Origin of the sequence: Staphylococcus caprae (genome assembly GCF_003966625.1) — a bacterium.
GTDB lineage: Bacteria > Bacillota > Bacilli > Staphylococcales > Staphylococcaceae > Staphylococcus > Staphylococcus caprae.
In genome coordinates, this window is the sequence record NZ_AP018587.1 from 807,403 (window position 1) to 865,073 (window position 57,671).

Below are 57,671 nucleotides of genomic sequence, written 5' to 3' on the forward strand. Positions count from 1 at the left end.
AGATCAACATGATTTTAACTTTAACTTTAAATCCTTCGGTAGATATATCTTATCCATTAGATGAATTACACATTAACACAGTGAATAGAATTCAAGACGTTAGCAAGACGGCTGGTGGAAAGGGACTCAATGTAACTAGGGTGTTATCACAACTCAATGAACATGTTGTTGCGACAGGCTTTTTAGGTGGTAAAATAGGTGAATTTATTGCAGAAAAGTTAAATCACAATCAAGTGGAACATTCATTTTTCAAAATTAAAGGTGAAACACGAAATTGTATTGCTATTTTGCATAATGGCAACCAAACAGAGATTTTAGAACAAGGACCAACCATTGTGGCGGATGAATCTAAAGGATTTTTGAAACATTTGAATGATTTAATACCGAAAGCTGAAGCGGTAGTTATTTCTGGTAGCCTTCCAAAAGGTCTAGATTCAAATTACTATTCAAAAATTATTGATATATGTCACGAAAATGCTAAACCAGTCGTATTGGATTGTGCTGGCGAAACACTTAAATTAGCGCTACAAAACACTCACAAACCTACAGTCATTAAGCCAAATATTGAAGAATTATCACAGTTGATTTCATTGGAACTTAATGAATCTACAGAAGAACTGAAAAATGCTTTAAATCATCAGTTATTTTCAAAAATTGAATGGATTATTGTTTCTTTGGGCGCAAATGGCGCTTTCGCTAAACATAACCAACGATTTTACAAAGTAAACATACCTTCGATTAAAGTACTTAATCCTGTGGGTTCCGGAGATTCAACAGTAGCAGGTATAGCTTCAGCAATTGTTCATCATGAAAGTGATGAGCATCTCCTTAAGAAGGCAAACACCTTAGGGATGTTAAATGCACAAGAAGCACAAACTGGTTATGTAAACATGTCTAATTATACTCAGCTCTTTGACCAAATTGAAATTATAGAGGTGTAAAAAATGGTAAAAACAACTCAAAAAACGGCATCAATTGAACATCTAAGTAATGATAAAGGTGTCATCTCAGCATTAGCTTTTGACCAACGCGGTGCATTAAAACGTATGATGGCGAAACATCAAACAGATGAACCTACAATTGAGCAAATTGAACGATTAAAAGTTTTGGTATCAGAAGAATTAACGCAATACGCGTCATCAATTCTCCTAGATCCTGAATACGGACTACCTGCATCTGAAGCCCGCAATAAAGATTGTGGATTACTACTTGCTTATGAAAAAACAGGATATGACGTTAACGCTAAAGGTCGTTTACCTGACTGTTTAGTTGAATGGTCAGCTAAAAGACTTAAAGAACAAGGTGCTAATGCAGTTAAGTTCTTACTTTACTACGACGTAGATGATGCAGAAGAAATTAATATTCAGAAGAAGGCTTACATTGAAAGAATTGGTTCTGAATGTGTAGCTGAAGACATTCCATTCTTCTTAGAGGTACTCACTTACGACGATAATATTCCAGATAATAGTAGTGTTGAATTTGCAAAAGTGAAACCAAGAAAAGTAAACGAAGCAATGAAATTATTCTCAGAAGCGCGCTTTAATGTTGATGTCTTAAAAGTAGAAGTTCCAGTCAACATGAAATATGTTGAAGGGTTCGCTGAAGGAGAAGTTGTTTATTCAAAAGAAGAAGCAGCTCAACATTTTAAAGATCAAGACGCTTCAACAAACTTACCATATATTTACTTAAGTGCTGGCGTTTCAGCTGAACTTTTCCAAGAGACTCTAAAATTTGCGCATGAAGCGGGAGCTAAATTTAATGGTGTGCTTTGTGGTAGAGCGACATGGGCTGGAGCTGTTCAAGTTTATATCGAACAAGGTGAAGAAGCAGCTCGAGAATGGTTACGTTCAACAGGATTTAAAAATATTGATGAGTTAAACAAAGTTTTGGAAACAACTGCAACGTCATGGAAAGAGAGAGTTTAATTCTCGAAAGGGGACGAATACATCATGAATAGAGAAGAAGTACAATTATTAGGATTCGAGATTGTTGCATTCGCTGGGGATGCGCGGTCTAAATTCTTAGAAGCACTAACAGCTGCACAAGAGGGAGATTATGATAAGGCAGAATCACTAATTGAAGAAGGAAATCAATGCATCGCTGAAGCACATCGGGCTCAAACAAGCCTACTTCAAAAGGAAGCACAAGGTGATGATATTGCCTATAGCGTAACAATGATGCATGGCCAAGATCACTTAATGACAACAATTCTATTAAAAGATTTAATGAAGCACTTAATCGAATTATATAAAAGAAAGAGTTGACCTTTATGAATAAGTTAATAGCATGGATAGAAAAAGGAAAACCGTTCTTCGAAAAAATATCTCGTAATATTTATCTAAGAGCGATTCGTGATGGATTTATTGCAGCAATTCCAATTATCTTGTTCTCAAGTATATTTATTTTAGTAGCTTATGTGCCAAACGTATTTGGATTTACTTGGAGTAAAACCATGGAAGGCATCTTAATGAAACCTTATAACTATACAATGGGTATTGTTGGGTTCATTGTAGCAGGAACAACAGCCAAGTCACTGACCGATTCATTCAATAGAAAGTTGGACAGTACGAATCAAATTAACTTTATTTCGACAATGATGGCTGCGATGTGTGGTTTCTTATTCTTAGCCGCTGATCCTGTTAAAGATGGAGGATTCCTAAGTGCTTTCATGGGTACTAAAGGATTATTAACAGCGTTCATCTCAGCATTTGTAACTGTGATTGTTTATAGTTTCTTTATTAAACACAATATCACAATAAAAATGCCTAAAGAAGTTCCTCCAAATATCTCACAAGTATTTAAAGATATATTTCCTTTATCAGCAGTAATCATCATTCTATATGCATTAGATTTACTTGCTAGAGCTTTTGTTCATACAAATGTGGCAAATGCAGTATTAAAAGAATTTGAACCATTGTTTACAGCAGCTGATGGTTGGGTTGGAGTAACGATAATCTTTGGTGCATTTGCATTCTTCTGGTTTGTTGGTATTCATGGACCATCAATCGTTGAACCAGCGATTGCAGCGATTACTTACGCTAACCTTGAAACAAACTTACATTTGATTCAAGCAGGAGAGCATGCAGATAAAGTCATTACACCTGGTACTCAAATGTTCGTAGTAACAATGGGTGGTACCGGTGCAACATTGGTCGTACCTTTTATGTTTATGTGGCTGACTAAATCTAAACGTAATAAAGCAATTGGACGAGCATCAGTAGTTCCAACATTCTTTGGTGTAAATGAACCTATCTTGTTCGGAGCACCATTAGTATTAAACCCAGTGTTCTTTATTCCATTTATATTAGCGCCTATCGTCAACGTTTGGATATTTAAATTCTTTGTAGATGTACTGAATATGAATAGTTTCAGTATTTTCTTACCTTGGACTACACCAGGTCCTCTCGGTATCGTGATGGGTACTGGTTTTGCATTCTGGTCATTTGTATTAGCCATCGTCTTAATCGTTGTCGATGTCATTATTTACTATCCATTCGTTAAAGTTTATGATGAACAAATTTTAGAAGAAGAGTTAGGCAATAAAGAAGCAAACAATGAATTAAAAGAAAAAGTTTCAGCTAACTTCGATACAAAAAAAGCTGACGCAATTTTAGCTACAGCTGGAGCTGGTGAAGCTACACAAACTCAAGTTGATCAACCAGCAATTTCAAAAGAACAATCTAACCATCAGATTACTGAACAAACGAACGTTTTAGTATTATGCGCAGGTGGAGGTACAAGTGGTCTTCTCGCAAACGCACTTAATAAAGCCGCTGAAGATTATAATGTACCACTTAAAGCAGCAGCTGGCGGTTATGGTTCACATATGGATATTATGAAAGAGTATCAATTAATTATATTAGCACCACAAGTCGCATCAAACTATGAAGATATTAAACAAGACACTGACAGATTAGGTATAAAATTAGCTAAAACACAAGGCGCTGAATACATCAAATTGACAAGAGATGGAGAAGCAGCTCTTGAGTTTGTAAAAAAACAATTTGAAAATTAGATAGGAGTTTTATACATGACTAAGAAATTACCTGAAGATTTTATTTTTGGTGGAGCAACAGCAGCTTATCAAGCAGAAGGAGCGACTCAAACTGATGGTAAAGGACGTGTCGCTTGGGATACGTATTTAGAGGAAAATTACTGGTACACAGCAGAACCAGCGAGTGATTTCTATAATAAATATCCAGTGGATTTAGAATTAAGTGAAAAATTTGGAGTTAATGGCATTAGAATTTCAATTGCTTGGTCACGTATTTTCCCTAAAGGTTATGGCGAGGTAAACGCTAAAGGCGTGGAATACTACCATAACTTATTCAAAGAATGTCATAAACGTCACGTAGAACCGTTTGTCACTTTGCATCATTTTGATACACCAGAAGTACTTCATAAAGATGGAGATTTCTTAAATCGCAAAACGATTGATTATTTCGTAGAATATGCGGAATTCTGTTTTAAAGAATTCACAGAAGTTAACTATTGGACAACATTTAATGAAATTGGTCCAATAGGAGATGGTCAATACTTAGTAGGTAAATTCCCTCCAGGCATTAAATATGACTTTGAAAAGGTATTTCAATCTCATCACAATATGATGGTTGCACACGCACGTGCAGTGAAACTATTTAAAGATGGCCAATATTCAGGTGAAATAGGCGTTGTACATGCCTTACCAACTAAATATCCTTACGACTCTTCTAATCCAGAAGATGTTAAAGCTGCCGAATTAGAGGATATCATTCATAATAAATTTATTTTAGATGCCACATACTTAGGTAAATATTCTCGTGAAACAATGGAAGGTGTACAACACATCTTATCTGTGAACGGTGGTAAGTTAAATATTCCAGAAGAAGATTATCAAATTTTAGATGCTGCTAAAGATTTAAATGACTTCTTAGGCATCAATTACTATATGAGTGATTGGATGAGAGGTTATGAAGGTGAATCTGAAATCACGCATAATGCGACTGGTGATAAAGGCGGTTCTAAATATCAACTTAAAGGCGTCGGTCAAAGAGAATTTGATGTAGATGTACCAAGAACAGATTGGGACTGGATGATCTATCCTAAAGGATTATACGATCAAATTATGAGAGTTGTTAAAGATTATCCAAACTATCATAAAATTTATGTCACTGAAAATGGTTTAGGATACAAAGATGAATTTGACGAAAAAGAAAAAACTGTACATGATGATGCGCGTATTGATTATGTGAAGCAACATTTAAACGTAATTGCTGATGCAATTGCAGATGGTGCTAATGTGAAAGGTTACTTCATATGGTCACTTATGGATGTATTCTCTTGGTCAAACGGTTACGAAAAACGATACGGTCTTTTCTACGTCGATTTTGATACACAAGAAAGATATCCTAAGAAAAGTGCTTATTGGTACAAAGAATTAGCTAAAACAAAAGAAATTAAATAACTAATATATAGGAATCAATCATCAAAACTTTATCAAAAAGGCTCATCACTAATAAGTGGTGGGTCTTTAATTATGAGCAAATCATACTTGAATGATATATAATATATGAACTAGATAAAAATGAGGGATGATGGTGAAGTCAAAATTAACAGCAGTAGTATTTTCAATGATTGCCATAGTGACATTAATATTAGTGATAGCATTAAACAATCGTGAAACAAAGCAAAACAATCATTCTAAAGTAAGCCAATATACTCAAAATCAGGTCGTAACTTTATTCATGCATGGATACGGAGGTAGTGAGAACTCTGAAAAATTTATGGTTAATCAAGCAGTTAAAAAAGGTGTTACTAAAGATGTGATAACTGCAAAGGTAGCACAAAATGGAGAGGTTACATTTGATGGACACTTAGATAAAAATAGTAAAAATCCTATCGTAAAAGTTGAATTTGAGAATAATCAGAATGGTGATTTTAATGAAAATGCGAGATGGATTAAAAATGTTTTAACTCAACTAAAATCACAGTATGGTATTAAACAGTTTAATTTTGTAGCACATTCAATGGGAAACATGTCATTTGCATATTATATGAAGAATTATGGCGGTGATAAACAATTACCTCGACTTCAAAAGCAAGTCAATATTGCCGGGACATTTAATGGTGTATTACATTTAAATGAAAAAGTAAACGAAATTAGTGTAGATCAAAATGGCAAACCAAGTAAAATGAACGAAGACTACAAAAATTTACTATCACTGAAAGATATATACAAAAATAAAGGAATAGATGTTCTCAATATATACGGAGATGTTCAAGATGGCACACATTCAGATGAACGTGTATCAAATAGTTCATCCAAGTCATTAAAATATTTATTAGGAGATAGCCCTAAATCTTATAAAGAAGTTGAATATACTGGCAAGAAAGCCCAACATAGTCAATTACATGAAAACAAAGATGTTGCTAACAAAATCATACAGTTCTTGTGGAACCGATAACCCCCACAATTGAAGCGCACTTATGTTTTCCGCCGCAAATTTTAAAACATAAGTGCGCTTATTTTAAAACATCATCCCAAATTCAATTCATGAGCTAATAACTCAATCAATTCTAATCGTGCGTCTTCTCCATATACATGAGGTAAAATCATGAGTTCATCCATACCATAGCGATGTTTCAACTCTAATAGCTCGCGTGAGACTTCACGAGGTGTTCCGTATATGATTCGACGTTTGTTCTTCTCAAGTTTTTCACTTTCTCGATCGCTATAAACTCGATGTTCAGCGGTTTCAATAGATGGATAAAAATGAGGTTGATCCAAATAGTGAATACGTAATAACCATAGTTGTAAAGCACTTAAAAGACGTTCTACTTTCTCATCGTTTCCAGCAGTTACAACAAACGTGGCCAATATCACATATGGTTTCGCACCACCAAAATTTTCCTCAGCCCCCTCATGTACAGGGGCTCTAGAATACTCTTCATGCCCTCCGTATAAAACCTCACCAAAACTTTCCTTAGACCTTTTACGTGCATGTCCCACAAAACTTTCCTCATCCTCTCCATCATTTGAACGGCCTTCAGAATCCGCATCAAATTTTCCTCTAACGTCTGGCTCTAAAATTTCGCCAATCTTCCCAACAAAACTATCACTAACGTCCTCATCTGACTTTCCACCATATCTCCCATGCCATCGTTCAAATTCATCCCTATATACTTTTATCACTTCATCAATAGACTTTGATGATTGACCCATTTGAGCAATAACGAATGGTAAACCTCGTCTGCCAGCTAACTTAGCGCTTCGTTCACTCATACCTAAGATATACATCTCAGGTGCAGTAGGGATTAACGGCGTAGCTAATAACGACTTGAAGCGGTGCGGGTCATCAATATTATCACTAAAGTATTTTTTCAAATCATCTAATTGTGTCTCAAAGTCTAGCTTTTCTTCTTTATTCTCATTTAACGCTGCATTGACATTTTTGAAACTAGGTGAACGACCGATTGCCATATCGACGCGTCTAGGATGTCGTGCCTCTATAATTTTAAATTGTTCAGCCACTTTGTAAGGACTATAATGAGGCAACATGACACCACCGCTACCGATTCTTATCTTCTTTGTCTGTTCTAATAGGGACATCATGACCATTTCTGGCGCACTTGATGCCACAGAACGTACTTGATGGTGTTCAGCTACCCAATATCTCATATAACCTAGTTGTTCAGCGCGTTGTGCCAATTCTACACTGTGCTGAAATGCTTCGTGCGCGCTTCTATCTTCAAATATCGGTACATAGTCTAATATGCTCAATCTCATTTTAGGAAAATTAAACCTCCCTTACCTCACGAATTACGTCATTTCTCAACGTTTGCCCTCATTATACAAGTGATTTTCTATGATTGCGATGACCATGTTCGAGGTATGATACTTACAGAATTAATTTTAATAAAAGGGTGATACCATGAAAAATGAACAAATCGTATTTAACAAAGTTCCAGATGGAATGCCACAAGATGATACCTTCAAATATGAAGAAACTGATGTGACAGAACCCGAAAATAATGAAGTCCAATTAGAAACATTATATATATCCGTAGATCCTTATATGAGAGGTCGTATGACAAACGCAGACTCATACGTAGAGCCATTCAAAAAAGGCGAACCGTTCAATGGTCACATCGTATCTAAAGTGCTTAAATCCAATGCAGAAGGCTACAGTGAAGGTGACATTGTAGTAGGTATGCTTCCTTGGAAGAAAATCAACACCGTATCTACAGAAACTATAGACAAAGTCCCTTCCACAGACGTGCCGCTTGATTTATATTTAAGCGTACTCGGCATGCCAGGCCAAACTGCCTATCACGGTTTACTAGATATTGGTCAGCCTAAAGAGGGTGAAACCGTTGTTGTTTCAGCCGCATCTGGTGCAGTAGGCTCAGTGGTAGGACAAATTGCTAAGATTAAAGGCTGTAAAGTTGTCGGCATCGCTGGTGGAGATAAGAAAGTGAATTATCTTACAGATGAATTAAATTATGACGCAGCCGTAGATTATAAGAAAGATGACTTCTCTCAAGCATTGAGAGACGCAGTTCCAGACGGTATTGATGTCTATTATGAAAATGTAGGCGGCAAAATTAGCGATGAAGTATTCAAACATTTAAATACACATGCAAGAATTCCTGTTTGTGGTGCCATTTCTTCATACAACCATCCAGAAGACGATATTGGCCCTCGTATTCAAAGTACCCTCATTAAGAAACAAGCAATGATGAGAGGGTTCTTAGTTGCAGAATTCGCTGATGACTTTAAAAATGCTAGCGAACAACTCGCACAATGGGTTCAAGAAGACAAAATTAAAACACAAGTGTCTGTGGAAGAAGGTTTCGATAAAGTACCACAAGCATTTAGAAATCTACTCACTGGCGATAATTTCGGTAAACAAGTAATTAAAGTTGCTGACGTTTAAGCGTTTCATTTTCAAAAAAAGAATCAAAAGTGTGAATTAAATAAAATGCTATAATTAATTTAATAGAACGAACATCGAGGTGGAATCATGAAAGCAATTGGATTTAACGCACCATTTAAATTAGAAGATGGAAATCAATTTCAAGAAATAGAACTTAATATTCCTGAGCCAAAAGGGAAGCAGTTACTCGTCAAGATTCAAAGTATGAGTGTCAATCCTGTGGATACGAAACAACGTATCTTACCAGTCGAGCATCCGCCACGTATATTAGGATTTGATGCAGCAGGTATCGTCGAACAAGTTGGAGAAGATGTCACAATGTTTGAATCGGGAGATAATGTCTTTTATTCCGGATCACCCACACAACATGGGTCTAATGAAGCGTATCAATTAATTGAGGAAGAATTAGTAGCGAAAGCACCAGCTAATCTTACGCCTGAACAAGCGGCAAGTTTGCCACTCACAGGCCTCACAGCTTCAGAAACGCTCTTTGACGTCTTTCAAATTTCACAGGACCCTGAAGAGAATAAAGGAAAATCTCTTCTCATCATTAATGGGGCTGGTGGCGTAGGTAGTATAGCGACTCAAATCGCAAAGCAATACGGCTTGAAAGTGATTACCACGGCTTCCAGAAAGGAAACAATTGAATGGACTAAGTCCATGGGCGCAGATATTGTGTTAAACTATAAAGAAGATTTAAAGGCTCAATTTGAACAACATGACATCAATGAGGTAGATTACATTTTCTGTACATTCAATACAGATTTATATTATGAAAAGATGATTGAATTAATCAAACCACTAGGTCATATCGCAACGATTGTAGCATTTAATGACAAGCAAGATTTAAATCTGCTCAAACCAAAGAGTGTCAAATTTACACATGAATTTATGTTTGCGCGACCAGTCAATCGTACGCCAGATATGATTAAACATCATGAGTATTTGAAAGATATTGCTGAAAAAGTTGAACAAGGACAATATCGTCATACCACTACGAAGGTTATCAACGGTTTAACTACTGAGACACTTTACCAAGCACATCAAATTTTAGAATCTAGTACGATGATAGGTAAATTAGTCATTAATGTAGACAATCAATAATATGACAATGAAACTAGCTAAAACTGAATAACAATTTCCAAATCAATAGCTCTAAGATGTTTTTTTAATGATGTATAGAACCACTAAAGTAGGACGCAAGATCTAACTTTATGCGGTTGTATTATTATAGAGACCGTCTTAGAGTCTTTTTTATCTCTAATTTTATAATCTGTTTTCCATAAGCCATCTCAACTTTAATACTTCGTTTTCCTTCGGATGTGCCGATAACAATATTTCTTTTTATATTCTAAAAACGAAAAAAATTATCAAATTTTTCTAAATATACGTTTTTCACTTAAACAAAGTGGGAATAAATCAATGTAAGTGGTACTTCTTTGAATATTTTTTAAATTAGATATAAAAATGTTTTATTTATGTTTTAAAAAAATATTTATAGGGTACTTAGTTCACATGACAACAAAATTCAACAATGACTAAAGGAGGTGCCATGCGAGGTGAAAAGACTTAAGAATTTCATCCTCGGCCTATTAATAGTCGCAATCGTTGGATTCCTATTGTTTATGTACATAAAGGATAGTCGTATTAAAAGTTACCAAGACTATTTCCTTCAATTCAATTGGTTCCAACCATTATTAATAGGGCTTGCTGGATTACTAATATTGATTGGTCTCATATTAGTACTAAGCATATTCAAACCAACGTATCGCAAACCTGGACTTTATAAAGACTTTGACGATGGTCATATTTATGTATCACGAAAAGCAGTTGAAAAATCTGCATACGATACAATCACTAAATATGATCAAGTAAGACAACCTAATGTTGTAAGTAAGCTTTACAACAAGAAAAACAAATCATTTATCGACATTAAAGCAGATTTCTTTGTACCAAATAATGTACAAGTTAAATCGTTAACAGAAAGCATTCGTTCTGACATTAAAAATAATGTTGAACATTTTACAGAAATTCCAGTACGAAAATTAGAAGTTAATGTACGTGACCAGAAAACATCTGGCCCACGAGTGTTGTAAGGGAGGGATATCATGGCTGATAATAACAATCAAAACGGACAAGACTCTACGCAACAATTGATTAATATCTTTAAAGCGTTCAAATGGCGTATTATTGGATTTCTAGCATTCTTAATTATAGCTATATTATTCCTAACTCTTGGATTTTGGAAAACAATTTTAATTATTGTCTTGTGTTTAATTGGAATTGGAATCGGGTATATGAAAGACCGTACACAAGACTTTATGAATTTCTTGAATAGATGGAGTTAGCTTTTAAAATTAAGAAATTTTCAATTAACAAATTTTAAATATTTATAATAAAGGAGAATGAATTATGGCAGTAGATAACAATAAAGCAAAACAAGCATATGATAATCAAACTGGAGTAAACGAAAAAGAAAGAGAAGAACAACAAAAACATGCTCAAGAAAACCAAGAACCACAATTCGAAAATAAATTAACTTTCTCAGATGAAGTAGTTGAAAAAATTGCTGGTATCGCAGCTCGCGAAGTTAAAGGTATCTTAGACATGAAAGGCGGTTTCGCTGACAGTGTCACTAACGCTTTCTCAAGCGGAAACAATGTAACTACTGGTGTATCAGTAGAAGTTGGCGAAAAACAAGCTGCTGTAGACTTAAAAGTAATCTTAGAATATGGTGAATCAGCACCTAAAATCTTCCGTAAAGTTACTGACTTAGTTAAAGAACAAGTGAAATATATCACTGGTTTAGAAGTTGTAGAAGTCAATATGCAAGTTGACGATGTTATGACTAAAAAAGAATGGCAACAAAAAAATGAAAAAGACAACAAAGAAAACAACCACGACAGACAAGGTTTACAATAATTAACCTTTAAACGTAAAAAGCACTAGGGCAATCGCTCTAGTGCTTTTTTTTGATATAAATGAAGTTGTTGTGTGAATGCACAAACTATTTTAATGTTTTATATTTAATCACTACTTAATGAAGCGGGTTATTTACTTTAATGTACGTATACTCATGTGCTTCATCTTCTAAACGCATCGTTGTAACGCATTTATAATCAATAGTTGGCGCGAAGATGATATCTTCAATCGCCGTGCGACGTTCTTCAGATAAGTCAGTGATGTCATTGAATATCTCTTTTAATGTTGTAGCCATCTCTTGCCAGATTTCATTTTCAAGGATAGTAGAATTAGAAGACTTAGCAATCGTTAGTACAAGTTCACCTAAATGATTCTGTACAGTAGAATAGAAAGCTTTATTAAATACAGAAGTCTTAGAATTTGTTAAAATTCGAGATTTCTCATGGAAATGATCAGTTGCGTAGCCTGCTTGGTTCAATTGTTCAGCATCAATACGTAAGCCTTCAAAATCTCTAATATACATGGTATTTAATGAGCCATCATGATTAAATGTTGCGACAGAATTTTGTAAATGTGCTTCTAAAGCAATACCATATTTAGAATATAGAGGCATGACTAATCCTAAAATCGCTTTACTATACTCACGCATCCATGATTGCGCTGCATCTTCAAATGTTTCGTAACCTCGAGCATCTTGATACGTTTTAATTAACGTTTCAATCGGCTTTTCATCATTGAAAGGATAGGTTGCTACTAAACTTGAAGGAATGACAGGTACAACATTGTCAGGGATAAAGCGATAAAAATTATTTCTAAATAAAGTACCTAATTGCTCACTTCGATCAGTTTGTATTGACGGATTATCGTTTTGATTATAGAAGTGGATACCCGCAACTTCGTCAATGACATTTGAGGCATATTGATTAAATGTTGTATCCTTTGTCAGAATGTCATTTAAAATTTGAGTTACTAACGGGCCATTATGCGTTGTTTGTTCAGATAATGTACGAATCTCACCAGTAATATGCACATTGGTAGATAACTTGATGTGAGGGGCTTCATTTGGTAACTCTGGTACTAACGTTCTGAATGATAATCCGGCATAATACGGAATGGAATATTCACTTATTATCACAAGTTGTTGATTCAGTTCTTCCATATAATCTTGGTGTAAGACATGATCGTATTGCCATGGATGCATAATCATCAGATTGTAATCATCTAAATTGATTGTGTTGTCGAATTCCTTTTCCAAATGTGAATAAATATCTGAAAACATATGTTTCATCGTATCATTGTAATTTGCATTTAAAGCTTGAACACGGCTTACAGAATGGTGGAGTAGAACGACTTTTAATTCTATAGGTTGTGCAAATTCAGAAGAATATTTAAATGTTTCGAATGCATCCATACCTTTACGAAGTTTGGCACCTGGATGTAATGGGTGGCCTTCAACGACAGCTTGTTCTGATCGAAGATAACTGTCTTGATGATTTTTAATAATGTCATAAAGTGGCGCTCTATCATCGCACATTTTGAAATATTGATAGCTCAACGCGAATGTCATGTTCGCAGCACTATTTGTTTGGTCGTCTCTAAATTGCTGGCTTGCTTCATTATCTAATTCAGGCGCTTCAGTAAGGATCCAATCTAAGACCACATTCGGGTGTAGAATACGGTTGAAGTCATCATTATGTTTCCCTTGCTTGTAATAGAAAGGACCTTGCACGTCAACACGATTAAATGCATGCTGTCCAGTGACCGGTGCATATAAATAAACATCTGACTTAGGAAAGTGAATTTCTAAGATAGCAGTTACATTCACGTCATAACCAGCAAATTTATGGCGATTTAATAATTGACTATTGTCATTCCCATTGACTAGATTTTCCCTATGTATAGAAGTTACGAGACGTTGAGTTACTTTATCTCGTCCTTTTAATAATTTATCTTGGAAAATAGATGCCCATTGTTCATCATATTGTTGTAAAAACTGAAAAACATTTTGCTCATCTTTGGTCATCTCGATGTCTTGTTTATTAATAAATTGATTGAAATTCATAATTCACCTCTAAAAAATATTTTACAAAAATAAATAAGATTTGTATAATCCATATTAATGATAATGATAATTATTATCAATTAAAAAGACAGGTGGAAATTAAATGGCAAAATTTTTCTTTTCCAGTTCATTTCTTCTGTTTTTGGGGAATTGGATTGGGCAAATAGGGTTAAACTGGTTTGTGCTTACCACATATCATAACGCAGTTTATTTAGGATTGGTTAATTTTTGCCGACTCGTACCAATTTTGTTATTAAGTGTATGGGCCGGATCAATCGCTGACAAATATGATAAAGGAAATTTACTTAGAATAACAATTTCGTCATCGTTTGTCGTCACTGCAATATTATGTGGTTTAACATTTACTATTGATTCTATCCCAATCGCTGTAATACTCGTGTATGCGACTTTAAGAGGTATATTAAGTGCCGTTGAAACACCTGTGAGACAAGCTGTCTTACCTGATTTATCAGATAAGATTTCTACTACACAAGCTGTATCGTTTCATTCATTTATTATAAATATTTGTCGTTCAATCGGTCCAGCAATCGCAGGTGTCATCTTAGCAGCTTACCATGCGCCAGCAACATTCTTAGCGCAAGCAGTATGTTATTTAATTGCAGTCGCATTTTGTATACCGATTCACTTTAAAGTTGTATCAAATAATGTTGAAGATAAAGAATTTTCATTAAAAGTAGTCATGAATTATTTTAAACGAAACTTAGAAGGAAGTAAGATATTTATTACTTCACTATTAATCATGGCGACAGGATTTTCATATACAACAGTATTACCCGTGCTAACGAATCATATTTTTCCAGGAAAATCAGAAGTATTTGGTATAGCGATGACGTTCTGTGCTATTGGTGGTATCGTCGCAACAGTAGTACTACCGACGATCTTAAACCATTTAAGTTCAGTAAAAATGTATTACTTAAGTTCATTACTATTTGGACTTGCTTTATTAGGCGTCGTTATACACAATTTGGTTATCATGTTCATATGTATTACTTTAATTGGACTATTTAGCCAATGGGCAAGAACTACCAATAGAGTTTATTTTCAACATAGTGTTAAAGACTATGAGAGAGGGAAGGTATTAAGTATCGTTATGATGGATCGCGGTATGATACCTCTTGGAAGTTTAGTAATGAGCTTCTTTGCAGATGTCTTTGGAATATTAACAACATTCCTCATTATGGGTATTGCAACTGTCAGTATCTCAGTCATTTTCTACTTAATACAACGCATTTCGAAGGTGGAGGAAAGTAACAATGGAGCGTAATGAATGGCTTTTAGCAGATAAAAATATACAATATAGAATCATGAACGCAATAATCAAAGAGCGTATTTCTCCAGATGGTATGACAATGACAGAAACAAGCCATCATGTTGAACTTCAATATCACGGTAAAATTTTATCAGTTCATGTAGAGCGAAAAAGCGCCATGGAAAGATATGTGTTCAGTGGGGATGTTATTTATAGCTGTGGTCATGTATCTCAACCGATAGAAAGTTTAGAAGATTTACTTGAAACATTAACACAAGACTTTGATATAGAAATTTCAGAGCGGTTGTATGAAGAATTGATTCATAGTAGGGATAGCTTCATTGAAACGTACAAACATTTTAATAATAGACAATCACTGATACATCAGAGTATGAAATTTGCCAGATTACCTGAATCTTTAAACTTCATTTCTTGGCTACAACATTTACAAGAAAATGGCATTGCCGATGATTTAAGTTACTCTGAAAGTTTAATTGTTGAAGGACATCCTACTCATCCTTTAACAAAGACGAAACTTCCTTTGACAACGAATGAATTAAAAGCGTACGCTCCTGAATTTGAAAAGGTTATCCCTTTAAATATCATGCTGATAGAAAAGAACCATATCGTTACAACATCTATGGAGAATGATGCACAATATATATTAAATAAAGTTATCCCAGAGTATCGTAGTCAATTGAGTACATTTTTAGAACCACTCAATTTAGATATAGATGACTATCGGGTAATGATTGTACATCCGTGGCAATACGAGCACACAATTGGTGAAAAATATAAACAATGGATTGCAGATAAGATTCTGATACCTACCCCATTTACATTAGAATCTAAAGCGACATTGTCATTTAGAACAATGGATTTAATCCATAAACCTTACCACGTGAAACTACCTGTAAATGTTCAAGCAACGAGTGCAGTTAGAACGGTCTCTACAGTTACGACTGTCGACGGCCCTAAGTTAAGTTATGCTTTACAAGGCTTGCTAGATCAATATCCAGGGCTTCAAGTTGCAATGGAACCATTTGGCGCTTATGCAGACGTCGAACCTGATTTAGCTAGACAACTCGCATGCATTATTCGTCAGAAACCCGTTATATTTGAAAATGGCACAACAGTTGTTACTGCTAGTTTGGTTAACCCTAATCCAATCGATCATAAAGCCATTGTTGATAGTTATTTAGAATGGTTAGAAAATGACGTAACCATCGATCATATTAAATATTTCATTGCGACTTACACACAAACATTAGTAAAACCTTTGATTGCATATATTCAAGATTATGGAATAGCTCTTGAAGCTCATATGCAAAACACGATAGTGAATCTGGGACCTAATTATCAAATGAAATTTTTAGTGCGTGACTTAGGTGGCTCTCGTATAGATTTAACAACATTGCAACAAAAAATAGATAACATAGAAGTGACTAATGAAAGCTTATTAGCGCAATCAATTGAAGAGGTCATTGCCAAATTTCAACATGCCGTCGTTCAAAATCAGCTTGCTGAATTAATACATCATTTTAATCAATATGAAGATGTGGTAGAAAAAGAGCTTTTCGATATTGTACAAGAAGAGATTGAAATAGCTATTGACGATGACAAAGCACATGCCGACATTTTAAGGAAAGTATTATTCGGACCCACAATAACAGTTAAAGCGTTATTGAGTATGAGAATGGAAAATAAAGTAAAGAAATATTTGAATACAGAATTAGATAATCCTATAAAAAAAGAGGTGTAGTACATGGCGAGAATCAACGTTAATTTATCTAAAATTAAATATAATGCCAAAGTACTTCAAACTATACTTGAGCGTAAACAGATTCATTTTACCCCTGTAGTGAAATGTGTTGCCGGAGATGAACGGATTGTTTCAACAATTCAATCTTTAGGTATTACACACTTTGCTGAATCTAGACTTGATAATATTGAACGATTAAAAGATTTAGATGTTACGTTTACTCTATTACGCCCCACAACAGAATCTGAGTTTGAAGCAATGGTTTCAAAAGTTAAAATGAGTATTCAAACTGAATTACATACAATTAAGAAACTTAATACGATTGCTAAAAAACTTAATGTGAAACATCAAATCATGTTAATGATTGATTGGAAAGATGGCCGTGAAGGGGTCTTAACATATGATACACTTGATTTCATCAAAGAAATTATGAATTTAAATCATATACAACTTGTAGGTGTTGCATTTAACTTTATGTGCTTTAAGTCTGCTGCACCAGAAGAAAACGATGTATTTATGATAAATAAATTTGTGAGCGCAGTTGAAAAAGAAATGGGTTACAAATTTAAAATTATTTCTGGTGGTAATTCAAGTATGCTTCCACAAACAATGTATAATGATTTAGGTAAAATTAATGAATTAAGAATAGGAGAAGCATTATTTAGAGGTGTGGACACAACAACAAATGAACCGATTGCTAGTTTATATCAAGATGCAATTGTGTTAGAAGCGGAAATTATTGAAATTAAACCACGGATTAATCAACTCACACACCAATCCTATTTACAAGCAATAGTTGATATTGGATATTTAGATACATTTATCGAGGGAATTAAACCAATTGCTAATGATATTAAAATTATTGGTGCTTCAAGTGACCATTTAATGATTGATTTAAACAATCAAGATCATTATCAAATCGGTGATAGAATTCAATTTAGTTTGAACTACGAAGCAGTCTCTCAAAGTATGTATATGAAAAACTTAACCAAAAGTTATATTTATGATTCAAAGATTCAAACACTAATTGAAAATTTTCATACACCAGTTTATGTGAAATCATAATACGATTTTCAATTAGACTAAAGTTATTATATGACTCAAGAGGTCGGGACAAAAGTGTTTAGGATTTGAGCAGAACCGAACAATGAGCAAAATTGTTTCTCAAATTTTGTCGAATTGTGAGTGTTACTGCCGAAAATCCTGCTTTTGGGACGCTGTTAATCGGTTTCCCAAAGCATAAACGTTAAAGGTCCCAACCTTTTTTTATTAAATAGTTATTTAATTTAAGAATTATATTGAGTTATATACAGATTAATCTCAATAAGAAGTTAAAGAGACATTTGATTTAAATAGTAATGAGTAAAATTTATTCACAAAATTATACAATAAAATGTTGACAATGATAATCGTTATCAATAAACTATTAATGTAAGCATATACATATTAAGGAGTGGAACTATGAGAGGTCTCAAATTTTTTAGTGTTATTGGCTTAATGCTAGTTTTAGTTCTTGTTGCTGCATGTGGAAGCAATGGTTCTAATGACTCAAATAATAAATCAGCATCTAAAGATGGTGTTGAAATCAAGCATGAAGAAGGGAAAACAAAAGTCCCTAAACACCCTAAACGTGTTGTTGTTCTTGAATATTCATTCGTTGATGCATTAGCTGCATTAGATGTTAAACCAGTTGGTGTTGCAGATGATAAGAAGAAAGAACGTATTATTAAACCATTAAGAGATAAAATTGGGAACTATACTTCAGTAGGTGCTCGTAAACAACCTAACTTAGAGGAAATTAGTAAACTTAAACCGGACTTAATTATTGCGGATAGTAATAGACATAAAGGCATTTATAAAGATTTAAATAAAATTGCTCCTACAATTGAACTGAAAAGTTTCGATGGTAACTATAATGAAAACATCGATGCTTTCAAAACGATTTCTAAAGCATTAGGTAAAGAAGATGAAGGTAAAAAACGCCTAGACGAACACGAGAAAAAAATCGAGAAATATAAAAAAGAAATTACAATGAACAAAGATGAGAAAGTATTACCTGCAGTTGCTTCTAAATCTGGTTTATTAGCACATCCAAGTAATTCATACGTAGGTCAATTCTTAAGTCAACTTGGATTCAAAGAAGCGTTAACTGATGACGTGACTAAAGGCTTAAGTAAGTATCTTAAAGGACCTTACTTACAAATGAACACAGAAACATTATCTAAAGTTAACCCAGAGCGTATGTTTATTATGACTGACAAAGCAAGTCCAAATGAACCATCATTAAAAGAATTAGAAAAAGATGCAGTTTGGAAAAAATTAGATGCTGTTAAAAAAGATCGCGTTGACGTTTTAGACCGTGACTTATGGGCTAGATCACGTGGTTTAATCTCATCTGAAGAAATGGCAAAAGAACTTGTAGAATTATCTAAGAAAGATTCTAAAAAAGATAACAAGTAAGGTGGAAATCAATGACTATAGGTTATAAAGATAGTCAATCCGCTATTGAACAAAAAAAGAGAAAGCGCACTACACTCACTTATATTGTGGGTGTGTGCCTTCTTTTTATTTCAATCTATTTGAATTTAGCGATTGGTTCTTCGAAAATACAATTTCATGATATTTTAAGTTATTTCACAGGACACATCGGAACAGAGCAAACATTCTTAATACACAACGTACGTATGCCTCGAATGCTTGCAGGATTAGTCATAGGTGGCGCTTTGGGGATAGCAGGTTTACTTATGCAAGCAATTACTAAAAATCCATTGGCCTCTCCACAGATATTTGGTGTAAACGCAGGAGCTTCGTTTGTCATTGTCTTAATAACAGTTTTAATTCCAGCTTTAGGCTCATATTCAACTATCTTAGCTATTATTGGTGCCTTTTTCGGTGGTTTTACTGTTTATACGCTCTCGGGTTCTACAAAAGCTATTACACCCGTTAAACTTGCACTTGCAGGTATGGCTATTCATCTATTTTTTAGTAGTATGACTCAAGGAATTATCATTCTAAATGAGGACTCTAATGATACAGTGATGTTTTGGTTAGTAGGATCTTTAGCTGGTATTAAGTGGAGTCAAATCATGATGATTGTCCCATGTTTAGCAATTGCTGTGATTGTGACCATTTTCATGGGACGTCAACTTACAATTATGGAACTCGGTGATGATATAGCTAGAGGGTTAGGTCAACGAACACATATCGTAAGAATGATTATCGGTTTATTAGTCATTGTCTTAGCAGGTATGTCTGTTTCAATTGCAGGACCTATAGGATTTGTTGGTTTAATCGTTCCTCATATCGTTAAACGCTATGTAAGTAAAAATTACTTAGTTATGATTCCTCTAACATTTATTTTTGGTGCAGATTTATTGTTAATCTCAGATGTATTATGTCGATTAATCACATATCCATTTGAATCACCAGTAGGTATTGTGACATCATTTGTCGGCGCCTTTTACTTCTTATTTATTACAGTTAGAGGGGTGAATCGCGTATGATAAAAGGAAGAAATAGTATACGTTACGGTATTGTAATTTTAATTTTATTAGTGAGTACTTTATTCAGTTTATGTATAGGTTCTGTCATGATTGACCCTATTCATGCAATTGCTGGTTTATTTACACAAGATGATTTTATTTTAAATGAATACCGTATCCCTAGAACATTATTGGGATTAGTGATAGGTAGTAGTTTAGCTATTTCAGGTGCGGTTATTCAAGGTGTTATCAGAAACCCACTTGCTTCACCAGACGTGATTGGTATTACAAAAGGGGCAAGTCTTGCTGCTGTTATCATTATTATGATTTTTCCATCAGCTCCTCTCTTTGTTTTACCTTTAGGTTCATTTGCAGGCGCTTTAATTATCAGTTTAATTCTATCTTTCCTAATATCTAAATTTGATGTTAAAGGTTCGAAGCTAGCATTAATAGGTTTAGCGATAGGGGCAATTTGTACAGCTATCGTTCAGTTTCTACTTATTCGTAATCCAATGGATGCTAACAATGCATTAATTTGGTTAACGGGTAGTTTATATGGACATAATATCTCTAACTTTTTCAGCGTGCTACCTTGGTTTATAATTACTGTACCTTTAGTACTTCTACTTGGTTATCAGTTGGACATTTTAAACTTAGGTGACAACGTAGCCACTGCACTCGGTGCACGTGTGCAATTCTTAAAAATGATACTTCTTATCTTAGCTGTTATGTTAGCTGGAGCTTCAATTGCAGTAGTCGGAGGTATCAGTTTCTTGGGACTTATTGCTCCTCATATCGCTAGACAACTTGTGGGGCATAAGAATTTACATGTCATCATCATGTCAGGGTTAATAGGTGCCATATTATTAACACTTGGTGATGGCTTAGCTAGGGGAATTCAACCACCACTCGATATTCCAGTGGGTGTGGTTATTGCAGTTATTGGAGCACCATATTTCTTATTCTTATTACGTAGAATGAAATAAATTATTCATTAATTATAAATGGGTGAGCTCAAGGGTATAACAAGGCCGATTTCAATTTATAATACGTTGAAATCGGTCTTTTTTTAAATTTGATGATTGCGAAAAATGGAAGAATAGCGTATAGTGATTATACGTATTTATTCATAATTTTGCATATATAATCATTGACAAATGCACTTATCTTGATAAATTCAAGTTTAATATAAATAGAAAGAAATGGATTGAAAGTAATGAAAGAACACACCCAAAGTGAGATCATTAAAGGAAGAATAAAATTTATAACAATGTCTATCTTAGGAATTATTTTATTTTTAATTCCTATACCTGTTGTTCAAGATGGAGAGAAACAAACAACATTACCTGTAGCATTTTTAGCTAATTGTCTTAAAGATTGGATAGGTGGCGTGATGTCACCACTCATAGTTTTAATTATCACAGTTTCTGGTATTTTAACTATTTTATGTTCTACAATTTTAAAAAATAAATTGAATCCGCAAGGTTTAATGTATAATGCATTTAACGTTAAAATAGGATGGTTAATATTAAGAGTTTTAGCAGTGATATTTGTGTGGCTTACTTATTTGAAAGTGGGTCCAAAGATGATTTATTCAGAAGATACTGGAGGACTCGTTTTTTCTAGTTTGCTACCAACATTAGTCGCTGTATTTTTATTTGCGGCTTTATTTTTACCATTATTAATGGAATATGGTTTATTAGAATTACTAGGACCGGTATTTAGACCAGTGATGAGACCATTATTTACATTGCCTGGTCGATCTACAGTAGACAATCTTGCTTCATTTATCGGAGATGGGACAGTAGGCGTACTCATTACCAGCAGACAATATGAAGAGGGGTTCTATTCGAGAAGAGAAGCAACTGTTATTTCAACTACATTCAGTGTGGTTTCTATCACTTTTGCAATTGTCATTGCTTCAACTATAAAAATGCAAGATCAATTCTTTTATTTTTATATCACAGTCATTATATCTTGTTTAATTGCAGCAATGATTATGCCTAGAATATGGCCACTAAAAAATATTCCTGACGAATATGCCAAAGATGTTTCTAAAGAAGCTAGAACAGAACAATTACCTGAAGGAAAAACAGCGTTAGGACATGGTTTTGATATGGCAACAGAAGTTGGTATTAAAGCACCTGGATTCAAAGATTTCTTTATTTCTGGTTTTAAAACAGTTGTTGATATGTGGTTTGTCATCTTACCAGTAGTTATGAGTATCGGAACAATAGCTACAATCATTGCGAATTATACACCTATTTTTGAAATAGTAGGGAAGCCATTTGTACCATTTTTAGAGTTACTACAAATACCTGAAGCATCACATGCGTCTCAAACGATTTTAATTGGTTTCGCGGATATGTTTTTACCATCTATTCTCATTGAAGGTGTTCAGAGTGACATTACACGCTTTGTTATTGGCGCATTAAGTATATCTCAATTAATATATTTATCAGAAGTAGGTGGCGTTATACTAGGATCAAAAATCCCGGTTAGCATAGGAAAGCTATTTATGATCTTCTTAATTCGTACTTTAATTACGCTTCCTATTATCGCATTATTAGCACACTTGTTTATTAAATAAAAAAGATGACACATCGTTTCAATTCCAATCGATGGCCATCTTTAAATCGTTTTTATTTATCTAGTTTGGATAAGACATTCGCTTTTACAATTTCACTTTTAATTACTGGGGAATCTTCTGATTTTCCAGTATTTTTATGTGCTTCTTTAAAAGCATCACTGTTTACCCAGTTCTTAAAGTCTGCTTCAGTTTCCCACCAAGTATTAACATACATGTCCTCACTATAATCATCTCTAGCAATTTGCCAAACTTCAATTCCATTAAATCCTTGTAATGATTGAATTTGTCCACCTTTAGTAAATCTAGGTGCCATTTTTTCAGCAAATCCTTTTTTTACAGTGATTCTGTTAGTCACAACGAACATAGCTCTGATACCTCCAATTAAATACTACTTTAAATATAATATGTATATTTAAGATTATCAATTTTAAAAGATTTTGAAAATTTTATTTACTATCGGAATTTTTCTATAACTAATAAAAGCTGCCAACAAAGTTTGACCTTGTCGACAGCTCATTGCCATATCATATTTTATGTACTTTATTATTTTGTAAGTTCATTATAAACTTTTTGATCGTTTTGAGTATAAATAATGTATTTATGGTCATCAGTATCGATAATTACGCGATTTGTTTTCCCAAATGTAGATCCAATACGTGAAATTTCTTTACCATTTTCGTCTGGAACGGCATGGATGTCTTGGTCTTGTGAAATATTTTTAATTTCATTATTTGGGATTTTAATATCTGCAACTCTCCATTGAATACGTACTTCATTATCGTTTTTCTTTACTGTCATTGCCATTAAAAACACATCCTTTAAATAATTTGTACATTTATCATAAATGATATTGAAATCGTTTTCAAGCATTTGTGTGATACTTTTAAATAAATTATGTCATACTAATGATTTGAATATAATATAGCGAAAGTATGTTCGCATTTATTGGGTGAATGTGATATGATTAATAAAGAAGGAGACGTTCAATGACAGGTAAAACACATGCATCTTGTGGCTTTCTAGTAGGAGCCCTCACAACACAATACTTTCATACAGATTTATTTACTTCGATTACCACAATCGTTCTATCCACGATTGCAAGCTTATTACCAGATATTTGTCATACTAAAAGTAAAATTGGTAGACGTTTTAAAATTTTAAGTTTTATCATTAGACTTTTATTTGGACATAGGACATTTACGCATTCTTTAGTATTCATAGCTTTAGTTGGCTTTTTACTGTACTTAATTCATACTCCCATGTATTATATGGTTGCGATTGTTATTGGAATGATATCACATGTTATACTAGATATATTAACTCCTAGAGGTGTGAAATTATTTTACCCGTTACCATTTAATATAGTATCACCGATACATTTTAAGACAGGTGGTTTAGTAGATTTATCTTTAGCTACTGCTTTGAGCTTTGGAGCAATCTACGTTTTATTTCAACCCTTTGTTAATGAATTAACGCACCAGTGGGTGAGCCATTTTTTCTAAATTTAAATAAAATATGGAATGAAGAACATAGAATTATTAGTACATAAGGAGCGTAATCATGTTAGACAAAAATCGATTGGAAAAATATAACCAAGAGCATTTGTATGAATATGAGAAATTGATGAGTAATAATGAGAAAGAATCTTTAGATAATAAGGTGAAACAGCTTGATTTAGAATCGATTCAAAATTTATATCAAGATTTATATGTGAATAGACAATCTATTGAAGATGTTTCTTCGGTTTCTGAAGTTAAATATGAAGTGAAATCCAAATTAACAGATGAAGAACGATATACATATGAACAAAAAGGTTATGAAGCAATTAGAAATGGCGAATTCGCTGTACTCTTAATGGCTGGAGGCCAAGGGACGCGTTTAGGCTATAAGGGGCCTAAAGGTTCTTTTGAAATTGAAGGGGTAAGTTTATTCGAACTACAAGCACGTCAGTTAATTAACTTAAAGGAACAAACAGGTCACACTATCAATTGGTATATAATGACAAGCGATATTAATCATGAAGAAACATTGGAATACTTCAAACGGCATAATTATTTTGAATATGATGCAAATCATATACACTTTTTCAAACAAGCAAACATGGTCGCTTTAGGAGAAGATGGAAAGCTTGTATTAGATAGAGATGGTCATATTATGGAAACGCCAAATGGTAACGGAGGCGTCTTTAAATCGCTTAAAGATGCAGGTTATTTAGATAAAATGGAGAAAGATCATGTTCAGTATATATTCTTAAACAATATAGATAATGTACTAGTTAAAGTCTTAGATCCATTATTCGCTGGATATACTGTTAGCAATAACAGAGATGTTACTTCGAAGACCATACAACCCCGTGAAGGAGAAAGTGTAGGTAGATTAGTTAACATCGATTGCAAAGACACTGTTCTCGAGTATTCTGAGTTAAATCCTGAAGTAGCAAATGATTTTGACAATGCTAACATAGGTATTCATGCCTTTAAATTAGCATTTATTAAAAGTGCGGTAGATAGAGAATTACCATATCATTTGGCTATCAAAAAATTAAAGCAATTGGATGAGGATTTTGGAGTAGTAGAACGACCTACATTAAAATTTGAGTTGTTCTATTTTGATATATTTAAATATGGAACAAGTTTCATTACTTTACAAGTACCTAGAGAAGAAGAGTTCTCACCACTTAAAAATAAAGAAGGCAAAGATAGTGTAGAAACAGCTACTGAAGATTTAAAGAGAATGGGATTGATTTAAATAAGGACGGTGGAATAGATGTCTCAATCATCTAAGCATAAAAACGAATCTGTTGTTGAAACATTTAAGGACATCATTCCTTTAACGTTTGGGGAAGAAATTGGTAATGCAGCATCTCATGGTGCTGCAGCATTACTGACGTTATTTATATTACCTTATGCAGCGGTGCACAGCTTTAATAATGGTGGCACATTGGAGTCTGTAAGTGTATCTATTTATATAATTAGTATATTTATGATGTTTATCTCATCAACAGTGTATCATTCGATGCAAAATCATACGGCACATAAGTATATTTTACGTATTATTGATCATAGCATGATATATGTGGCGATATCTGGGACCTATACACCTGTGCTGCTAACTGTCGTAGGCGGTTGGATAGGTTGGCTGGTAACGATTCTATTATGGGGAACTACGCTTTGGGGAATATTATATAAATCTATAGCTACAAAAGTGAATCATAAATTAAGCCTAATTGTTTATTTAGTGATGGGATGGATTGGTATTATATTTTTACCAATCATTATTATACGAACGTCTTGGCTATTTATTTTATTTATATTTCTTGGTGGTCTTTCATATACCATTGGCGCATGGTTTTATGCTCAAAAGAATAGACCTTATTTCCATATGATATGGCATATATTTATCGTTATAGCTTCATTATTACATATGGTAGGTATTTTATATTTCATTTAAGAATGTTAGCGGTAGAGTTTATATTACTCTGCCGTTTTGTTTTTTAACGATTTAAAATAATACTAATGCACGATTGTGTTAATCGATATAACGTATTAATATTTTAAAGGTTCGATACAAATCATAAAAAGGGAGGTAAACTAAAATGAAATTAAAATCTATAATTACAGTCACTGCACTCATACTAATTATGTTTATGGCTGCAATCGAAACGTCCATTATTTCTTTAGCATTACCAACAATTAAAAACAATTTACATGCTGGAAATTTAGTTTCGTTAGTATTTACAGTATATTTTATAGCTTTAGTGGTTGCTAACCCAATTGTTGGGGAATTACTGTCGCGATTTAAAATTATTTACATTGCAGTTACAGGAGTGGCTTTATTCGCAATAGGAAGCTTGATGTCGGGATTAAGCGAAACATTTACCTTCTTAATTATTTCAAGAGTAATCCAAGGTTTTGGTGCAGGGGTAATGATGTCACTATCTCAAATTGTCCCTAAATTAGCGTTTGAAATACCTCTCAGATATAAAATTATGGGAATCGTCGGTAGTGTTTGGGGGATTTCAAGTATTGTAGGTCCTTTATTAGGAGGAGCAATTTTAGAATTTGCTACATGGCATTGGTTATTCTTCATTAATATACCAATTGCTATTATCGCTATCATTTTAGTGCTCATTACTTTCCATTTTCCAGATGAAGAAAATGTCAATAAAACTAATTTTGATGTAAAGGGACTAACAGTTTTCTATATCTTTATAGCATTACTTATGTTCGGTCTTTTAAATCAAGGACACATTTCATTAAACACTATCTCTATTATATTAGCGATGATTGTTATGATTTTATTATTCAAAATGGAAAAGAAAACTGAAAATCCATTTTTACCAGTTGCAGAATTTAATAAATCAATCGTTCTTGCATTTATTACTGATTTATTTATCGCTATGTCATTAATGGGGTACAATCTCTATATACCAGTCTATTTACAAGAAAAATTAGGCTTGTCTCCATTACAAAGTGGACTGGTTATATTTCCATTATCCGTGGCATGGATTACACTGAACTTTAATTTAGCTAAAATTGAAGCGCATTTTACTAGAAAAGCCTTATATATAAGTGCATTCACAATACTGTTAATATGTAGCATTGTTATCATATTCGGTTTGAAAGTACCACTTTTAATCGCTTTTGCAGTTATTTTTGCGGGACTCAGTTTTGGCTTTGTATATACTAAAGATAGCGTTATCGTCCAAGAAGAGAGTTCACCAAAAAATATGAAAAAGATGATGTCATTCTATGCATTAACTAAAAATTTAGGTTCTTCAGTTGGATCAACAATTATGGGATATATGTATGCTTTGAAAGCAGGATTATTTGGTTCAGACTTACACAATGTATTAGGTTTAGTTTCTGTTATTTCGATATGCCTTGCGCTTATATGGACATTCCTTTATAGAAATGATGAATTATCAAATACTTAAATCCTAATTGAATAAACATTAAAAACGTCTACGATGTGTGTGGGCGTTTTTTAAATTTTATAAGGTTGGGTATACGTGATACTATAAATATGTATTGATTAAGGAGGGGGGACAATTAAAGTGAAGTCGTTTAAAAATAAATTTTATAATTTAGCAGTAACACTTATTGTTCTCGCTATCTTTGTACTGTCAGGGGCAATTTTCTTAACTTTTTTAGGTTTTGGTTTATATGGTTTGAGTAGAATTTTAATATTCTTTCATTTAGGATACTTTGAATATAATAAAGGCTTTTACGATAATTTATTTTATTACGGTAGCTATATTATTTTTGGATATTTTACGCTGTTTGCGATTGAACATTTAATGGACTATTTTAAGAAAAAATTGCCAAACAACCCATACTTTCAAGGTATCACTTATCATCTCATTTCATTTATAGTCACAACTATCATGTTTTATTTCATCGTTCATATCCATTATGTATATATAAATATTCAATTTTGGGTAATTATGATAATCATAGGATTTTTATTTGTCTGTAAGGAAATCTTCTATCCGGAAAGTAAAAATTTAAATAATAAAAAATAATCAAATAAGCAATTAGATTGATTCGAGATCTTAATTTTGGTTAAATAAAAAACTGTTATCAAACAAGAAGGAGTAATTATCTATGGACACTATAAAATTACCCAAACATAGACGTAATTTAATAGTGGCAGTGATGTTAATTAGTGCATTCGTTGCAATATTAAATCAAACATTATTAAATACTGCCTTACCTCATATTATGCGTGAATTAAAAATTAACGAAAATACATCGCAATGGTTAATAACAGGTTTCATGCTGGTAAATGGTGTCATGATTCCTTTGACTGCTTATTTAATGGACAGAATAAAAACTAAACCACTATATCTTGGAGCGATGGGGACGTTTTTATTAGGTTCAATTATAGCTGCTATTGCTCCTAATTTCGGTGTATTAATGACTGCAAGAGTCATACAAGCGATAGGTGCTGGTGTGCTCATGCCATTAATGCAATTCACATTATTTACATTATTTTCAAAAGAACATCGTGGTTTCGCCATGGGTCTAGCTGGATTGGTCATACAATTCGCTCCTGCGATTGGACCTACTTTCACAGGACTCATCATCGATAATGCAAGTTGGAGAGTTCCATTTATCATTATTGTTGGAATTGCTCTAATTGCATTTATATTTGGATTAGTTTCTATTTCAAGTTACAACGAAACGAAAGATACAAAGTTAGATAAGCCATCGGTTATATATTCAACGATTGGTTTTGGATTAATGTTGTATGCTTTCAGTAGCGCTGGTAATTTAGGATTTTCAAATCCGATTGTTATTGGCTCACTCGTGATTAGTATCGTGATTATTTTAATCTTTATAAGAAGACAAATAACGATTGCTAACCCGTTACTTAATCTTAAAGTATTTAAAAGTAAAATCTTCTGTTTCAGTACAATTACTTCCATGATTGTCATGCTTTCAATGGTCGGCCCTGCTTTACTTATTCCATTGTATGTTCAAAATGCATTAGGTTTATCTGCATTACTATCCGGTTTAGTTATTATGCCAGGCGCTATTATTAACGGTATCATGTCAGTATTTACAGGAAGATTTTATGATAAATATGGACCGAGACCTCTGATATTTGCAGGGTTTACATTACTTACTATTTGTACGCTGTTGCTTTGTTTCCTAAAAGCAGATACATCATATACGTATCTCATCATTATATATGCGATCCGAATGTTCGCAGTTTCATTACTAATGATGCCTATTAATACTACAGGTATTAACGCCTTAGAAAATAAAAACATCTCACATGGTACTGCTATAATGAACTTTGGACGTGTTATGTCAGGTTCACTTGGTACAGCTTTAATGGTTACATTTATGAGTATAGGTGCAAAATGGCTAGGACCTTCATCATCAGCACACGCTAGTAAAGAATTATTACAAAGACAAACGGTCGCTGCTGGTGTCGATGTTTCATTTGCATTAGTAACAGGTTTTGTTGTTATTGCCTTTATTTTAGCCTTATTTATCAAAGAGCCGAATAGAAAATCTCAAAATATTAGAGAAGTATAAATATATTTATCGAGTTAGTCTACGTAATTATGTAGGCTAACTTCTTTTTTTATCATTAAAAAAGCCTTATACTTAAACAGATGAACTACGTAAATGAATAACTTTTGTTATTATGTAGATAAATTAACATTGATTAAGGGGGATTTACTTTGTTAACGGTAAATCAAGTTGAAGAGATAGTAGGTGCGTTAAAGGATCCAATTATTGATGTACCTTTAAAAGAAACTGATGGAATTGTTAACGTAACCATCAAAGAAGAGATAGAGCACGTAAGTGTTAAAGTTGCAATGGCTCAATTAGGTGGCCAACCACAATTAGATTTACAAATGGCAATTGTAAAAGCTTTAAAAGAAAATGGTGCAAATACAGTTGGTATCCGTTTCGAAGAGTTACCATCTGAAACAGTTGAGAAATATCGTGGTAAGGGAACTGAAAAACCAAAAACAATTGAAGGACTTCTTTCTCAAAATAATCCAGTTGAATTTATCTCAATTGCATCAGGTAAAGGTGGCGTTGGTAAATCAACCATAGCTGTAAATTTAGCTGTAGCTTTAGCAAGAGAAGGTAAAAAAGTTGGACTTGTAGATGCTGATATATATGGTTTTAGTGTTCCAGATATGATGGGTATTGATGAAAGACCTGGCGTAGATGGTAAAGAAATCATTCCAGTAGAACGTCATGGTGTTAAAGTCATCTCAATGGCATTCTTTGTTGAGGAAAATGCCCCAGTTATTTGGAGAGGGCCTATGCTAGGTAAAATGTTGACAAACTTCTTTACAGAAGTACAATGGGGAGATTTAGATTATCTCTTACTTGATTTACCACCAGGTACTGGAGACGTTGCATTAGATGTTCATTCTATGTTGCCATCTAGTAAAGAAATTATTGTAACGACACCTCATCCTACAGCAGCATTCGTTGCAGCTAGAGCTGGAGCTATGGCAAAACATACAGACCACTCAATTTTAGGCGTTATCGAAAATATGAGTTACTTTGAAAGTAAAGAAACTGGAAATAAAGAATATGTATTTGGTAAAGGTGGGGGAACTAAACTCGCTGATGAGTTAGATACTCAGTTGTTTGGAGAATTACCATTAGAACAACCAACATGGAACCCAAAGGACTTTTCACCATCTATTTATCAACCTGATGATCGCTTAGGTGAGATTTATACATCTATTGCTAGAAAGGTCATTGCTAGCACTCAAAAATAAATAAACAATTTTAAAAGAGCTTTATTAAATCATACAAAGACGAATTTTGTTTTTGTATGATTTTTCTATTGCAAATTTTAGAAATCATGGTAGAATATTTCTTTGTGAGCTACGAAAACGACACTCACAAAATTTAAAAAATAATGCAATTTAATTGTTGACTTAAAAACATAAAATTGATATTATAAAAAAGTCGCTGAAAAGCGATTGTAAAGTGTTTGTTTCAATTGTTAAGCGAGTGTAAAACTTACCCTTGCAAAGGTGATTAAAACACTTTAAAATAAATAAAGTAATCTTGATAAGTCATTGACTTTTGTTTATAAAAAAGATATGATGGAAAAGATTGATTTTATTCAAATGAACATTGAAAACTGAATGACAATATGTCAACGTTAATTCCAAACAAACAGTAACGAAAGTTACAAACTATTTAGTATTTATGAGCTAATCAAACATCATAATTTTTTATGGAGAGTTTGATCCTGGCTCAGGATGAACGCTGGCGGCGTGCCTAATACATGCAAGTCGAGCGAACAGACGAGGAGCTTGCTCCTCTGACGTTAGCGGCGGACGGGTGAGTAACACGTGGATAACCTACCTATAAGACTGGGATAACTTCGGGAAACCGGAGCTAATACCGGATAACATGTTGAACCGCATGGTTCAACAGTGAAAGACGGTCTTGCTGTCACTTATAGATGGATCCGCGCCGCATTAGCTAGTTGGTAAGGTAACGGCTTACCAAGGCAACGATGCGTAGCCGACCTGAGAGGGTGATCGGCCACACTGGAACTGAGACACGGTCCAGACTCCTACGGGAGGCAGCAGTAGGGAATCTTCCGCAATGGGCGAAAGCCTGACGGAGCAACGCCGCGTGAGTGATGAAGGTCTTCGGATCGTAAAACTCTGTTATTAGGGAAGAACAAATGTGTAAGTAACTATGCACGTCTTGACGGTACCTAATCAGAAAGCCACGGCTAACTACGTGCCAGCAGCCGCGGTAATACGTAGGTGGCAAGCGTTATCCGGAATTATTGGGCGTAAAGCGCGCGTAGGCGGTTTTTTTAAGTCTGATGTGAAAGCCCACGGCTCAACCGTGGAGGGTCATTGGAAACTGGAAAACTTGAGTGCAGAAGAGGAAAGTGGAATTCCATGTGTAGCGGTGAAATGCGCAGAGATATGGAGGAACACCAGTGGCGAAGGCGACTTTCTGGTCTGTAACTGACGCTGATGTGCGAAAGCGTGGGGATCAAACAGGATTAGATACCCTGGTAGTCCACGCCGTAAACGATGAGTGCTAAGTGTTAGGGGGTTTCCGCCCCTTAGTGCTGCAGCTAACGCATTAAGCACTCCGCCTGGGGAGTACGACCGCAAGGTTGAAACTCAAAGGAATTGACGGGGACCCGCACAAGCGGTGGAGCATGTGGTTTAATTCGAAGCAACGCGAAGAACCTTACCAAATCTTGACATCCTCTGACCCCTCTAGAGATAGAGTTTTCCCCTTCGGGGGACAGAGTGACAGGTGGTGCATGGTTGTCGTCAGCTCGTGTCGTGAGATGTTGGGTTAAGTCCCGCAACGAGCGCAACCCTTAAGCTTAGTTGCCATCATTAAGTTGGGCACTCTAAGTTGACTGCCGGTGACAAACCGGAGGAAGGTGGGGATGACGTCAAATCATCATGCCCCTTATGATTTGGGCTACACACGTGCTACAATGGACAATACAAAGGGTGGCGAAACCGCGAGGTCAAGCAAATCCCATAAAGTTGTTCTCAGTTCGGATTGTAGTCTGCAACTCGACTACATGAAGCTGGAATCGCTAGTAATCGTGGATCAGCATGCCACGGTGAATACGTTCCCGGGTCTTGTACACACCGCCCGTCACACCACGAGAGTTTGTAACACCCGAAGCCGGTGGAGTAACCTTTTGGAGCTAGCCGTCGAAGGTGGGACAAATGATTGGGGTGAAGTCGTAACAAGGTAGCCGTATCGGAAGGTGCGGCTGGATCACCTCCTTTCTAAGGATATATTCGGAACATCTTCTACGAAGATGAAAAGGAATAACGTGACATATTGTATTCAGTTTTGAATGTTTATTAACATTCAAACAAAATTATTTAAAGAATTGACTAAATAATTCATATTGTACATTGAAAACTAGATAAGTAAGTAAATTAGATTTTACCAAGCAAAACCGAGTGAATAGAGTTTTAAATAAGCTTGAATTCATAAAATAATCGCTAGTGTTCGAAAGAACACTCACAGATTAATAACATATCTTAAAGATTAAGTTATTAAGGGCGCACGGTGGATGCCTTGGCACTAGAAGCCGAAGAAGGACGTTACTAACGACGATATGCTTTGGGTAGCTGTAAGTAAGCGTTGATCCAGAGATTTCCGAATGGGGGAACCCAACATGAGTGATGTCATGTTATCGACATGTGAATTCATAGCATGTCAGAAGGCAGACCCGGAGAACTGAAACATCTTAGTACCCGGAGGAAGAGAAAGAAAAATCGATTCCCTGAGTAGCGGCGAGCGAAACGGGAAGAGCCCAAACCAACAAGCTTGCTTGTTGGGGTTGTAGGACACTCTATACGGAGTTACAAAAGAACATGTTAGACGAATCATCTGGAAAGATGAATCAAAGAAGGTAAAAATCCTGTAGTCGAAAACATATTCTCTCTTGAGTGGATCCTGAGTACGACGGAGCACGTGAAATTCCGTCGGAATCTAGGAGGACCATCTCCTAAGGCTAAATACTCTCTAGTGACCGATAGTGAACCAGTACCGTGAGGGAAAGGTGAAAAGTACCCCGGAAGGGGAGTGAAAGAGAACTTGAAACCGTGTGCTTACAAGTAGTCAGAGCCCGTTAATGGGTGATGGCGTGCCTTTTGTAGAATGAACCGGCGAGTTACGATCTGATGCAAGGTTAAGCAGCAAATGTGGAGCCGTAGCGAAAGCGAGTCTGAATAGGGCGTTGAGTATTTGGTCGTAGACCCGAAACCAGGTGATCTACCCTTGGTCAGGTTGAAGTTCAGGTAACACTGAATGGAGGACCGAACCGACTTACGTTGAAAAGTGAGCGGATGAACTGAGGGTAGCGGAGAAATTCCAATCGAACTTGGAGATAGCTGGTTCTCTCCGAAATAGCTTTAGGGCTAGCCTCAAGTGATGATTATTGGAGGTAGAGCACTGTTTGGACGAGGGGCCCCTCTCGGGTTACCGAATTCAGACAAACTCCGAATGCCAATCAATTTAACTTGGGAGTCAGAACATGGGTGATAAGGTCCGTGTTCGAAAGGGAAACAGCCCAGACCACCAGCTAAGGTCCCAAAATATATGTTAAGTGGAAAAGGATGTGGCGTTGCCCAGACAACTAGGATGTTGGCTTAGAAGCAGCCATCATTTAAAGAGTGCGTAATAGCTCACTAGTCGAGTGACACTGCGCCGAAAATGTACCGGGGCTAAACATATTACCGAAGCTGTGGATTGTCCGTAGGACAATGGTAGGAGAGCGTTCTAAGGGCGTTGAAGCATGATCGCAAGGACATGTGGAGCGCTTAGAAGTGAGAATGCCGGTGTGAGTAGCGAAAGACGGGTGAGAATCCCGTCCACCGATTGACTAAGGTTTCCAGAGGAAGGCTCGTCCGCTCTGGGTTAGTCGGGTCCTAAGCTGAGGCCGACAGGCGTAGGCGATGGATAACAGGTTGATATTCCTGTACCACCTAGTATCGTTTTAATCGATGGGGGGACGCAGTAGGATAGGCGAAGCGTGCTGTTGGAGTGCACGTCCAAGCAGTAAGGCTGAGTGTTAGGCAAATCCGGCACTCGTAAGGCTGAGCTGTGATGGGGAGAGGAAATTGTTTCCTCGAGTCGTTGATTTCACACTGCCGAGAAAAGCCTCTAGATAGATAACAGGTGCCCGTACCGCAAACCGACACAGGTAGTCAAGATGAGAATTCTAAGGTGAGCGAGCGAACTCTCGTTAAGGAACTCGGCAAAATGACCCCGTAACTTCGGGAGAAGGGGTGCTCTTTAGGGTTCACGCCCAGAAGAGCCGCAGTGAATAGGCCCAAGCGACTGTTTATCAAAAACACAGGTCTCTGCTAAACCGTAAGGTGATGTATAGGGGCTGACGCCTGCCCGGTGCTGGAAGGTTAAGAGGAGTGGTTAGCTTCTGCGAAGCTACGAATCGAAGCCCCAGTAAACGGCGGCCGTAACTATAACGGTCCTAAGGTAGCGAAATTCCTTGTCGGGTAAGTTCCGACCCGCACGAAAGGCGTAACGATTTGGGCACTGTCTCAACGAGAGACTCGGTGAAATCATAGTACCTGTGAAGATGCAGGTTACCCGCGACAGGACGGAAAGACCCCGTGGAGCTTTACTGTAGCCTGATATTGAAATTCGGCACAGCTTGTACAGGATAGGTAGGAGCCATTGAAACGTGAGCGCTAGCTTACGTGGAGGCGTTGGTGGGATACTACCCTAGCTGTGTTGGCTTTCTAACCCGCACCACTTATCGTGGTGGGAGACAGTGTCAGGCGGGCAGTTTGACTGGGGCGGTCGCCTCCTAAAAGGTAACGGAGGCGCTCAAAGGTTCCCTCAGAATGGTTGGAAATCATTCACAGAGTGTAAAGGCATAAGGGAGCTTGACTGCGAGACCTACAAGTCGAGCAGGGTCGAAAGACGGACTTAGTGATCCGGTGGTTCCGCATGGAAGGGCCATCGCTCAACGGATAAAAGCTACCCCGGGGATAACAGGCTTATCTCCCCCAAGAGTTCACATCGACGGGGAGGTTTGGCACCTCGATGTCGGCTCATCGCATCCTGGGGCTGTAGTCGGTCCCAAGGGTTGGGCTGTTCGCCCATTAAAGCGGTACGCGAGCTGGGTTCAGAACGTCGTGAGACAGTTCGGTCCCTATCCGTCGTGGGCGTAGGAAATTTGAGAGGAGCTGTCCTTAGTACGAGAGGACCGGGATGGACATACCTCTGGTGTACCAGTTGTCGTGCCAACGGCATAGCTGGGTAGCTATGTATGGACGGGATAAGTGCTGAAAGCATCTAAGCATGAAGCCCCCCTCAAGATGAGATTTCCCAACTTCGGTTATAAGATCCCTCGAAGATGACGAGGTTAATAGGTTCGAGGTGGAAGCGTGGCGACACGTGGAGCTGACGAATACTAATCGATCGAAGACTTAATCAATTTTAAAATGTTTTGCGACGCAAAATCATTACTTACTATCTAGTTTTGAATGTATAATTCATTCACTTGTCTGGTGACAATGGCAAGGAGGTCACACCTGTTCCCATGCCGAACACAGAAGTTAAGCTCCTTAGCGCCGATGGTAGTCGGGCTTACGTCCCGCTAGAGTAGGACGTTGCCAGGCAATCACATTAATCCGCAGTAGCTCAGTGGTAGAGCTATCGGCTGTTAACCGATCGGTCGTAGGTTCGAATCCTACCTGCGGAGCCATGGCTCCTTGGTCAAGCGGTTAAGACACCGCCCTTTCACGGCGGTAACACGGGTTCGAGTCCCGTAGGAGTCACCATGTTGGAGAATTAGCTCAGCTGGGAGAGCATCTGCCTTACAAGCAGAGGGTCGGCGGTTCGAACCCGTCATTCTCCACCATTTAATCGAATAAATAAGTCGGAGGGGTAGCGAAGTGGCTAAACGCGGCGGACTGTAAATCCGCTCCTTCGGGTTCGGCAGTTCGAATCTGCCCCCCTCCACCATTATTAATGGGCTATAGCCAAGCGGTAAGGCAACGGACTTTGACTCCGTCACGCGCTGGTTCGAATCCAGCTAGCCCAGCCATTAGAGCCATTAGCTCAGTTGGTAGAGCATCTGACTTTTAATCAGAGGGTCAGAGGTTCGAATCCTCTATGGCTCACTCTTTAAAGCACCTTCATTATTGGAGGTGCTTTTTTTATTGTTAAATTTACAACTTCAAGTCGTTAAACCTTGAAAATTGCAAGCGTATACATTAATCTGAATCTATGTCAATGAAAGGAGAATATATCATGAATCAACGTATTGAAATAATTGGAGCACCTTCCACATTTGGTCAGAAAAAATTAGGTGTCAATTTAGGACCAGATGCAATTCGTTATGCAGGATTATTAGCGCGTCTTAAAAGAATGGGACATGATGTTATAGATAAAGGAAATATCGAAGTTCCAAATTTAGATGTTGAAAAGTTTCATTCTAATCAGGAAGGTTTAAGAAATTACAACGAAATCATAACTGTTTCTGAAAATCTTAGCAAAGCTGTATCTGAAACAGTTAAAAACGGAAACTTTCCACTAACATTAGGTGGAGATCATTCAATTGCTGTTGGTTCTATTTCAGGTATCAGTCAATACTACAATAATCTAGGTGTTATTTGGTATGACGCACATGGTGATTTAAATGTACCTGAAGAATCTCCTTCTGGTAATGTACATGGGATGCCTTTACGTATTTTAGCTGGTGATGGTCCAGATGAATTAGTTCATTTAAATGGATTCACTCCTAAAGTCAAACCTGAAAATATCGTATTAATTGGTATGAGAGATTTAGACAAAGGTGAGAGGGAATACATAAAAGATCAAAATATTAAAACATTCACTATGGCTGACATAGATCGTTTCGGAATACAAGAAGTCATTGAAAGAGCTCTGGAATACTTAAAATCAAGAAATATTGATGGTTTGCATTTTTCTCTAGATGTTGATGCGCTAGATCCTTCTGAAACACCAGGAACGGGTACTAGAGTATTAGGAGGCTTGAGTTATAGAGAAAGTCACTTTGCCTTAGAATTATTAAGTGAATCAAAACTGGTGACGTCAATGGATTTAGTTGAAGTTAATCCACTTATTGATCATTTAAATAGTACTGCTGAACAAGCGGTAGCATTATTAGGAACATTCTTTGGCGAAACATTATTATAGAAAGTAGATTAAAGCTTACATGATTTATAATTATGTAAGTTTTTTTCTATTTTAGTTATTGTTCATATGACACTATAAACAATGATTGGTATAATATTTAATATGGAAAAATATTACCCGGAGGAGATGTTATGGATTTTTCCAACTTTTTTCAAAATCTAAGTACATTAAAAATTATTACAAGTGTACTTGATTTACTGATCGTTTGGTACGTACTTTATCTTCTCATTACTGTATTTAAGGGAACTAAAGCGATTCAATTACTTAAAGGTATCGTAGTAATTGTTATCGGCCAACAAGTCAGTAAAATGCTTAATTTAACAGCAACCTCCAAATTGTTCGATATCGTTATTCAATGGGGAGTACTCGCATTAATAGTTATTTTCCAACCTGAAATTAGACGAGCATTGGAGCAATTAGGTAGAGGTAGCTTCTTAAAACGTTATACCAATACTTATAGTCGAGATGAAGAAAAATTAATTCAGGCTGTTTCTAAAGCCGTTCAATATATGGCCAAAAGGCGTATAGGTGCACTTATCGTTTTCGAAAAGGAAACAGGGCTTCAAGACTACATAGAAACTGGTATTCCTATGAATTCAGATATTTCTCAAGAATTATTGACTAATGTTTTTATTCCGAATACACCTTTACACGATGGTGCAATGATTATTCAAGGAACTAAAATTGCAGTCGCAGCAAGTTATTTACCTTTATCAGATAGTGTTAAAATTTCAAAAAGTTTGGGAACAAGACACAGAGCAGCAGTAGGGATTTCAGAAGTTTCTGATGCTTTTACAGTTGTTGTTTCAGAAGAAACAGGTGATGTATCGGTAACTTTTGATGGTAAATTACGTAGAGATATATCCAATGAAGTGTTTGAAGAATTACTTGCTGAACACTGGTTCGGTGCACACTTTCAAAAGAAAGGTGTGAATTAGTATGTTAGAAAGTAAGTGGGGATTAAGATTTGTAGCCTTAATTCTAGCCGTATTTTTCTTTTTATCAGTAAATAATGTATTTGGAAATGTATTTAATACTGATGACATATCCCAGAAATCTACTAAAACGATTCAAGATGTACCTGTAGATGTTATTTACAATAATAAAGATTTGCATGTTACAAAAGCACCTGATAGTGTAGATGTTAATTTATCGGGTCCTCAATCAAAGTTAATAAAAATTGAAAACCCTGAGGACCTCAAAGTTACAGTTGATTTATCTGATAAAAAAGCAGGAAGCTATCATAAAAAATATCAGGTTAAAGGTATAGGTAATGATGTTAGTTATAGTGTGAAACCTAAAACAGCAAACGTTAACTTAGAGAAAAAAGTAACGAAAGAAATGCATGTACAACCTGATGTTAGCCAAAGTGATATCGATAATAATTATAAAGTCAGTAAGCAAAAGATTTCTCCTGAAACTGTCAAAGTTACTGGAGGGGAACAACAACTTAAGAAAATTGCTTATTTGAAAGCTACTTTTAAAAATTCTAGTAAAATCACTAAAGATACAAATGATGTAGCAGAAGTTAATGCTTTTGATAAGGAATTGAATAAGCTTAATGTTTCAATTAATCCAAATGAGGTTAATTTAAAAGTCTCAGTTGCTCCTTTTAGTAAAAAGGTAAAAGTACATACTAAAACGACTGGGAAGTTAGATAATGATAAAGAATTAGACAATGTTAAATTGAATGATAAAGAAGTTCAAATTTATGGTAGTAGAGATGATTTACAAAGCATCAATGAAATAACTGCTGAAGTTGATTTGGATGGCATTTCAGACTCAACTGAGAAAACAGTGAAATTTGATTTACCTAAGAATGTTACGAAAGTAGATCCTAAAGAAACGAAAGCTTATATTAATGTTAAATAATTGATAGATACAAAAGGAGAGTTTAAGAATGGGAAAATATTTTGGTACTGATGGCGTTCGAGGAATTGCCAACCAAGAGCTTACTCCAGAGTTAGCATTTAAGTTGGGAAGATATGGTGGCTATGTTTTAGCACATAATAAAGGAGAGAAACATCCTAAAGTCCTTGTAGGTAGAGATACACGTGTTTCTGGTGAAATGCTTGAATCTGCTTTAATTGCGGGCCTTATCTCAATAGGAGCTGAAGTCATGCGTTTGGGTATTATTTCTACACCTGGTGTGGCTTATCTCACTAAAGAAATGGAAGCAGCTTTAGGTGTGATGATTTCTGCTTCTCATAATCCTGTAGCTGATAATGGTATTAAATTCTTTGGTTCAGATGGTTTCAAATTATCTGATGATCAAGAAAACAAAATTGAAACTCTACTTGACCAAGATAATCCTGAATTACCTCGTCCTGTAGGTGAAGATATAGTACATTATTCTGATTATTTTGAAGGTGCTCAAAAATATCTAAGTTACTTAAAATCAACAGTTGATGTTAACTTTGAAGGGCTAAAAATTGCATTAGACGGTGCTAATGGATCAACGTCATCACTTGCACCATTTTTATTTGGCGATTTAGAAGCTGATACAGAAACAATTGGCTGTAGCCCAGATGGATATAATATTAATGAGCAATGTGGTTCTACGCATCCTGAGAAATTAGCTGAAAAGGTACTAGAAACAGAAAGTGACTTTGGTTTAGCATTTGATGGCGATGGCGATAGAATCATTGCTGTTGATGAAAAGGGTCAAATCGTCGATGGAGATCAAATTATGTTCATCATTGGTCAAGAGATGCATAAAAATCATGAATTAAATAACGATATGATTGTTTCAACAGTTATGAGTAATCTTGGTTTTTATAAAGCCTTGGAAAATGAAGGCATTCAATCCAATAAAACAAAAGTTGGAGATCGCTATGTTGTAGAAGAAATGAGAAGAGGTAACTACAATCTTGGCGGTGAACAGTCTGGTCATATTGTTTTAATGGATTATAATACAACTGGTGATGGTTTATTAACCGGTGTACAATTAGCTTCTGTTATTAAAATGAGCGGAAAATCACTAAGTGAATTAGCAGCTCAAATGAAGAAATATCCACAATCTCTCATTAATGTTAGAGTAACGGATAAATATCGCGTTGAAGAAAATATCCATGTTCAAGAAGTTATGACAAAAGTTGAAACAGCAATGAATGGTGAAGGAAGAATTTTAGTTCGACCTTCCGGTACAGAACCATTAGTAAGAGTCATGGTGGAGGCAGCTACAGATGAAGATGCCCAACGCTATGCTCAAGAAATCGCTGATGTCGTTAAAGAAAAAATGGGTTTAGATGAATAAAAGTTACCGATAAACTTTAAATCAAACATTACAAAACACCTCCGAAAGGTATTTCGATACATCTTTCGGAGGTGTTTATTGTGGATGAAGTAGAGTATAAATTGTATATTTTTAAACTCAAATTTTTATAAAGCTTCTAAAGCTTTAACAATTTCATCAGCAAGTTGATCATCAACTTTGGCGTAAGCTTTTAAGAATGCTTTAGCACCATGTTCTTTAATATAAGTATTCTTCTCAACTGTCTCTTGATCAGCTTTATCATCATAAGCGAGAAGTAGTGCTGCTGTATTAACTAAGCCATCGCGTTCTAATCCTTTTTCATATAGGTATGTTAAAGGTTTAATAATACGATCTTTAGGGCCAATTTTACGTATCGTTCCTCGACCTACACGTGTCACTTCATCTGATAAATTTGGATTTTTAAAACGTTCGATAATTTTTTCTACATACTGTGCTTGTTCACTTTCAGAGAAATCAAATTGGTCTGTGATATATTGACTTGTTTCACTTAAAACTTGACGCAATCCAGCATTAATTTGATCATCTTCAACAGCATCTAAAACCGTAGCTTTATCACCATAATATCCTGCATATGCTAAATATGCGTGTCCAGTATTAACAGTTAATAATTTTCTTTCAATGTAAGGTGTTAAGTCATCTACGTATTTGATGTGGTTTAATTCTTCTCCATACCATGCATCTTTTTCGATGACCCATTCGAAGAAAGGTTCTACCATAACATCTAATATATTGTCGTTCTTTTGTAATGGTACGATTCTGTCTACAGCTGAATTGGCGAAGTGAATGTTATCACTTAATGGGCCTGTAATGTCTAAAATCGCTTTTTTCAATGTATCTGTCGCCATAATTGCATTTTCACAAGCTACAATGTTCACGTGATTTTTCTTTTCTTTTAAATAAGGTGCAAATGATTTAGCGATAATAGGTAAAATGTTGACGCCGACAGCTGTTGTAATTAAATCTGCTTCAAGAATCGCTTCTTTAAGTTCATCAGAAGGTTGGGCTGAATTAATTGCATCGACATTATTAACACGTGTCGTTGTTTTGGATTCATCAGCTAGGATAACATCATATTGATGCTCTTTATCTAAAGCATTAATGATTTCCTCGTTTACATCTGCGAAAGTCACTTTTACATTATTATCCGCTAAAATATATCCGATAAATCCCCGGCCGATATTTCCGGCTCCAAAATGGACTGCTTTCATTATGCGTCAGCCTCCTCGAAAACTTGTTTAATTTCTTCTGCTGATTTCGCGTTCACAATTCTATCGACATTTTCCTCTTCACTAAAAGTGATAGCAATTTTGGATAGTAAATCTAAATGTTCACCATCTTTACCTGCAATACCAACAACCACTTTAACTTCTTCGCCGTTCCAATCTACGCCTTCAGGAATTTGTAATAAGCTTAATCCTGAACGAATTACGTTACCTTTTGCTTCTTCTGTACCATGAGGGATTGCTAAGCCATTACCCATAAACGTAGATACTACATCTTCACGGTCTTTCATAGCTTGAATATAGTTCTGTGTCACTGCACCGCTGTCTACAAGTGCTTGTCCTGCTTTTTCAATTGCATCGTTTTGACTTGATGCAGATACATTTAAAAAGATATTTTCGTTACTAAATAATTCACTCATTTTTATACACTCCTATAATAATTGACTTTTAATATGATTTAATAAATTTCTTTTTAGTATAGTTTTAAATTCCTGTGGTTTTTGCATATATTCATCAATATCCTCTAAATGTGAACTTAGCTCCTCAGATAGGGCGCTAACAAATCGAGCTATTTTTTGATTATCAGGAATAAACATACTAATCATATAGTGAATTGAGCTTTCATCATTTTGATTGTGTTGAAATTGAATTGGCTTTTCCAAAATAGTAATGAGTATCATAGGTTTCTTAAACATATCATCTCTTAAATGTGGAATTGCCACTGGATACGGATTAAGTATCCAATTAGGATGCTGTTCATATTTCAATTGCAACAAATCAGCGAATGATTGATTCCGCTCAATAACATTTTCATTGAGTAAATAGTCTTCTAAATATTGTTTCCAATTATCTACTAATTTATAATCTATTTTCACTGAATCTAACACTTCTAAACCTACACGCATGTCTTCAATAATAGTATCGGGATTAACGAAGGAATGTGTGTCAGTATCTTCAGAAGTATGCGTTTCATTCGATTTTGTACTTAAAAAGGAAGAAACATAAGCGACTTCATGCTCAGGTAATAATGGGTTTACAACGAGAAACGGTACGTCGATATCTAAATTAACAGTTGAAATAATTCCATCGTAAGCAGTTAAATCTAAAACATTTAAATCACTCACAGAAGCTTGAGTAATTCTTTCAATTTCATTAAAAGCTTGTTCTAAACGGGTTGATAACAAACGACTTGTGCCTATACCACTACTACATACGACCAAGATGTTTAAGAAGCGATTGCCTTGATTCTTAATCGAACCACCAAAGTGAAGTACAATAAAGGCGATTTCGCTTTCAGGGAAGATTAAGTCTGGCCAAACCATGTGCAAGGCTTTATGAATATTTTCAAAAAGTCGAGGATATTTAAATTTAATCATTTCAGTTAAAGGATTATACGTTTCGATGTTTGATTTTAAACGATTAATTGCAGGATTAATATGCAGACTCAATCCCTCAATTAAATTGTCTTCATCATCAAAATGTTGTCCTGAAATGTGTTCTACCGTTTTTACAAATTGAAGAATCTTAGAATCATTACTTTCATCCTCTGAAGAGGCGTCTTTCGATACCTTTCGCTTTGCCCCACGCAAGTGAATCGTAATGAATGTGATTTCAGCTTGATTGAATGTGATATCATACATCTCTTCAAGTCGTTGAGCGATTTCTGTTGCAACTTTATGTTCAAGTGTATGTTTCACTGTTTCATAAATATCTTCATTAAGAGAAACATATTCGCCATTTTTCATGCGAGTGATACTTAAGACAATATGCACTGTTAGTGTTAAATAACTAGATTCAGTTAATGAATAGGGGAGTTCACCCAAATAATCCATGAGTATACGTTCGATCTTAAATATTCTGTCTAAATCTACTAAAGATTGTTGAGAATGATTTAATGACTGATATACGAAATGATTTTCAATCACTGAGTAGACGCTTGTACTATTCAAGTTATTTACCATGAGTTGGCTTAAGAACTCTCTTTTCTTTGATTCTGGACCGTTAAGATAAACACCTTCGCCACGCTTTCTAGATAGAGAAAGTTGATAAGAAGATAACTCAATTTCTAAATCATCTAATAATTTGGTTAACGTTTGAATAGAAACGCCTATTTCATGTGCCAAACTAAATTGTTTGATTGCGTGTTTGGACTGAATTAATGCATATAAGATGATAACTTTCTGTTCTTCAACTGATAAATCTAAAGTTTGTTGCTTTTTAACTTCTTCTTTTAAACCTTTAATATTAGCTTCTGTTCCTGATAAGCGAATCCCTTTTTTATTCGCACGTTCTAATTCAATAGAAAATGAATTGAGATATTTCTCGACATGTTTTAATTCTCTGTGAATTGTACGAGAGGACACCGCTAGTTGTTGAGCGATGTCGTATATAGTAACATATTGACCGTGATACTTGATTAATATATCAATAATATCTTTTTCACGTGTACTCAATAACATGGCGGTGTCCTCCATTTTCTTATATTTAAATTAGTCTTCTTTTTTCAAATTATTTAAAAGTTCTTCATATCTAGGTGAATTTAAGAAATTATCTACTGAAATATGAATGGCGTTAGGTACTTGTTTGATGGCACGGTCTGTCAATGTCTTTTGAGTAATAACAAGTTGTGCATCGTTAGGTAATTGGTTAATAGCTGTATTAGTAACATTTACATCTGTAATGCCAGCTTTCTTAAATTTATTACGTAACATACTTGCACCCATTGCACTTGAACCCATACCCGCATCGCATGCGAATATAACATGATTCACACCACTGTAGTCATGGGCATCTACATCCTCAGTATTATAGTTATCTAATAACTGTTCTGAGTCGTCTTCGCTTTCACTTGAGCTTGCTTGACTAGCTGTAGCGGCTGTTGCTCCTGTAGCACCAGCAGTTTGTTTAGATGTTTCAGTGCTTTCTTTGTCTGAAGCGGTTAATTTAGAAGACACATTCGATTTTTTACCTTTAGTAGCTTCCATTTGAGCAGTTGCAGCTTCTAAATCTTGTTTAGGTTCTTTCGTAAATTTCATGATTAATGCTGCGACTACAAATGATACGAGCGTTGCAAGAAATACACCAAGTAACATGTGTAAGAATTCGCCTTTAGGTGCGTTTAAACAATACACAATAAATGATCCTGGTGATGCTGGACTTCTAAAACCGAATCCAGTAGCTTGGTATGTTGCAACACCAGTCATACCACCTAAGATAACAGCTAAGAATAGTAAAGGACGCATTAATACATATGGGAAGTAAATTTCATGAATCCCACCTAAGAAGTGGATAATACCTGCACCATATGACGTTGCTTTTGCAGTTCCTTTTCCGAAAATCATATACGCTAATAAAATACCTAAACCTGGTCCAGGGTTTGATTCAATCGTGAATAAAATAGATTGACCTGCGTGCGCTGCTTGGTCAGAACCAAGTGGTGTAAATACACCGTGGTTAATAGCGTTATTTAAGAATAATATTTTAGCGGGTTCAACATTAATACTTACGATTGGTAGCATATGAAGGTGAACTAAGAATTCAACTGCAACTGATAGAATATGCATGATGAATTTCATAATTGGCGCTAAAATTTCAAAGCCAAGTATTGTCATGATGAAACCTAAAATACCAGCTGAGAAGTTATTAAACAACATTTCAAAACCTTGTGGCGTTCTAGGTTGAACAAACTGGTCAACTTTTTTCATTAACCAACCTACGAGAGGTCCCATAATCATAGCACCAAGTAACATTGGCGTATCTGGTAATGCTACAATGACCCCCATCGTCGCTGTAGCTGCAATAATACCACCACGTAAACCGTGGATTAAACGTCCACCACTAAATGCAATAAGTAGTGGAATTAAATACGTAATCATTGGCCCTGCTAATTGAGCTAAGTCTTTATTAGGGAACCAACCATTTTTTATAAAGATTGCGGCGATAAAGCCCCATGCAATAAATGCACCAATATTTGGCATAATCATACTACTTAAGAATGATCCAAATGCTTGAACTTTTCGTCCTAATCCTTTTTTCTCTTGAGTTTGTGACATCTCTACACCTCTTTTTAATTAGTATGTGTCTAAATTTAGTTTAAAGCCTTGGGTTACATTCACTCAATATAAACAAAATTTAAGTTTGTCATGTCATTTGTGACATATTAAATCTAACTATTGAAGATATTTAAAAGATGAATTAGTTTTTGTTTTAATTTCATTTCAATGGTTAAAAGAATAACTTTTTTAAATTGTTTCGAGAAACATTGTGAAATCATTTGCAAAATAAAACAACGACAGTGTACAATAATGATTAATGGAAAGGAGGAAAGAAAGGTAATAAATAATTATAGCGCCTGTGCAAAATGACTAAGTGATCATCGACGATTAAAAGTTAATTAGGAGAACTTTTATAGAGGATGATTTAGCTTTTGTAGACGAGGAGGATAGTGATCGAATAGATCGGCGGATGCTATCCCGGATGTGGCTCATTCGTTAGCTTATTAAGTAAAACACCAGGGTAACTTGGTGGACAAAGTTAATAAGATCGCCAAATATAATAAATACTTAGGGGAGCGTAGAGTAGCGTGTTTAAATTTGAATATCACACGCTTATTTCTTGATGTATTCAACATGACATCGTATATGATAGAAGATTATCAATCTAAATTAAGATAATGAATCATATTGCTCACGTTATCCCTCATTTTGGAGGAAATAAATTATGTGTGGAATTGTTGGTTACATTGGTTACGATAATGCCAAGGAATTACTATTAAAAGGTTTAGAAAAATTAGAATATCGTGGTTACGATTCAGCTGGTATTGCTGTAGTCAATGATCAAGGTACGAAAGTATTTAAAGAAAAAGGTAGAATTGCTGAATTACGTAAAGTTGCAGATAGTAGCGAAGAAGACGGAACAGTAGGTATTGGTCACACACGTTGGGCAACACATGGCGTACCTAACTATGAGAATTCTCACCCTCATCAATCTACTTCAGGTCGATTCACACTCGTACATAATGGTGTAATCGAAAATTATGAAGAGTTAAAAGCTGAATACTTATCAGATGTAACATTTTTATCTGAAACAGACACGGAAGTCATCGTTCAACTTATCGAGCGCTTATCAAATGAAGGACTTTCAACAGAAGAAGCATTTACTAAAGTAGTGAAATTATTACATGGTTCATACGCTTTAGGCTTATTAGATGAAGAAGATAAAGACACTATTTATGTAGCTAAGAATAAATCACCATTGTTAATTGGTGTCGGTGAAGGTTTCAACGTTATTGCTTCAGATGCTTTAGCGATGTTACAAGCAACAAATCAATATAAAGAAATTCATGACCATGAAATTGTTATTGTTAAACGTGATGATGTCATCATTAAAGATATTAATGGTCAAGTACAAGATCGTGAATCTTACACTGCTGAAATCGATGCTTCAGATGCTGAAAAGGGTGTATACGATCACTACATGTTAAAAGAAATTCATGAGCAACCTGCAGTAATGCGTCGAATCATTCAAGAATATCAAGATGAAGAAGGTAACTTGAAAATTGATCAAGACATCATTAAAGATGTTGCCGATGCTGACAGAATCTATATTATTGCAGCAGGTACAAGCTATCATGCTGGTTTGGTTGGTAAAGAATTCCTAGAAAAGTGGGCTGGCGTGCCAACTGAAGTACATGTAGCATCAGAATTTGTGTACAATATGCCTTTATTATCTGAAAAGCCTTTATTCATCTATATTTCACAATCAGGTGAAACAGCAGATAGTCGTGCCGTATTAGTTGAAACTAAAAAATTAGGTCATAAATCATTAACAATTACAAATGTTGCTGGCTCAACATTATCTCGTGAAGCGGACCATACATTATTACTACATGCAGGTCCTGAAATTGCGGTTGCATCAACAAAGGCTTATACAGCACAAATTGCAGTTTTATCAATTCTTTCACAAATCGTTGCTAAAAATCACGGACGTGAAGCGGATATTGACTTATTAAGAGAATTAGCTAAAGTCACAACTGCTATCGAAACAGTTGTTGATGATGCACCTATTATGGAAGAAATTGCTACTGATTTCTTAGAAACAACACGCAATGCGTTCTTTATCGGACGTACAATTGACTATAATGTAAGTCAAGAGGGTGCGCTTAAACTTAAAGAGATTTCATACATTCAAGCTGAAGGCTTTGCCGGTGGTGAATTGAAGCACGGTACAATCGCACTTATTGAAGAGGGTACACCAGTCATCGGATTGGCCACTCAAGAGAACGTTAACTTATCTATTCGAGGAAATATTAAAGAGGTAGTCACACGTGGTGCACATCCATGTATTATTTCTATGGAAGGCTTAGATAAAGATGGAGATACGTATGTTATCCCTCACGTTCATGAATTATTGACACCATTAGTTTCTGTAGTAACAATGCAATTAATCTCTTATTATGCGGCGTTACACAGAGATTTAGACGTAGACAAACCACGTAACCTAGCTAAATCAGTTACAGTTGAGTAAGCGTAGCTATCGCTATAGTAAATGCCGACAAAGAGTATTCTTTGTCGGTATTTTTTGTTTGAGTCTTATAATAGAACTTTTGAAAATATAAAAAATCATCTTACAATATTTCTATTTTAAAGTGATGAAGAACAATTTTTACTCCTGTGGTTGAAATAAATAGGTATTTTCTAAAAACTAAGTCGTTGCACTTTATCTTAAACAGTGCCACAATTTATTCAAGTAGAAATTGTAACGAGTGGAGGAACATATGAAAAACGTTAAAGCAATATTCTTAGACATGGATGGAACAATCCTACATGAAAACAACAAAGCATCTAGCTATACTAAAGAGGTCATCGACGAATTACGAGATAAAGGGTATAAAGTCTTTTTAGCGACTGGACGTTCGTATTCAGAAATTCATCAATTAGTACCTGAGGGATTTAAAGTTGATGGAATTATTAGTTCTAATGGTACGACAGGTGAAATTGACAATCGTAATTTATTTAAACATAGCATGTCTTTAGAACAAGTTAAAAATATAGTTGAATTAGCTGAGCAACAAAATATTTATTATGAAGTATTTCCTTTTGGGGCACAGCGTATTGTTTTAAATAGAGATGAACAGTGGATGCGTGAAATGATTTCTAGTGAGACACCACCGAATCATGTAAGTCAAAGTGAGTGGTCATCTAGACGAGATGCCATGAGAGATAAGATAGATTGGCGCGACGAATTGCCTAATTTAGATTATTCTAAGATTTACTTATTCAATCCTAATTTAGATAAAATAACTATATTTAGAGACGAATTGATTCAAAATAAAGTGAAACTAAGTATTAGTGTATCTAATTCATCTCGTTATAATGCAGAAACAATGGCTTATAATACAGATAAAGGCACTGGCATTAAAGAAATGATAGAGCACTTTGGGATTAAACAAGAAGAAACGCTAGTCATCGGCGATAGTGATAATGATCGAGCTATGTTTGAATTCGGTCATTATACAGTGGCTATGAAAAATGCAAGACAAGAAATTAAAGACATCACAGATGATGTCACTGCAGAAACAAACGAGGAAGATGGCGCAGCCAAATATTTAAAAACGCATTTATTAGATAAATAATTGAAACTTAGATTATTTCAAGATATATGAAAAGCTCGCAGGTAACCATAATTGGCGTTACTTGCGAGCTTTTTCATATTGATTTAATTATTTGTTATCGAAAGTATCTTTTGCTTTATCACTGATGTTATCTTTAACGTCATTCGCTTTATGAGATGCATTATCTTTTAAATCTTGACCTTGATCAGAAATGCTATCTTTTTTATCGTTGATTTGACTTTCAGCTTTATCTTTGAAGTTATCATCAGTTGATTGATGATTATTAACTTTATCTTGTGCTTTTTCTTTCGCATCAGATGTTTGATGATTAACATCATCTTTAGTATCCGCTAAAGTATTTTTATTTTTCTTCTTATCTTTACGTGCTTTTTTATCAGGTTTATCTATCTTTTCACCACGAGTGATGAAGTAGTATACAATTCCCATGATGATAACGATGTAAATAAAGATTCTGATAAGGATGATAAGAATGAATACGATATATGCTAAAACTTGGGCAACAGATTGTGACATATTACCTGTTAATAAACTAAATATAGTAATAAGTGGTTGACCTGCAAGAAGCACAATTAGATTTAGTAATAATACACCAATAAAGAATTTAAACCATGTTTTATGACCATTTTTAATGCCTTTAAATCCTTCTTTGACATTGCTGAATGGACGACGCGTTGGATCTTCAGCAAATGCAACTGTGTAATTAATCATGAAAATAAGGAAGAACCAGTAAAATATTGATGTAATGAATCCCATTACTAAAATAAATACAATTTGAGAAATAAGTAAAATAGTCATTCCATTATCTGCAGTAGCTACGGATTGTTGAATCATTCCAAATAATGGTATTAATGTGAAATTGTATAATAAATTTAATAAGTATGCGATTGCTAATAAAATAAGGATTGTAATCACTGAGATCAATGCAAGTAATAAAGATTTTAAATAATACCCTTTATTAGTGAATGCAAAGAATAAATCGCTAAATTTTACTTTTTCATTTTTCATAGCTTTTTGGATAACATTCAATGCACCAGCGATTAATTGATATCCAATAAAGATGAATAGTATAGCTAAAATCAGATAAATAAGTAATAGTGGTAATAACAATGAAGTGGTCGGTTGACCAAATTGTTGTAGCATTTGCATTTGTTGATTAATTTTAGTAGTCAATACAGATGCATATCTAGCAACAAAGAAACAAACTGCAAAACTTAATAAAGCAAATAATAAAGCTTTGAGTATTTGCGGTTTAGCATTTTTAAATGCTGATTTATAATATCTAAACAAATTATAAGCACTCCTTTACCGTAATATAAATACAATATCAAAAATCCTAATTTTTTTAAATTAATATCTAACATAATTAGGTATTGAGTGTTAAAATATGCTAATGAATTTATATTGAAAGGAGATATCATCATGAAATTTGCAGTTATTACTGATATCCATGGTAATTATGATGCATTAGAAAAGGTATTGGATGATATTGATAGTAGGGAAGATATCGATAAAATTTACAATCTTGGCGACAATATAGGTATTGGACATGAGACAAATAAAGTTTTAGATACTGTTTTTGATCGTGATGATATGGAAATAATTGCAGGAAACCACGATGAGGCAATTATGACACTTGTGAATGGTACAGAATATCCAGAAGACCTTAAAGGTAAATTTTATGAACATCATCAATGGATAGAAAGCCATCTCGACGAATCTTATTACGAGGAACTTAATCATTTACCACGTTATATAGAAACAACAATAAAAGGTAAAAAGGTTTTATTTATTCATTATGAAATTCCTAACGATAAATTAGACGTGGGTATTGAGGGACAACCGTTTGCTCCGATAGCAGGAGACGATGAACAAGAAATCGCTAAACTTTTTGAAGATAAAGAAGCTGATTTAATCTTATTTGGACACAATCATAGATTACACATGTTTGATGGTAAATCTACCATTTATTTTAATCCTGGTGCAGTAGGTTTAAACAATGGAGCACACACAGTTTACGGTATTGTCACTATAAATGAACAAGGAATCTCAATCGAACGCGTTAAATTAGCGTATGACGATGAAGAATTTATAGAAGGCTTCGCTGAGAAACAAGTTCCTGCTCGTGATTTTATATTTGAAAACTTTATGTAAATAATACACATTACGAATAACAAATAGGCCTGTCTAAAGTGAATTTGAGGTTAATTCATTTTAGACAGGCCCTTTTTAATGTATACAATTTTAAACTCGAACCATTTTTAATGACTATGGGCGTGTTGATGTGTATGAGAATGTTCATGAACGCCAGAGCATAATGTTGATTCGTCATGTTTATGTTTTGGTGTTTCTAATTGTATCGTCATATGTTGAACATTTTGATGTAATAAATCATGTTCGATTGTTTCCAAGAGTGATTCACATTCTTCAACTGTTAAGTGCTCAGGTACAACTGCATGACAACTTAATGCATTCATGTCGTTAGAAATTGTCCACACATGATAATCATGAACATTTTGGATACGCTTATCTTTAGTAATCGTTCTTATAACGGCCTCTAAATCAACATCGCTTGGTGTCCCTTCCATTAAAATATTGAGCGAAGATTTTGCTATGCCATAAGCACTTTTCAAGATAATAAGTGACACTAAAATACTAGCGATAGGATCGGCAACTGTGAAGTTGAATCCCCAAATTAATAATGCTGCTACGATGGCGCCAATAGATCCGAATAAATCGCCTAAAACATGTAAGAAAGCGCCACGCATATTTAGATTATGGGAAGTGTCGCCGCCTCTAAACATAAGTACTGCAACGATGACATTCACGATGAGACCCACCATACTAATGATAAACATTTCTTGTGATTGTACCTCTGGTGGTGCAAAGAATCTACGTATCGCTTCAATAATAATCATGATGCTAATGATAAATAGCGTTACACCATTGAATAGAGCAGCTAATACTTCAAAACGTTTATATCCATAGGTTTTAGTTTGTGTGGCATTCTTTTCAGCATAAATAAAGGCTACAAGTGCGACGCCGAGTGAAATCGTATCGCTTAACATGTGAAATCCATCTGAGAGTAATGCCAAACTATTAGCGACAAACCCACCGATAATTTCAACTATCATAAATAAACCGATAATAATAAATGAAATAAGAAGTACCTTTTTATTATTAGTGTGTACGTGACCGTGTGCATGATTGTGACCGTGATGTTGATGATTATGAGTTGTCATTTAATTTCCACCTTCATTAGGGTGACTTGCATGATGAATGGCTTGTTTCAGTAAAGTGGAGACATGCATGTCATCTAAAGCGTAAATCATAGATTGACCTTGGCGTTTAGATTTTACTAGATGAATACTTTTTAATAACTTAAGCTGATGAGATACGTTGGATTGAGACATGTTCAAAGTGTGAGAAATATGTCCAACACTCGCTTCACCATATTCAAGTAATTCCATAATTCGCAACCGATTTAAATCACTCAGAGCTTTAAATATTTCTGTGACTCTCGTTAAAGTCTCGATATGAGAATCTACGTCATGTTCAAATTCATTCATCATGCTACACCTCTTTATATGAATATTTGTTCATATATTAATATAATCCACTGGCCACCTTATGTCAATGTGAATTGAATGAGGTTTATCTATGGAAAATAGTGGTAAATATCTTATACGATTTTTATAAGGAGGACGTTGATAATGAGTATTTTATTAATAGGTGCAAACGGTGGCGTAGGTTCAAAATTAGTGCAACAACTCAAAAATGATCATGTAGAATTTACTGCAGGTGTACGTAAAGAAGAACAAGTAAAAGATTTAGAAAATGAAGGCGTAAAAGCTACACTCGTTGATGTAGAGAAAGATAATATTGATGACTTAACTCAAACATTTAAAGAGTTCGATAAAGTGATATTCTCAGTAGGCTCTGGCGGTAGTACAGGTGCAGATAAAACAATTATTGTTGATTTAGATGGCGCAGTTAAAACAATGGAAGCAAGTAAAAAAGCAGGTATCAAACATTATGTAATGGTTTCAACATACGATTCAAGAAGAGAAGCATTTGATCCAAGCGGAGACTTGAAACCATATACGATTGCTAAACACTATTCAGACGATTATTTAAGAAATTCTGGTTTAAATTATACAATTGTTCATCCTGGATTGCTTAAAGATGAAGCGGGTTCAGGAAAAATTGAAGCGGCACTATATTTTGATGATAAAGGTTCAATCCCACGAGAAGATGTTGCCTCAGTACTTAAAGAAGTTGTAACGTCTGATAAATATGCTAATCAAGAGTTTCAAATTCTAAGTGGTGAAAAAGATATTAAAGACGCACTTCAAAAATACGAATAAAATTTGTAAATGTAGTGAATTAATCTTTCTTCAAAGAAGTCGAGTTGTTCAAAAATAACTCGGCTTCTTGCTTTATTTTACATAGATAAAGAGTAAAAGTGATGCTATTCAATTTTTAGCGCCATTGATATAATAATGAGTAACTTCATTTCAACTTTATAGAATATTGTTGAATTTAAATTTAATTAATGACGATTTGTTCTATTTGATTTTAAATAATTATCTTTATTTAAAAAATTCGATACTTCGCTAGAATTTGAAATATGGTACAATCATTAATAGTGATAATAGGGAAGAAATAAAAGTACATAGATACAGGGGTCTATACATATTCAATCATTTAAATCTTTATTTTTTAAATGATTTATATTACGAAGTAAAAGATATTAAAGTATCTGATGGGATGTAAGGATACTAAAGTTAACTTGAAAAACGATAGATTAAGTTAACATGTGAGATAATGGAGGTGTAATTATGCCGTTATTTTTAAAGCCAATTTTTCATGAAAAAGTTTGGGGAGGTAGCAAACTTGAACAATTTGGATACAACCTTCCCAATGCCCATATAGGTGAGTGTTGGGGAATTTCAGCACATCCAAATGGTAAAAGCGAGATTATCAACGGACCATATGCTGGGCAAACGTTAGATCAAGTTTGGAATGATCATAGAGAACTATTTGGCGAATTTCCAAGTAAAGACTTTCCTCTAATGGCCAAAATTGTAGATGCTGAAGCACCTCTATCAATACATGTCCATCCTGATGATTCATATGCATATGAAAATGAAGAAGGACAATACGGTAAGTCTGAATGTTGGTATATTATTGAAGCAGAGGAAAATTCCGAAATTACAATTGGAACTCATGCCACATCTCGTGAAGCGTTTGAAAAGCAATTAAATGAAGGTACATTTGAAGAAAACTTGAGAAAAATTAAAGTTAACCCAGGTGACTTTTACTTTATTCCGGCAGGTACAATTCATTCTATTGGAGCTGGAATTATGGCATACGAAACGATGCAATCATCAGATATTTCTTATAGAGTCTATGATTATGATCGAAAAGTAGAAAACGGGGAGCCAAGATCTTTAAATATAGCTAAAGCGTTAGATGTGATGGACTATTCTAGTGAGTTACCAACCATTGTTCCTCAAAACGAAGTGATAGAAAGTCATAATTGTACTCATATTGTATCGAATGATTTCTTCACCATAGTAAAATGGGAAATTTCTGGCACTTTAAATTATATGAAGCCACGTGAATTCTGTCTGATTTCTGTACTAGAAGGCGATGGCAAAATTATCATTGATGGTGAAATTTTCGAAATCCATAAAGGAACTAATTTTGTCTTGACTTCGGAAGATTTAGATAGTGTCTTTGAAGGTGATTTCACATTAATTATCAGCTATATATAACTTTTGGATTAGAAGATATATTGCGGTAGAGATTAATGATATAAGGAGCGTTAACGTTGAAACAATTTTTATATATTTCTCTCGTTTGTGGAATTATTGCGGGAGCAGGGATATTCTTACATATGCCACATTATCCATCGCTGATCATACCTAGATGTGTGGCCATATTAGGTATAATAAGTGCTTTAATTACTATTAAAGATAAAGAAATTAATATCATGCTTAAATTAGGAGGAGTAATGATTAATTTACTTCCTCTTTTAGGTAGCCTTATCACTCCTCGTTAAATAATGATTTATAGGTGCAAGTGTCTTCAATAGATACTTGCACTTTTTTACTGAAAATAATTAAAAAAATCAAATAGTTAGTGAATAATGAATATGTATGATAAAAATTATGATAAAATGAATTTAAAATTTGTGAGGAATAGCTCGAATTACGCAAATATATTTATATTATAGGAGAGGTAAGGAGTATCATAATGACTGAGGAAATCAATTATTTTTGGCTAAACTGTGGTTATAATAGATGGAATCACAATGAACCTCTAGTAGGACAAACTACTTTATTTGAATCAGGAGCCCATTTCAATCCTTCTCAAGGTTTTCGTGCCTTTAAAAAAGCTAAGGCTGGAGACAAAGTCATCTTTTATCAAGTACAAACAGACTCTGGCTTATTAGGTATGGGCGAAATTATAAGTGTTCAATCGGGAGCTCAAAATAAAATTAGAGTGGAATTTAAGTTCACCGAAGAATTAAAATCATTAACTACGGATTATTTAAAACGTAGTGAAGCTTTAGATTTTCGTATGAATAATATGAAAGAAACATTATTCAATCAGATTAAGGCATCAGAATTTGATTTAATTGTAAGTTTAGGTAAAGGTGAAACTAAAATTCCTAGGTACTTTTTATTATCAGAAACTGAGGATTTCGAACCTGGCAAAAATTATACAATTTATACACATACTTACAATGGAATTAAAAGAAATGGCTATCATTTCTACACACAACTAGAAGTTGGAGACAATATCATTATTTATAATAAGAAGAAAGAACAATCAGTTGTAGGCTTAGGAGAAGTATCACGTCATATACATGAAAAGCCACCAATTCCAGGTAGAACCAATAGTACAGCTATAGAAATATTATATAACGAAGATATTACACCTATTTCACTTGGACACTTAAATAAGCATCCTAAGTTAAAAAACTTATATTTCTTACAGGAAAATGCCAAACAAGCTATTGCAAGTATGTCGCAAGCACAATATGATGCAATATTAGACATGAGTGCGAATAATGGAATTAAAAATCCATTTGAAACCGTTCAAAAATCTGAGATAACTGAGCATCAGAATGATGACGCACTTAAGCCTTTTATTTTATTAGTTGTTGAGAAAAAAGAAGAAGGTTTAAAAGCAGCGAACGACTTGTTACAAAAAACGAATGCCAATCCAGTAATTACAAGTGGTCATCCTGATTTTACAGAAGATATGCTATATGGTAAATATTTACCAAACGAGACGGGTGCCTTGTATTATCGAGAAGGATTTATTACTCAA

Annotated in this window: 47 protein-coding genes, 6 tRNA genes and 3 rRNA genes (1 of these 56 running past the window's edge); 45 read left to right on the forward strand and 11 right to left on the reverse strand. The window is 34.9% G+C overall.

Annotated elements, in window-relative coordinates; translation table 11 throughout:
* Positions 1 to 8: 8 nt before the first annotated feature.
* From lacC to JMUB898_RS03785, 6 genes are all read left to right on the forward strand, one after another.
* Entirely contained in the window at positions 9 to 941 is a 933-nt protein-coding gene (gene lacC / locus JMUB898_RS03760) for a tagatose-6-phosphate kinase (protein WP_002443695.1), read from the forward strand.
* 3 nt (positions 942 to 944) lie between these two features.
* A complete protein-coding gene (lacD, locus tag JMUB898_RS03765) occupies positions 945 to 1,925 on the forward strand; it encodes a tagatose-bisphosphate aldolase (RefSeq protein WP_002443692.1) in 981 nt (326 codons plus the stop codon).
* 24 nt (positions 1,926 to 1,949) lie between these two features.
* The gene (locus tag JMUB898_RS03770) at positions 1,950 to 2,264 is read left to right on the forward strand and encodes a PTS lactose/cellobiose transporter subunit IIA (RefSeq protein ID WP_002443690.1); all 315 of its coding nucleotides are present in this window, start codon (positions 1,950 to 1,952) and stop codon (positions 2,262 to 2,264) included.
* 5 nt (positions 2,265 to 2,269) lie between these two features.
* Complete coding sequence (locus JMUB898_RS03775) at positions 2,270 to 4,015, forward strand: lactose-specific PTS transporter subunit EIIC (protein ID WP_002443688.1); 1,746 nt, start codon at positions 2,270 to 2,272, stop codon at positions 4,013 to 4,015.
* Positions 4,016 to 4,030: 15 nt separating this feature from the next.
* Positions 4,031 to 5,443: a 6-phospho-beta-galactosidase gene (gene lacG, locus JMUB898_RS03780; RefSeq protein WP_002443686.1), complete on the forward strand. Its 1,413-nt coding sequence runs from the start codon at positions 4,031 to 4,033 to the stop codon at positions 5,441 to 5,443.
* Between the two features lie 133 nt (positions 5,444 to 5,576).
* Positions 5,577 to 6,443 carry an alpha/beta hydrolase gene (locus JMUB898_RS03785; RefSeq protein WP_037541801.1) on the forward strand — a complete coding sequence of 289 codons (867 nt, stop codon included), beginning with the start codon at positions 5,577 to 5,579 and terminating at the stop codon, positions 6,441 to 6,443.
* Between the two features lie 71 nt (positions 6,444 to 6,514).
* On the opposite strand, the gene JMUB898_RS03790 is transcribed toward JMUB898_RS03785, so the two are convergent.
* A complete protein-coding gene (locus JMUB898_RS03790; RefSeq protein ID WP_002443682.1) occupies positions 6,515 to 7,765 on the reverse strand; it encodes an LLM class flavin-dependent oxidoreductase in 1,251 nt (416 codons plus the stop codon).
* A gap of 145 nt (positions 7,766 to 7,910) precedes the next feature.
* Between JMUB898_RS03790 and JMUB898_RS03795 the strand changes: the two genes are divergently transcribed.
* From JMUB898_RS03795 to JMUB898_RS03815, 5 genes are all read left to right on the forward strand, one after another.
* Positions 7,911 to 8,915: an NADP-dependent oxidoreductase gene (locus JMUB898_RS03795; protein ID WP_002443679.1), complete on the forward strand. Its 1,005-nt coding sequence runs from the start codon at positions 7,911 to 7,913 to the stop codon at positions 8,913 to 8,915.
* Positions 8,916 to 9,002: 87 nt separating this feature from the next.
* Positions 9,003 to 10,019 (forward strand): zinc-binding alcohol dehydrogenase family protein, encoded by a 1,017-nt coding sequence (locus JMUB898_RS03800; protein ID WP_002443678.1) that lies wholly within the window; start codon positions 9,003 to 9,005, stop codon positions 10,017 to 10,019.
* Positions 10,020 to 10,474: 455 nt separating this feature from the next.
* On the forward strand, positions 10,475 to 11,011 hold the full coding sequence (amaP, locus tag JMUB898_RS03805) for an alkaline shock response membrane anchor protein AmaP (protein ID WP_002443676.1): 537 nt from the start codon (positions 10,475 to 10,477) through the stop codon (positions 11,009 to 11,011).
* A 12-nt stretch (positions 11,012 to 11,023) separates the two neighbouring features.
* Positions 11,024 to 11,263 carry a DUF2273 domain-containing protein gene (locus tag JMUB898_RS03810; RefSeq protein WP_002443674.1) on the forward strand — a complete coding sequence of 80 codons (240 nt, stop codon included), beginning with the start codon at positions 11,024 to 11,026 and terminating at the stop codon, positions 11,261 to 11,263.
* Positions 11,264 to 11,327: 64 nt separating this feature from the next.
* A complete protein-coding gene (locus tag JMUB898_RS03815; protein ID WP_002443670.1) occupies positions 11,328 to 11,837 on the forward strand; it encodes an Asp23/Gls24 family envelope stress response protein in 510 nt (169 codons plus the stop codon).
* Between the two features lie 115 nt (positions 11,838 to 11,952).
* On the opposite strand, the gene JMUB898_RS03820 is transcribed toward JMUB898_RS03815, so the two are convergent.
* On the reverse strand, positions 11,953 to 13,899 hold the full coding sequence (locus tag JMUB898_RS03820; protein WP_044466816.1) for an IucA/IucC family protein: 1,947 nt from the start codon (positions 13,897 to 13,899) through the stop codon (positions 11,953 to 11,955).
* Positions 13,900 to 14,002: 103 nt separating this feature from the next.
* Here JMUB898_RS03820 and JMUB898_RS03825 point away from each other — a divergent pair, with 103 nt between their 5' ends.
* The 7 genes from JMUB898_RS03825 (at position 14,003) to JMUB898_RS03855 (ending at position 23,003) form a co-directional block, all read left to right on the forward strand.
* Positions 14,003 to 15,184: an MFS transporter gene (locus tag JMUB898_RS03825; protein ID WP_002443667.1), complete on the forward strand. Its 1,182-nt coding sequence runs from the start codon at positions 14,003 to 14,005 to the stop codon at positions 15,182 to 15,184.
* The gene (locus JMUB898_RS03830) at positions 15,174 to 16,931 is read left to right on the forward strand and encodes an IucA/IucC family protein (RefSeq protein WP_002443665.1); all 1,758 of its coding nucleotides are present in this window, start codon (positions 15,174 to 15,176) and stop codon (positions 16,929 to 16,931) included. Before JMUB898_RS03825 ends, JMUB898_RS03830 begins: the two co-directional genes overlap by 11 nt.
* 3 nt (positions 16,932 to 16,934) lie before the next feature.
* On the forward strand, positions 16,935 to 17,996 hold the full coding sequence (locus tag JMUB898_RS03835) for an alanine/ornithine racemase family PLP-dependent enzyme (protein WP_044466818.1): 1,062 nt from the start codon (positions 16,935 to 16,937) through the stop codon (positions 17,994 to 17,996).
* A gap of 396 nt (positions 17,997 to 18,392) precedes the next feature.
* Positions 18,393 to 19,391, forward strand: coding sequence for an ABC transporter substrate-binding protein (locus JMUB898_RS03840; protein WP_002443661.1), 999 nt, complete (start codon positions 18,393 to 18,395; stop codon positions 19,389 to 19,391).
* A gap of 11 nt (positions 19,392 to 19,402) precedes the next feature.
* A complete protein-coding gene (locus JMUB898_RS03845; RefSeq protein WP_002443659.1) occupies positions 19,403 to 20,434 on the forward strand; it encodes a FecCD family ABC transporter permease in 1,032 nt (343 codons plus the stop codon).
* Positions 20,431 to 21,399, forward strand: coding sequence for a FecCD family ABC transporter permease (locus JMUB898_RS03850; RefSeq protein WP_002443657.1), 969 nt, complete (start codon positions 20,431 to 20,433; stop codon positions 21,397 to 21,399). The genes JMUB898_RS03845 and JMUB898_RS03850 overlap by 4 nt, the downstream gene beginning before the upstream one ends.
* 230 nt (positions 21,400 to 21,629) lie before the next feature.
* Entirely contained in the window at positions 21,630 to 23,003 is a 1,374-nt protein-coding gene (locus JMUB898_RS03855) for a YjiH family protein (protein WP_002443655.1), read from the forward strand.
* A gap of 52 nt (positions 23,004 to 23,055) precedes the next feature.
* Here JMUB898_RS03855 and JMUB898_RS03860 read toward each other — a convergent pair whose 3' ends face one another.
* Positions 23,056 to 23,367, reverse strand: a complete 312-nt coding sequence (locus JMUB898_RS03860; RefSeq protein ID WP_002443653.1) for a heme oxygenase — start codon at positions 23,365 to 23,367, stop codon at positions 23,056 to 23,058.
* A gap of 179 nt (positions 23,368 to 23,546) precedes the next feature.
* The gene (locus JMUB898_RS03865) at positions 23,547 to 23,807 is read right to left on the reverse strand and encodes a SunI/YnzG family protein (RefSeq protein WP_037541582.1); all 261 of its coding nucleotides are present in this window, start codon (positions 23,805 to 23,807) and stop codon (positions 23,547 to 23,549) included.
* A gap of 182 nt (positions 23,808 to 23,989) precedes the next feature.
* On the opposite strand from JMUB898_RS03865, the gene JMUB898_RS03870 reads away from it, so the two are divergent.
* The 20 genes from JMUB898_RS03870 to glmM all read left to right on the forward strand — a co-directional run bounded on the left by JMUB898_RS03870 (position 23,990) and on the right by glmM (position 41,453).
* Positions 23,990 to 24,505 carry a metal-dependent hydrolase gene (locus tag JMUB898_RS03870; RefSeq protein WP_002443650.1) on the forward strand — a complete coding sequence of 172 codons (516 nt, stop codon included), beginning with the start codon at positions 23,990 to 23,992 and terminating at the stop codon, positions 24,503 to 24,505.
* Positions 24,506 to 24,563: 58 nt separating this feature from the next.
* Positions 24,564 to 25,751 (forward strand): UTP--glucose-1-phosphate uridylyltransferase, encoded by a 1,188-nt coding sequence (locus JMUB898_RS03875; RefSeq protein ID WP_002443647.1) that lies wholly within the window; start codon positions 24,564 to 24,566, stop codon positions 25,749 to 25,751.
* An 18-nt stretch (positions 25,752 to 25,769) separates the two neighbouring features.
* Positions 25,770 to 26,453, forward strand: a complete 684-nt coding sequence (trhA, locus tag JMUB898_RS03880) for a PAQR family membrane homeostasis protein TrhA (protein ID WP_002443645.1) — start codon at positions 25,770 to 25,772, stop codon at positions 26,451 to 26,453.
* 145 nt (positions 26,454 to 26,598) lie between these two features.
* Positions 26,599 to 27,939, forward strand: coding sequence for a multidrug efflux MFS transporter SdrM (gene sdrM, locus JMUB898_RS03885; protein ID WP_002443643.1), 1,341 nt, complete (start codon positions 26,599 to 26,601; stop codon positions 27,937 to 27,939).
* Positions 27,940 to 28,059: 120 nt separating this feature from the next.
* On the forward strand, positions 28,060 to 28,527 hold the full coding sequence (locus JMUB898_RS03890) for a SepA family multidrug efflux transporter (protein ID WP_002443640.1): 468 nt from the start codon (positions 28,060 to 28,062) through the stop codon (positions 28,525 to 28,527).
* Positions 28,528 to 28,609: 82 nt separating this feature from the next.
* A complete protein-coding gene (locus JMUB898_RS03895) occupies positions 28,610 to 30,052 on the forward strand; it encodes an MDR family MFS transporter (RefSeq protein ID WP_002443637.1) in 1,443 nt (480 codons plus the stop codon).
* A 149-nt stretch (positions 30,053 to 30,201) separates the two neighbouring features.
* Positions 30,202 to 31,266, forward strand: coding sequence for a P-loop NTPase (locus tag JMUB898_RS03900; RefSeq protein WP_002443634.1), 1,065 nt, complete (start codon positions 30,202 to 30,204; stop codon positions 31,264 to 31,266).
* A 464-nt stretch (positions 31,267 to 31,730) separates the two neighbouring features.
* Positions 31,731 to 33,282: ribosomal RNA gene (locus JMUB898_RS03905) — 16S ribosomal RNA — on the forward strand.
* Between the two features lie 266 nt (positions 33,283 to 33,548).
* Positions 33,549 to 36,470: ribosomal RNA gene (locus tag JMUB898_RS03910) — 23S ribosomal RNA — on the forward strand.
* Positions 36,471 to 36,539: 69 nt separating this feature from the next.
* Positions 36,540 to 36,654, forward strand: a 5S ribosomal RNA gene (rrf, locus tag JMUB898_RS03915).
* The 16S, 23S and 5S rRNA genes sit together here with 6 tRNA genes alongside, the layout of an rRNA operon.
* A gap of 11 nt (positions 36,655 to 36,665) precedes the next feature.
* A tRNA-Asn gene (locus JMUB898_RS03920) sits at positions 36,666 to 36,740 on the forward strand.
* Between the two features lies 1 nt (position 36,741).
* A tRNA-Glu gene (locus tag JMUB898_RS03925) sits at positions 36,742 to 36,816 on the forward strand.
* 4 nt (positions 36,817 to 36,820) lie between these two features.
* A tRNA-Val gene (locus tag JMUB898_RS03930) sits at positions 36,821 to 36,896 on the forward strand.
* 20 nt (positions 36,897 to 36,916) lie between these two features.
* Positions 36,917 to 37,000 (forward strand) — tRNA-Tyr (locus JMUB898_RS03935).
* Positions 37,001 to 37,007: 7 nt separating this feature from the next.
* A tRNA-Gln gene (locus JMUB898_RS03940) sits at positions 37,008 to 37,082 on the forward strand.
* A gap of 3 nt (positions 37,083 to 37,085) precedes the next feature.
* Positions 37,086 to 37,158: transfer RNA gene (locus JMUB898_RS03945), tRNA-Lys, on the forward strand.
* A gap of 130 nt (positions 37,159 to 37,288) precedes the next feature.
* Positions 37,289 to 38,197 (forward strand): arginase, encoded by a 909-nt coding sequence (gene rocF / locus JMUB898_RS03950; RefSeq protein ID WP_037541873.1) that lies wholly within the window; start codon positions 37,289 to 37,291, stop codon positions 38,195 to 38,197.
* 131 nt (positions 38,198 to 38,328) lie between these two features.
* A complete protein-coding gene (cdaA, locus tag JMUB898_RS03955) occupies positions 38,329 to 39,135 on the forward strand; it encodes a diadenylate cyclase CdaA (protein ID WP_002445639.1) in 807 nt (268 codons plus the stop codon).
* Position 39,136: 1 nt separating this feature from the next.
* Positions 39,137 to 40,069 (forward strand): CdaR family protein, encoded by a 933-nt coding sequence (locus JMUB898_RS03960; protein WP_002445638.1) that lies wholly within the window; start codon positions 39,137 to 39,139, stop codon positions 40,067 to 40,069.
* A 28-nt stretch (positions 40,070 to 40,097) separates the two neighbouring features.
* Complete coding sequence (glmM, locus tag JMUB898_RS03965; protein ID WP_126501910.1) at positions 40,098 to 41,453, forward strand: phosphoglucosamine mutase; 1,356 nt, start codon at positions 40,098 to 40,100, stop codon at positions 41,451 to 41,453.
* Positions 41,454 to 41,578: 125 nt separating this feature from the next.
* Here the strand turns inward: glmM and JMUB898_RS03970 are convergent, their stop codons facing one another.
* The 4 genes from JMUB898_RS03970 to JMUB898_RS03985 are packed head-to-tail and all read right to left on the reverse strand — an operon-like array spanning position 41,579 to position 46,749.
* Positions 41,579 to 42,682, reverse strand: a complete 1,104-nt coding sequence (locus JMUB898_RS03970) for a mannitol-1-phosphate 5-dehydrogenase (protein WP_002445636.1) — start codon at positions 42,680 to 42,682, stop codon at positions 41,579 to 41,581.
* Complete coding sequence (locus JMUB898_RS03975; protein WP_002445634.1) at positions 42,682 to 43,116, reverse strand: PTS mannitol transporter subunit IIA; 435 nt, start codon at positions 43,114 to 43,116, stop codon at positions 42,682 to 42,684. Before JMUB898_RS03975 ends, JMUB898_RS03970 begins: the two co-directional genes overlap by 1 nt.
* Before the next feature lie 12 nt (positions 43,117 to 43,128).
* On the reverse strand, positions 43,129 to 45,156 hold the full coding sequence (locus JMUB898_RS03980; RefSeq protein WP_037541872.1) for a BglG family transcription antiterminator: 2,028 nt from the start codon (positions 45,154 to 45,156) through the stop codon (positions 43,129 to 43,131).
* A gap of 30 nt (positions 45,157 to 45,186) precedes the next feature.
* The gene (locus JMUB898_RS03985; protein ID WP_126501911.1) at positions 45,187 to 46,749 is read right to left on the reverse strand and encodes a PTS mannitol transporter subunit IIBC; all 1,563 of its coding nucleotides are present in this window, start codon (positions 46,747 to 46,749) and stop codon (positions 45,187 to 45,189) included.
* 667 nt (positions 46,750 to 47,416) lie between these two features.
* On the opposite strand from JMUB898_RS03985, the gene glmS reads away from it, so the two are divergent.
* Together glmS and JMUB898_RS03995 are read left to right on the forward strand one after the other, a co-directional pair.
* Positions 47,417 to 49,222: a glutamine--fructose-6-phosphate transaminase (isomerizing) gene (glmS, locus tag JMUB898_RS03990; RefSeq protein WP_002445631.1), complete on the forward strand. Its 1,806-nt coding sequence runs from the start codon at positions 47,417 to 47,419 to the stop codon at positions 49,220 to 49,222.
* Between the two features lie 250 nt (positions 49,223 to 49,472).
* Positions 49,473 to 50,330 (forward strand): HAD family hydrolase, encoded by an 858-nt coding sequence (locus tag JMUB898_RS03995; RefSeq protein ID WP_037541871.1) that lies wholly within the window; start codon positions 49,473 to 49,475, stop codon positions 50,328 to 50,330.
* 87 nt (positions 50,331 to 50,417) lie between these two features.
* Here the strand turns inward: JMUB898_RS03995 and JMUB898_RS04000 are convergent, their stop codons facing one another.
* Positions 50,418 to 51,617, reverse strand: a complete 1,200-nt coding sequence (locus JMUB898_RS04000; RefSeq protein ID WP_002445628.1) for a YtxH domain-containing protein — start codon at positions 51,615 to 51,617, stop codon at positions 50,418 to 50,420.
* Positions 51,618 to 51,749: 132 nt separating this feature from the next.
* Between JMUB898_RS04000 and JMUB898_RS04005 the strand changes: the two genes are divergently transcribed.
* Positions 51,750 to 52,481, forward strand: coding sequence for a metallophosphoesterase family protein (locus JMUB898_RS04005; RefSeq protein ID WP_037541870.1), 732 nt, complete (start codon positions 51,750 to 51,752; stop codon positions 52,479 to 52,481).
* A 107-nt stretch (positions 52,482 to 52,588) separates the two neighbouring features.
* On the opposite strand, the gene czrB is transcribed toward JMUB898_RS04005, so the two are convergent.
* Positions 52,589 to 53,569, reverse strand: coding sequence for a CDF family zinc efflux transporter CzrB (czrB, locus tag JMUB898_RS04010; protein ID WP_002445624.1), 981 nt, complete (start codon positions 53,567 to 53,569; stop codon positions 52,589 to 52,591).
* The gene (locus tag JMUB898_RS04015) at positions 53,570 to 53,896 is read right to left on the reverse strand and encodes an ArsR/SmtB family transcription factor (RefSeq protein ID WP_037541876.1); all 327 of its coding nucleotides are present in this window, start codon (positions 53,894 to 53,896) and stop codon (positions 53,570 to 53,572) included.
* Between the two features lie 144 nt (positions 53,897 to 54,040).
* On the opposite strand from JMUB898_RS04015, the gene JMUB898_RS04020 reads away from it, so the two are divergent.
* The 4 genes from JMUB898_RS04020 to JMUB898_RS04035 all read left to right on the forward strand — a co-directional run.
* Positions 54,041 to 54,694, forward strand: a complete 654-nt coding sequence (locus JMUB898_RS04020) for an SDR family oxidoreductase (RefSeq protein WP_002445621.1) — start codon at positions 54,041 to 54,043, stop codon at positions 54,692 to 54,694.
* Between the two features lie 474 nt (positions 54,695 to 55,168).
* Positions 55,169 to 56,107, forward strand: coding sequence for a type I phosphomannose isomerase catalytic subunit (locus tag JMUB898_RS04025; RefSeq protein ID WP_002445620.1), 939 nt, complete (start codon positions 55,169 to 55,171; stop codon positions 56,105 to 56,107).
* A gap of 56 nt (positions 56,108 to 56,163) precedes the next feature.
* Positions 56,164 to 56,394 carry a hypothetical protein gene (locus tag JMUB898_RS04030; protein ID WP_002445619.1) on the forward strand — a complete coding sequence of 77 codons (231 nt, stop codon included), beginning with the start codon at positions 56,164 to 56,166 and terminating at the stop codon, positions 56,392 to 56,394.
* Positions 56,395 to 56,588: 194 nt separating this feature from the next.
* Positions 56,589 to 57,671 carry the 5' portion of an EVE domain-containing protein gene (locus JMUB898_RS04035; protein ID WP_002445618.1) on the forward strand. Its footprint extends 291 nt past the window's final position, so 1,083 of the gene's 1,374 nt are visible here — the first part of the coding sequence; it begins with the start codon at positions 56,589 to 56,591; the stop codon falls past the right edge of the window.

Bases quoted from the DNA above. Each gene is read 5' to 3' on its own strand.
- JMUB898_RS03960 (WP_002445638.1), top strand. From the start codon at position 39,137: ATGTTAGAAAGTAAGTGGGGATTAAGATTTGTAGCCTTAATTCTAGCC.
- JMUB898_RS03895 (WP_002443637.1), top strand. From the start codon at position 28,610: ATGGACACTATAAAATTACCCAAACATAGACGTAATTTAATAGTGGCA.
- JMUB898_RS03790 (WP_002443682.1), bottom strand. From the start codon at position 7,765: ATGAGATTGAGCATATTAGACTATGTACCGATATTTGAAGATAGAAGC.
- JMUB898_RS03855 (WP_002443655.1), top strand. From the start codon at position 21,630: ATGAAAGAACACACCCAAAGTGAGATCATTAAAGGAAGAATAAAATTT.
- cdaA (WP_002445639.1), top strand. From the start codon at position 38,329: ATGGATTTTTCCAACTTTTTTCAAAATCTAAGTACATTAAAAATTATT.
- JMUB898_RS03840 (WP_002443661.1), top strand. From the start codon at position 18,393: ATGAGAGGTCTCAAATTTTTTAGTGTTATTGGCTTAATGCTAGTTTTA.
- JMUB898_RS03875 (WP_002443647.1), top strand. From the start codon at position 24,564: ATGTTAGACAAAAATCGATTGGAAAAATATAACCAAGAGCATTTGTAT.
- JMUB898_RS03865 (WP_037541582.1), bottom strand. From the start codon at position 23,807: ATGGCAATGACAGTAAAGAAAAACGATAATGAAGTACGTATTCAATGG.
- JMUB898_RS03795 (WP_002443679.1), top strand. From the start codon at position 7,911: ATGAAAAATGAACAAATCGTATTTAACAAAGTTCCAGATGGAATGCCA.
- JMUB898_RS03980 (WP_037541872.1), bottom strand. From the start codon at position 45,156: ATGTTATTGAGTACACGTGAAAAAGATATTATTGATATATTAATCAAG.
- JMUB898_RS03815 (WP_002443670.1), top strand. From the start codon at position 11,328: ATGGCAGTAGATAACAATAAAGCAAAACAAGCATATGATAATCAAACT.
- JMUB898_RS04015 (WP_037541876.1), bottom strand. From the start codon at position 53,896: ATGAATGAATTTGAACATGACGTAGATTCTCATATCGAGACTTTAACG.
- JMUB898_RS03830 (WP_002443665.1), top strand. From the start codon at position 15,174: ATGGAGCGTAATGAATGGCTTTTAGCAGATAAAAATATACAATATAGA.
- JMUB898_RS03810 (WP_002443674.1), top strand. From the start codon at position 11,024: ATGGCTGATAATAACAATCAAAACGGACAAGACTCTACGCAACAATTG.
- rocF (WP_037541873.1), top strand. From the start codon at position 37,289: ATGAATCAACGTATTGAAATAATTGGAGCACCTTCCACATTTGGTCAG.
- JMUB898_RS03775 (WP_002443688.1), top strand. From the start codon at position 2,270: ATGAATAAGTTAATAGCATGGATAGAAAAAGGAAAACCGTTCTTCGAA.
- JMUB898_RS03835 (WP_044466818.1), top strand. From the start codon at position 16,935: ATGGCGAGAATCAACGTTAATTTATCTAAAATTAAATATAATGCCAAA.
- JMUB898_RS03850 (WP_002443657.1), top strand. From the start codon at position 20,431: ATGATAAAAGGAAGAAATAGTATACGTTACGGTATTGTAATTTTAATT.
- JMUB898_RS03860 (WP_002443653.1), bottom strand. From the start codon at position 23,367: ATGTTCGTTGTGACTAACAGAATCACTGTAAAAAAAGGATTTGCTGAA.
- trhA (WP_002443645.1), top strand. From the start codon at position 25,770: ATGTCTCAATCATCTAAGCATAAAAACGAATCTGTTGTTGAAACATTT.
- lacG (WP_002443686.1), top strand. From the start codon at position 4,031: ATGACTAAGAAATTACCTGAAGATTTTATTTTTGGTGGAGCAACAGCA.
- JMUB898_RS03995 (WP_037541871.1), top strand. From the start codon at position 49,473: ATGAAAAACGTTAAAGCAATATTCTTAGACATGGATGGAACAATCCTA.
- JMUB898_RS04020 (WP_002445621.1), top strand. From the start codon at position 54,041: ATGAGTATTTTATTAATAGGTGCAAACGGTGGCGTAGGTTCAAAATTA.
- glmM (WP_126501910.1), top strand. From the start codon at position 40,098: ATGGGAAAATATTTTGGTACTGATGGCGTTCGAGGAATTGCCAACCAA.
- JMUB898_RS04005 (WP_037541870.1), top strand. From the start codon at position 51,750: ATGAAATTTGCAGTTATTACTGATATCCATGGTAATTATGATGCATTA.
- JMUB898_RS03770 (WP_002443690.1), top strand. From the start codon at position 1,950: ATGAATAGAGAAGAAGTACAATTATTAGGATTCGAGATTGTTGCATTC.
- JMUB898_RS03870 (WP_002443650.1), top strand. From the start codon at position 23,990: ATGACAGGTAAAACACATGCATCTTGTGGCTTTCTAGTAGGAGCCCTC.
- JMUB898_RS03975 (WP_002445634.1), bottom strand. From the start codon at position 43,116: ATGAGTGAATTATTTAGTAACGAAAATATCTTTTTAAATGTATCTGCA.
- JMUB898_RS03970 (WP_002445636.1), bottom strand. From the start codon at position 42,682: ATGAAAGCAGTCCATTTTGGAGCCGGAAATATCGGCCGGGGATTTATC.
- JMUB898_RS03820 (WP_044466816.1), bottom strand. From the start codon at position 13,899: ATGAATTTCAATCAATTTATTAATAAACAAGACATCGAGATGACCAAA.
- JMUB898_RS03800 (WP_002443678.1), top strand. From the start codon at position 9,003: ATGAAAGCAATTGGATTTAACGCACCATTTAAATTAGAAGATGGAAAT.
- lacD (WP_002443692.1), top strand. From the start codon at position 945: ATGGTAAAAACAACTCAAAAAACGGCATCAATTGAACATCTAAGTAAT.
- JMUB898_RS03825 (WP_002443667.1), top strand. From the start codon at position 14,003: ATGGCAAAATTTTTCTTTTCCAGTTCATTTCTTCTGTTTTTGGGGAAT.
- sdrM (WP_002443643.1), top strand. From the start codon at position 26,599: ATGAAATTAAAATCTATAATTACAGTCACTGCACTCATACTAATTATG.
- glmS (WP_002445631.1), top strand. From the start codon at position 47,417: ATGTGTGGAATTGTTGGTTACATTGGTTACGATAATGCCAAGGAATTA.
- czrB (WP_002445624.1), bottom strand. From the start codon at position 53,569: ATGACAACTCATAATCATCAACATCACGGTCACAATCATGCACACGGT.
- JMUB898_RS03845 (WP_002443659.1), top strand. From the start codon at position 19,403: ATGACTATAGGTTATAAAGATAGTCAATCCGCTATTGAACAAAAAAAG.
- JMUB898_RS03985 (WP_126501911.1), bottom strand. From the start codon at position 46,749: ATGTCACAAACTCAAGAGAAAAAAGGATTAGGACGAAAAGTTCAAGCA.
- lacC (WP_002443695.1), top strand. From the start codon at position 9: ATGATTTTAACTTTAACTTTAAATCCTTCGGTAGATATATCTTATCCA.
- JMUB898_RS04025 (WP_002445620.1), top strand. From the start codon at position 55,169: ATGCCGTTATTTTTAAAGCCAATTTTTCATGAAAAAGTTTGGGGAGGT.